49 protein-coding genes (1 of these 49 running past the window's edge) are annotated in these 57,671 nt (G+C 37.8%); 36 read left to right on the top strand and 13 right to left on the bottom strand.

All coding sequences use genetic code 11. From position 1 onward, the window contains the following. Nucleotides 1–44: the end of an HDOD domain-containing protein gene (locus CXF71_RS01995; protein WP_101231327.1), read on the top strand. The gene continues 1,057 nt to the left of window position 1, outside the view; 44 of the gene's 1,101 nt are visible here — the last part of the coding sequence; its start codon lies beyond the left edge, outside the window; its stop codon occupies nucleotides 42–44. A gap of 76 nt (nucleotides 45–120) precedes the next feature. Here CXF71_RS01995 and CXF71_RS01990 read toward each other — a convergent pair whose 3' ends face one another. The 6 genes from CXF71_RS01990 to CXF71_RS01965 form a co-directional block, all read right to left on the bottom strand. After that, nucleotides 121–3,213: an efflux RND transporter permease subunit gene (locus CXF71_RS01990; protein WP_101231326.1), complete on the bottom strand. Its 3,093-nt coding sequence runs from the start codon at nucleotides 3,211–3,213 to the stop codon at nucleotides 121–123. 9 nt (nucleotides 3,214–3,222) lie between these two features. Beyond that, nucleotides 3,223–4,371, bottom strand: a complete 1,149-nt coding sequence (locus CXF71_RS01985; RefSeq protein WP_101231325.1) for an efflux RND transporter periplasmic adaptor subunit — start codon at nucleotides 4,369–4,371, stop codon at nucleotides 3,223–3,225. Nucleotides 4,372–4,451: 80 nt separating this feature from the next. After that, complete coding sequence (locus CXF71_RS01980; RefSeq protein ID WP_101231324.1) at nucleotides 4,452–5,186, bottom strand: TetR/AcrR family transcriptional regulator; 735 nt, start codon at nucleotides 5,184–5,186, stop codon at nucleotides 4,452–4,454. Nucleotides 5,187–5,426: 240 nt separating this feature from the next. Continuing rightward, the gene (locus tag CXF71_RS01975) at nucleotides 5,427–5,885 is read right to left on the bottom strand and encodes a GNAT family N-acetyltransferase (RefSeq protein ID WP_101231323.1); all 459 of its coding nucleotides are present in this window, start codon (nucleotides 5,883–5,885) and stop codon (nucleotides 5,427–5,429) included. A 51-nt stretch (nucleotides 5,886–5,936) separates the two neighbouring features. Next, the gene (locus CXF71_RS01970) at nucleotides 5,937–6,614 is read right to left on the bottom strand and encodes a PilZ domain-containing protein (protein WP_101231322.1); all 678 of its coding nucleotides are present in this window, start codon (nucleotides 6,612–6,614) and stop codon (nucleotides 5,937–5,939) included. Nucleotides 6,615–6,884: 270 nt separating this feature from the next. Next, a complete protein-coding gene (locus CXF71_RS01965) occupies nucleotides 6,885–7,277 on the bottom strand; it encodes a DUF2750 domain-containing protein (protein WP_101231321.1) in 393 nt (130 codons plus the stop codon). Nucleotides 7,278–7,790: 513 nt separating this feature from the next. On the opposite strand from CXF71_RS01965, the gene ubiE reads away from it, so the two are divergent. The 3 genes from ubiE (at nucleotide 7,791) to ubiB (ending at nucleotide 10,935) form a co-directional block, all read left to right on the top strand. After that, a complete protein-coding gene (ubiE, locus tag CXF71_RS01960; RefSeq protein ID WP_101231320.1) occupies nucleotides 7,791–8,618 on the top strand; it encodes a bifunctional demethylmenaquinone methyltransferase/2-methoxy-6-polyprenyl-1,4-benzoquinol methylase UbiE in 828 nt (275 codons plus the stop codon). A gap of 2 nt (nucleotides 8,619–8,620) precedes the next feature. Continuing rightward, nucleotides 8,621–9,304, top strand: coding sequence for a ubiquinone biosynthesis accessory factor UbiJ (locus tag CXF71_RS01955; RefSeq protein WP_101231319.1), 684 nt, complete (start codon nucleotides 8,621–8,623; stop codon nucleotides 9,302–9,304). Between the two features lie 62 nt (nucleotides 9,305–9,366). Continuing rightward, nucleotides 9,367–10,935 carry a ubiquinone biosynthesis regulatory protein kinase UbiB gene (gene ubiB / locus CXF71_RS01950; protein ID WP_101231318.1) on the top strand — a complete coding sequence of 523 codons (1,569 nt, stop codon included), beginning with the start codon at nucleotides 9,367–9,369 and terminating at the stop codon, nucleotides 10,933–10,935. 329 nt (nucleotides 10,936–11,264) lie between these two features. Here ubiB and rep read toward each other — a convergent pair whose 3' ends face one another. Beyond that, nucleotides 11,265–13,298: a DNA helicase Rep gene (gene rep, locus CXF71_RS01945; RefSeq protein WP_101231317.1), complete on the bottom strand. Its 2,034-nt coding sequence runs from the start codon at nucleotides 13,296–13,298 to the stop codon at nucleotides 11,265–11,267. 112 nt (nucleotides 13,299–13,410) lie between these two features. Between rep and ubiK the strand changes: the two genes are divergently transcribed. From ubiK to CXF71_RS01895, 10 genes are all read left to right on the top strand, one after another. Then, nucleotides 13,411–13,662, top strand: coding sequence for a ubiquinone biosynthesis accessory factor UbiK (ubiK, locus tag CXF71_RS01940; RefSeq protein ID WP_101231316.1), 252 nt, complete (start codon nucleotides 13,411–13,413; stop codon nucleotides 13,660–13,662). A gap of 63 nt (nucleotides 13,663–13,725) precedes the next feature. After that, a complete protein-coding gene (locus tag CXF71_RS01935) occupies nucleotides 13,726–15,138 on the top strand; it encodes a phosphomannomutase CpsG (RefSeq protein ID WP_101231315.1) in 1,413 nt (470 codons plus the stop codon). A gap of 23 nt (nucleotides 15,139–15,161) precedes the next feature. Then, nucleotides 15,162–16,289 carry a GNAT family N-acetyltransferase gene (locus tag CXF71_RS01930; RefSeq protein WP_198559804.1) on the top strand — a complete coding sequence of 376 codons (1,128 nt, stop codon included), beginning with the start codon at nucleotides 15,162–15,164 and terminating at the stop codon, nucleotides 16,287–16,289. Nucleotides 16,290–16,292: 3 nt separating this feature from the next. After that, nucleotides 16,293–16,580: an acyl carrier protein gene (locus CXF71_RS01925; RefSeq protein WP_101231313.1), complete on the top strand. Its 288-nt coding sequence runs from the start codon at nucleotides 16,293–16,295 to the stop codon at nucleotides 16,578–16,580. Between the two features lie 12 nt (nucleotides 16,581–16,592). Continuing rightward, a complete protein-coding gene (locus tag CXF71_RS01920) occupies nucleotides 16,593–17,447 on the top strand; it encodes a hydrolase 2, exosortase A system-associated (protein ID WP_101231312.1) in 855 nt (284 codons plus the stop codon). Continuing rightward, entirely contained in the window at nucleotides 17,447–18,289 is an 843-nt protein-coding gene (locus CXF71_RS01915) for a hydrolase 1, exosortase A system-associated (RefSeq protein ID WP_101231311.1), read from the top strand. Before CXF71_RS01920 ends, CXF71_RS01915 begins: the two co-directional genes overlap by 1 nt. A 133-nt stretch (nucleotides 18,290–18,422) precedes the next feature. Next, on the top strand, nucleotides 18,423–20,705 hold the full coding sequence (gene wecB / locus CXF71_RS01910) for a non-hydrolyzing UDP-N-acetylglucosamine 2-epimerase (RefSeq protein WP_101231310.1): 2,283 nt from the start codon (nucleotides 18,423–18,425) through the stop codon (nucleotides 20,703–20,705). Between the two features lie 126 nt (nucleotides 20,706–20,831). Further along, on the top strand, nucleotides 20,832–23,576 hold the full coding sequence (gene prsT, locus CXF71_RS01905) for an XrtA/PEP-CTERM system TPR-repeat protein PrsT (RefSeq protein ID WP_101231309.1): 2,745 nt from the start codon (nucleotides 20,832–20,834) through the stop codon (nucleotides 23,574–23,576). Nucleotides 23,577–23,708: 132 nt separating this feature from the next. Next, nucleotides 23,709–26,498 (top strand): XrtA/PEP-CTERM system TPR-repeat protein PrsT, encoded by a 2,790-nt coding sequence (prsT, locus tag CXF71_RS01900; RefSeq protein WP_101231308.1) that lies wholly within the window; start codon nucleotides 23,709–23,711, stop codon nucleotides 26,496–26,498. Nucleotides 26,499–26,697: 199 nt separating this feature from the next. After that, entirely contained in the window at nucleotides 26,698–27,336 is a 639-nt protein-coding gene (locus CXF71_RS01895) for a PEP-CTERM sorting domain-containing protein (protein WP_157826677.1), read from the top strand. Nucleotides 27,337–27,712: 376 nt separating this feature from the next. Here the strand turns inward: CXF71_RS01895 and CXF71_RS01890 are convergent, their stop codons facing one another. After that, nucleotides 27,713–28,015, bottom strand: a complete 303-nt coding sequence (locus CXF71_RS01890) for a c-type cytochrome (RefSeq protein WP_101231306.1) — start codon at nucleotides 28,013–28,015, stop codon at nucleotides 27,713–27,715. 202 nt (nucleotides 28,016–28,217) lie between these two features. Here CXF71_RS01890 and CXF71_RS01885 point away from each other — a divergent pair, with 202 nt between their 5' ends. The 6 genes from CXF71_RS01885 to CXF71_RS01860 all read left to right on the top strand — a co-directional run bounded on the left by CXF71_RS01885 (nucleotide 28,218) and on the right by CXF71_RS01860 (nucleotide 33,705). Beyond that, nucleotides 28,218–28,532, top strand: a complete 315-nt coding sequence (locus CXF71_RS01885) for a DUF3630 family protein (protein ID WP_101231305.1) — start codon at nucleotides 28,218–28,220, stop codon at nucleotides 28,530–28,532. Further along, on the top strand, nucleotides 28,529–29,023 hold the full coding sequence (locus CXF71_RS01880) for a DUF523 domain-containing protein (RefSeq protein ID WP_101231304.1): 495 nt from the start codon (nucleotides 28,529–28,531) through the stop codon (nucleotides 29,021–29,023). The genes CXF71_RS01885 and CXF71_RS01880 overlap by 4 nt, the downstream gene beginning before the upstream one ends. 51 nt (nucleotides 29,024–29,074) lie before the next feature. Beyond that, a complete protein-coding gene (locus tag CXF71_RS01875) occupies nucleotides 29,075–29,566 on the top strand; it encodes a DUF4442 domain-containing protein (protein ID WP_101231303.1) in 492 nt (163 codons plus the stop codon). Between the two features lie 77 nt (nucleotides 29,567–29,643). Beyond that, the gene (locus CXF71_RS01870) at nucleotides 29,644–32,568 is read left to right on the top strand and encodes a hypothetical protein (RefSeq protein ID WP_101231302.1); all 2,925 of its coding nucleotides are present in this window, start codon (nucleotides 29,644–29,646) and stop codon (nucleotides 32,566–32,568) included. A 61-nt stretch (nucleotides 32,569–32,629) separates the two neighbouring features. After that, nucleotides 32,630–32,842 (top strand): DUF1289 domain-containing protein, encoded by a 213-nt coding sequence (locus tag CXF71_RS01865; protein WP_101231301.1) that lies wholly within the window; start codon nucleotides 32,630–32,632, stop codon nucleotides 32,840–32,842. A gap of 350 nt (nucleotides 32,843–33,192) precedes the next feature. After that, a complete protein-coding gene (locus CXF71_RS01860; RefSeq protein ID WP_232771342.1) occupies nucleotides 33,193–33,705 on the top strand; it encodes a hypothetical protein in 513 nt (170 codons plus the stop codon). A 22-nt stretch (nucleotides 33,706–33,727) separates the two neighbouring features. Here the strand turns inward: CXF71_RS01860 and queG are convergent, their stop codons facing one another. Continuing rightward, nucleotides 33,728–34,930 carry a tRNA epoxyqueuosine(34) reductase QueG gene (gene queG, locus CXF71_RS01855; protein WP_101231300.1) on the bottom strand — a complete coding sequence of 401 codons (1,203 nt, stop codon included), beginning with the start codon at nucleotides 34,928–34,930 and terminating at the stop codon, nucleotides 33,728–33,730. 58 nt (nucleotides 34,931–34,988) lie between these two features. Between queG and CXF71_RS01850 the strand changes: the two genes are divergently transcribed. The 15 genes from CXF71_RS01850 (at nucleotide 34,989) to CXF71_RS01780 (ending at nucleotide 52,429) form a co-directional block, all read left to right on the top strand. Then, the gene (locus CXF71_RS01850; RefSeq protein ID WP_101231299.1) at nucleotides 34,989–36,566 is read left to right on the top strand and encodes an NAD(P)H-hydrate dehydratase; all 1,578 of its coding nucleotides are present in this window, start codon (nucleotides 34,989–34,991) and stop codon (nucleotides 36,564–36,566) included. 38 nt (nucleotides 36,567–36,604) lie between these two features. Continuing rightward, the gene (gene tsaE / locus CXF71_RS01845) at nucleotides 36,605–37,093 is read left to right on the top strand and encodes a tRNA (adenosine(37)-N6)-threonylcarbamoyltransferase complex ATPase subunit type 1 TsaE (protein ID WP_101231298.1); all 489 of its coding nucleotides are present in this window, start codon (nucleotides 36,605–36,607) and stop codon (nucleotides 37,091–37,093) included. 16 nt (nucleotides 37,094–37,109) lie between these two features. After that, nucleotides 37,110–38,444: an N-acetylmuramoyl-L-alanine amidase gene (locus tag CXF71_RS01840; protein WP_101231297.1), complete on the top strand. Its 1,335-nt coding sequence runs from the start codon at nucleotides 37,110–37,112 to the stop codon at nucleotides 38,442–38,444. A 6-nt stretch (nucleotides 38,445–38,450) separates the two neighbouring features. Beyond that, on the top strand, nucleotides 38,451–40,436 hold the full coding sequence (gene mutL / locus CXF71_RS01835; RefSeq protein ID WP_101231296.1) for a DNA mismatch repair endonuclease MutL: 1,986 nt from the start codon (nucleotides 38,451–38,453) through the stop codon (nucleotides 40,434–40,436). A gap of 41 nt (nucleotides 40,437–40,477) precedes the next feature. Then, complete coding sequence (miaA, locus tag CXF71_RS01830) at nucleotides 40,478–41,413, top strand: tRNA (adenosine(37)-N6)-dimethylallyltransferase MiaA (RefSeq protein ID WP_198559812.1); 936 nt, start codon at nucleotides 40,478–40,480, stop codon at nucleotides 41,411–41,413. A gap of 167 nt (nucleotides 41,414–41,580) precedes the next feature. Continuing rightward, nucleotides 41,581–41,832 carry an RNA chaperone Hfq gene (hfq, locus tag CXF71_RS01825; protein WP_101230266.1) on the top strand — a complete coding sequence of 84 codons (252 nt, stop codon included), beginning with the start codon at nucleotides 41,581–41,583 and terminating at the stop codon, nucleotides 41,830–41,832. Nucleotides 41,833–41,886: 54 nt separating this feature from the next. After that, nucleotides 41,887–43,173: a ribosome rescue GTPase HflX gene (gene hflX / locus CXF71_RS01820; RefSeq protein WP_101231294.1), complete on the top strand. Its 1,287-nt coding sequence runs from the start codon at nucleotides 41,887–41,889 to the stop codon at nucleotides 43,171–43,173. 62 nt (nucleotides 43,174–43,235) lie between these two features. Continuing rightward, a complete protein-coding gene (gene hflK / locus CXF71_RS01815) occupies nucleotides 43,236–44,384 on the top strand; it encodes an FtsH protease activity modulator HflK (RefSeq protein ID WP_101231293.1) in 1,149 nt (382 codons plus the stop codon). Between the two features lie 3 nt (nucleotides 44,385–44,387). Continuing rightward, nucleotides 44,388–45,275: a protease modulator HflC gene (gene hflC, locus CXF71_RS01810; RefSeq protein ID WP_101231292.1), complete on the top strand. Its 888-nt coding sequence runs from the start codon at nucleotides 44,388–44,390 to the stop codon at nucleotides 45,273–45,275. A gap of 291 nt (nucleotides 45,276–45,566) precedes the next feature. Further along, nucleotides 45,567–46,106 (top strand): hypothetical protein, encoded by a 540-nt coding sequence (locus tag CXF71_RS01805; protein ID WP_442871912.1) that lies wholly within the window; start codon nucleotides 45,567–45,569, stop codon nucleotides 46,104–46,106. A gap of 126 nt (nucleotides 46,107–46,232) precedes the next feature. Next, nucleotides 46,233–47,528: an adenylosuccinate synthase gene (locus CXF71_RS01800; protein ID WP_101231290.1), complete on the top strand. Its 1,296-nt coding sequence runs from the start codon at nucleotides 46,233–46,235 to the stop codon at nucleotides 47,526–47,528. 493 nt (nucleotides 47,529–48,021) lie between these two features. Next, on the top strand, nucleotides 48,022–49,263 hold the full coding sequence (locus tag CXF71_RS01795) for a malic enzyme-like NAD(P)-binding protein (protein ID WP_101231289.1): 1,242 nt from the start codon (nucleotides 48,022–48,024) through the stop codon (nucleotides 49,261–49,263). 129 nt (nucleotides 49,264–49,392) lie between these two features. Next, nucleotides 49,393–49,788, top strand: coding sequence for a hypothetical protein (locus CXF71_RS01790; protein WP_101231288.1), 396 nt, complete (start codon nucleotides 49,393–49,395; stop codon nucleotides 49,786–49,788). 69 nt (nucleotides 49,789–49,857) lie between these two features. Beyond that, on the top strand, nucleotides 49,858–50,955 hold the full coding sequence (locus CXF71_RS01785) for a hypothetical protein (RefSeq protein ID WP_101231287.1): 1,098 nt from the start codon (nucleotides 49,858–49,860) through the stop codon (nucleotides 50,953–50,955). 37 nt (nucleotides 50,956–50,992) lie between these two features. Continuing rightward, nucleotides 50,993–52,429, top strand: coding sequence for a hypothetical protein (locus CXF71_RS01780; protein WP_157826676.1), 1,437 nt, complete (start codon nucleotides 50,993–50,995; stop codon nucleotides 52,427–52,429). A gap of 24 nt (nucleotides 52,430–52,453) precedes the next feature. On the opposite strand, the gene CXF71_RS01775 is transcribed toward CXF71_RS01780, so the two are convergent. Together CXF71_RS01775 and sthA are read right to left on the bottom strand one after the other, a co-directional pair. Next, the gene (locus CXF71_RS01775) at nucleotides 52,454–52,957 is read right to left on the bottom strand and encodes a SixA phosphatase family protein (RefSeq protein WP_101231285.1); all 504 of its coding nucleotides are present in this window, start codon (nucleotides 52,955–52,957) and stop codon (nucleotides 52,454–52,456) included. 83 nt (nucleotides 52,958–53,040) lie between these two features. Beyond that, nucleotides 53,041–54,468, bottom strand: coding sequence for a Si-specific NAD(P)(+) transhydrogenase (gene sthA, locus CXF71_RS01770; RefSeq protein ID WP_101231284.1), 1,428 nt, complete (start codon nucleotides 54,466–54,468; stop codon nucleotides 53,041–53,043). 128 nt (nucleotides 54,469–54,596) lie between these two features. On the opposite strand from sthA, the gene fabR reads away from it, so the two are divergent. Next, complete coding sequence (gene fabR, locus CXF71_RS01765; protein ID WP_101231283.1) at nucleotides 54,597–55,229, top strand: HTH-type transcriptional repressor FabR; 633 nt, start codon at nucleotides 54,597–54,599, stop codon at nucleotides 55,227–55,229. Nucleotide 55,230: 1 nt separating this feature from the next. Here the strand turns inward: fabR and trmA are convergent, their stop codons facing one another. Further along, nucleotides 55,231–56,325, bottom strand: coding sequence for a tRNA (uridine(54)-C5)-methyltransferase TrmA (gene trmA / locus CXF71_RS01760; protein WP_101231282.1), 1,095 nt, complete (start codon nucleotides 56,323–56,325; stop codon nucleotides 55,231–55,233). Between the two features lie 396 nt (nucleotides 56,326–56,721). Continuing rightward, nucleotides 56,722–57,204 (bottom strand): RNA recognition motif domain-containing protein, encoded by a 483-nt coding sequence (locus CXF71_RS01755; protein WP_101231281.1) that lies wholly within the window; start codon nucleotides 57,202–57,204, stop codon nucleotides 56,722–56,724. Between the last annotated feature and the right edge of the window lie 467 nt (nucleotides 57,205–57,671).

Here is a 57,671-nt window from a genome sequence, read left to right as displayed (position 1 = left end):
AACAATATGTTGAACGAGTATTAGCAGCTAGAGTTAACAGTTAACAGTTAATAGCGAATTTTTGCACAAAAAAACCACCCGTATGGTCATGCGGGTGGTTTTTTTAATAAGTTAGAATGTTTAATTAACTACTGTCTGCAAGGCTTCATCTGAGACTTGCATCTCTTCACCGCTACTCTTTTGTCTCTTTTCTGCTAAGAGTAAGTAGAAGCTAGGTAAAATAAACAAGGTAAAGATAGTACCAATAAACATACCCGCCACTAAAATAATACCAATACTATTACGCGCTTCTGCGCCAGCTCCGGTAACCAGCACTAGCGGGAAATGTCCCAAAATAGTGGCTGCCGTCGTCATCAAAATAGGACGTAAACGCGTGGTTGCTGCTTCAGTTACCGCGGCGAGTTTATTCGCGCCAAGCTCTTGTGCGTGATTAGCAAATTCGACAATCAAAATACCATTTTTAGCAATTAAGCCAATTAAGGTAATCAAGCCTATTTGAGAATAAATATTAATAGTGGTTAGTTCAACATAAGGTATTAATAGGGCACCTGATAAGGCCAATGGTACACAACCAAATAGCACCACTAAGGGATCTCTAAAGCTATTAAACTGTATCGCCAGTACCAGAAATACAATGATTAATGAAATACCCAATACCATGATTAAGGTATTACCCTCTTGACGTAACTGCCTTGATTCACCAGCATAATCAATAGAATAACCTAAAGGTAATATTTCTTTGGCTGCATTTTCAATAGCAGATAACGCGGCTTCTTTATTTGATCCTGGCGCGACACCGCCGTAAATCCTAAAAGATGCTTGCTGAGCAAAAGTACCCAAGGCTCTAGGAACTGTTTTCCATTTTAGCTCGGCGACTGATGAAATGGGTAATAATTCACCGGTAGGTAATTTAATATCTAATGATAAAATCGCTTCGGTTTTACTACGTACCTCATCATTAATAATAGGGATTACTCGGTAGGCTTGACCATTTGAATCAAAGCGATTCACAAAATTGCTTGATAATAAAATACCCAATTGTTCGCTAACCGCTCCGACATTCATGCCTAAATCGGCAATTTTCTCACGGTTTAATTGTAACTCTACTTGCGGTAAATCTATTTTTAGATCGGTATCAGCAAAGAGGAATTTACCACTGGCAAAGGCGGCACCGACAAGTTGATCAGCGTATTGCTTCATTTCACTATAAGGGGCAGAGGCTTTAACAATCATTTCTATTTCAAACTGACCAGAGCTTGGTAATGAAGCAGGTAAAATAGGAAACATGTTAAGCCCTGGGATTTGCGCTAATTTGCCGTAAATCCTTGGTACTAGGGATTGTGCGCTGTAATCACGGTCATCGGCACTAACCAACTCCAAACCGCCAAAGCCACCGCCACCAAAGATGATTTGCCAAATTTTCTTACCGCCCTCAATCTCTTGCAAGCTTTCAACAACGGGATTCATTTGCGACACGTTATAATGCATTGAAGCATCAGGCGGTGATTGAATGACAAACATAACCATGGCTTGATCTTCTACCGGAGCTAATTCTTTTTTTGAGTACAGGTAAAAAGGTACAGTGAGCAGTGAAACGACCAAGGCTATTAGAAATACTTGCCCTTGCCACTTAAAAATACGGTGCAATAGTTTAGCGTAGCCCCGTTGTATTCTTTCAAAGAGGTGGTTCACTTTAGTGGTTAACCAACTCTCTTCGCCACCTTTAGGTGAAACATAAGCGCTCATGATCGGTGACAAAGTAATGGCAACGATGCCTGAAATGATGACGGCAATGGCTAGCGTAAAAGCAAACTCTTTGAATAACACACCCGTTAGCCCTGATAGGAAACCAATAGGCGCATAAACGGCTGCCAGTGTTAACGTCATTGAAATGATAGGTACTAATAGTTGGCGAGAGCTAATCAGTGCCGCATCAAATTTCGATAGTCCTTGACGCATTAGTCGGGCAACGTTTTCTACCACAACAATGGCATCATCGACTACTAAACCAACCGATAATACGATAGCTAGTACGGTTAATAGGTTTAACGAAAAGCCCATCATGGCCATTGCGGCAACCGCGCCTAAAATAGAGATAGGTATGGTAATTAAGGGCACTATAGCGCTTCTAAACGAACCCATCAGCAGCACAACAACCAAGCCAACTAAAATAACGGTTTCAATGAGCGTGGTAAAAATTTCTTTTAATGCATCGCGCATGTATAAAGTGCCATCATAGGCGTAATCAATTGATATACCGTACGGTAGCGTTTTATTTAGCTCGGCAACTTTTTTATATAATTTATCACCAATGGCAATTTCATTAGCGCCAGGTAATGGCCAAATAGAAATATACACCGCATCCTTATCGTTTAACCTAGCCGTGACGCTGCTATCTTCCGCGGCAAGTTCAATTTTAGCGACATCTTTTAAATAAATATTAGCACCATCAACCTGACTAATGACCAGTTGTTGAAAATCTTCAACACTACTGAGTTGTGTATTGGCAACAATATCAATTTTTTGTCGACTATTTTCTACATAACCCAACGTGGCTATGGTGTTGTTTGTTGCTAAGGCTTGGTAAACATCACTAGCACTTAAGTTAAATACTTGTAATGCCTGAGCATCTAACCAGACACGCATTGCCGGTGTTCTCGCACCTTCAATACCGACACGTTGCACCCCTTCAATCGCATTTAAAATTGGGTTTACTTGGCGAGTTAAATAGTCAGTAATACGTGATAAGTCATTACCATTGGCTTGGACATTTAAATAAATAACAGCGAAAGGTCTGTCGGCACGACTTACCGATACAACAGGGTCTTGGGCGCCTTGTGGTAATTCGAAACGAATCTGTCCTAATCTCGCATTTAATTCTGCTAGTGCCAGTGTTGAATTTTCGTTTAATTTAAGCCATACCGTTACTTTAGAACTACCAGAAGTACTGACTGAATCAACGTATTCAACACCCGGTACTGTTGCTGCTGCTCGCTCAATTGGTTCGGTGATGAAACCTTTTACCACATCAGCGGATGCACCAATATAATAAGTTTCAATAACTAATGAGGCACTGTCAATCTTAGGAAATTGCAGTACCGGAATTTTACTTGCAGACCAGATACCGGCAATACAAATAATGATAGATAAGACAATAGCAACGACTGGTCGTCTGACAAAAATGTCCATGATGGATGGTTTACTTTCTTGCATCATAATCCCTTATTCTTGTGCGCTAACATCAGCAGCTAATGCTTGAGCTATTTCTTTGGTAACGTCATTGGCCACATCATTGGTAGCTTCTTTAGCAAGGTATACTTTCATGCCAGGGAATAATTTGAATGAGCCTTTATTAGCAATAAGCTGTCCTGCTTTTACACCAGCAAGAATCATTACGTGATCACCTTGTCGCTCGCCCAATTTAACGGGGACTAGTTTAGCGCGATAGCTACCTTCGCCATCAGCGTCTAACACAAAGACATAATTACCCAGTGCATCACGTTTTATCGCTAAATCAGGCACGGTAGCAACGGTTGACTTACTATCGATTGGCACGATGACTGACACTAAGGTATTTGGTTTTAACGCTAACGTTGAAGAGGGCAATTGTGCGCGGTATTTTAAATGACGTGAAAGACGAGATAATTGTGGGTCTACCGCGATAACCGTTGCTTCAAACATCGACTCTTGATTGATCTGGCTAATTTCTACTGTCGACGCTAAATCGAGTTCTTGATAAAGTTGTGGCAGATTAAAATCAATCCAAGTGAAATCATTAACACCAACAAGTTCAAGTACCTGACTATTTTTATCTAAATATTGGCCAACTTCTAGGGTATGAATACCTACTTTGGCAGTAAAAGGCGCGGTTAAGGTTTTTTTATCTATGGCCGTGGTGATTACATTAATATCGGCTTGAGCAATTTGCAATGCAGCGCGGGCTTGATCAACTTTATCTTCACTAATTTCACGGCTCTTTTGAAGTTTGATATAACGGTCAAGCGTCTGTTGGTGGAGCATCAAGGTGGCTTCGGCGGCCATTAAACGGGCGTCTTCATCACGGTGATCTAATACTAATAGTTCTTGGCCTTTTTTAACCACACTACCGGAAGCAGCATTTAAGCGAGTAATTTGACCTGCCAATTCGTTATTGAGCATCAAAAATTTGAATGCTTGTACTTCACCACTGACTTGAATATGTTTTTGGTAACTAATATTAGTGACTTTTACCGCGGTTACTGTGGCTGCCATTTCAGGCATCATTGCTGCTTGGGCATTGGCTGCTTCTTTCAGTGATGTTTTATAGCTTTGTAAACCAAAAATTGTGCCGGCTAATATTATAATGACTAAAAGCCATTTAGTTATGTTCATGATGTTCCTTTATCTTTAAGTGTTTTTTCTAAGCTTGCTAGCCAAGATTTAAGTTGTACAAAAAATTAATCCGATTGGTATTACCTAAGCTCTGCGTCGACTAAATGTAGGCAAACTTTCTCGATATCATCATCTGAGATTTTTTTCTGCCAGTCATACGTATTGACTAAACGTTTCATCGTGCGAATATGTGCATTATCTGTTGCTAGTACAAGCGACTTTTCTTCACTACTTGCATCGATATTTCCATTGAGATCATTTTGCAAACATTGAAGCAAGCGCACCGTTTGAAAGTAACCCACGGATAACGACCAAGTACCTACGTTTATTTCTGTAATATCTCGGTTACCTGATATTAATTCACCTGAGTCAGCGGCGGTTTGTAAAAATTGTTGAAACATAGTTTGGCATTGTTCACCGCATGCTCTCATTTGTGTTAACCAGCGATCTGAACATCGCTTCATCATCGCTTCGGTGTTAACAATACTTTCAAGCTGATTATCAAAGGTATACATATGTACTTTAGAAAAATCTAACAAACTGGTCGCTATAATGCGTTCTGGTGTTGTTAAGGGTAAAGCGAGTACTTTTTTGAAAACGGATTGTCGTCCTTTATACATGCGGGTAGCTAATGCAATAAGTACATCTTCCTTACATTGCACAAACTTATAAACCGACCCCATAGACAGGCCTGCTAATTTGGCAATAGCGGACATAGAAAAGTCTAATAAACTACTTTCTTCTATTGCCTTAATCGCTGCGCATATGATTAATCTTTCTTGTTCTTCTGCACTAAATCTTGGAGCTGGAGCCATGTGAAGCCTATATGAAATTGTATTCGAATGTTATTCAAATGCTATTTTAACTTACTTTTTGTTAAGTTCAAGTACAAAATCAGTATGGATGGATTATTTAAGTGTTCAGTTTACTGTGCTGAAAAATAATCAACTAAAAGTGATTTTTATAGTTGTCGATTATCAAAGGTAACCGTTTAAAAGCTTGTTCATTAACGGTTACGCCACAGTGTGCCGGATATAGGTGGATATTTGGATTTGTTAGCTAATGATCTTAGACATAAAAGTACTGTAGGGATCTTCTTGATAATCAGCAAAGGGCTGACAATGGGTAAAACCAAGTTGGTGATAGAGTTTTTGTGCTGGTAGAAAGGCATCCATAGTACCTGTTTCAAGGCTTAGTTTTTGGTAACTGCGCTTCTTTGCCTGAGCAATCATATGTTCCAACAGTAATTTAGCGACACCTTGGCGTAAAAAATTTCGTGAAGTTCGCATGGATTTAATTTCACCGTGAGTACTGTCTAACTCCTTTAAAGCACCACAACCCGCCAATTCATCATTTTGCCAAACACTCCAAAAAGTAATGCTCTGTTGAGCTAATGCCGATAAATCAAGAGCATGCACGCTTTCTGGTGGAGAATGCATTAGCATATCTTGATGATGCTCTGTTAGCAGGGCTATGACTGCAGGATGTGTTAGCGAGCCGATCCGAATTTCCATTTGTTTCCTTTAGGATGGTTGTATTCTGAGGTAAACATGACGAATGAACTATCAACTAATTGTATTCTCGATGAAAAGTTCAGTCAGTAATTTTGGCACTAAATCCCCATTGTCGAGAAATTGAATACCAACACTGACGATACCATTGTCATTACGGCTATTACATACTCGAGCCGGTATTTGTACTTCACCATCAGTAGGGCTCTGTAGGCAGACAAAAACATCGCGTTTATTAACCTTAGCTTTGGTATTTTTAGTTTTGAAGGTGAAACCACAACCTTTGGCAGAAATATCACCAATAATACCGCTAATTTGAGTACCTTTACTATCGACCGAACCTTCCAACATGATTATTGCCGGCAGGTGAATGCTTGTTCTTTGTTGCAGACGCAACTGACGGTTTTCAATCTTTTTAGGGTAATCAATAAAAATGAGCTTTTCAGGATATTGGGTAATGCTTTTAATGGAAGATCGAAAGGCAAAGCACTCGCCTTTATTGCCTTCCATTAAATAACGGACTATGAGTACGTTACCCTCGATTAATACATCTTTATATTCGGAAGTGTTAGCCGATTTTGGATATTTTAATATAATGTACTTACCTAGCTCATAACCGATCAATGGCAATTTAAGCCTTAGCGGTACAGGATGGTTAATCTGTAGGTCTAAGCTCTTACCGGGTTGAAGCTCAAAGAGTTGCATACTCTGTTCAATACTGATGTCTGACATTATTTCCTTGTATATACGTCCATTTATTACTGAATATAATATAAACAAAGTGACCCAAAGGCACAACGGTTGATTGAGCAATAACTGGCTCTTGGGATTGAGCTCAACACCGCCTTGGAATATTTTAGCCAGCACAAGTGGTCAATCATTTAGTGGAATTGTTATAGGCTAAGGTTATTAGCTGACGCTTTCTATGATACTAAAAATTGAAATGAATGCTCTTGTGACCAAGAGCAAATAGTAGGGGAGCTATTTATTAGTTAACGTTATTTATTTTCGGTTTTGCTTTTTAGTTTCTTTACGTAAGCCTTCTTCAAACTCTTCAGGAAATAGCACCAAACCTTGATTATCTTGATTTGGAAAAGTAACTAAAGCGAGTTCATCATCGACTAAACCCGGACTCCAGCGACTGTACCATTTGCTTAATGAGATAGCTTCAGCTTTACAGTGTTGCCATTCATCGGTTGCCCAACGCTGGGCAAATTCTTCGTTAGGCCAGACGGGTACGCAATCTTCATCTTCGGTGTTTAGCATTACGCAGCCATGCTCATCAGCTAATATCCAGATCTCTTGGTTACTAACAACTTGCTGAAGCAAGTAGCTTAAGCGTTTTTCTTCATCGTATTTTTCTATGGTATTAAGTTGTTCGCTGCTGATTGACATAATGGCCTAGGATGTTTGTATAGATGGGCAATATTTTACCGTGTTAGGGTTGAGCGCACAACTTGATTGAGTTTATCTTGCCTTTAATTCTAGGCGTACTAGTTTATAAGGTATGGGTCAAAAGTGATGGCAGAGGATGAAAGCTATTGGCTAATCTCATTTCAATGATAAAAATTAGGCAAAAAAAAACCGATAGCAAAGACTATCGGTGAGTTAGCTATGAGGAAAGCTAGAATATTCAATTATTACAACAAGCGTCCGCATAAGGGAACGAAGAGAAGTATAGAGTAGATGCTCTATGTTGGCAAGTGTATCTTGTAGTTTTATTTCACTTTTGTTGTTTTATTACAGTTGTTATTGGCTAAACATCGTCCTATTAACTGTTTATCGTCGACTTATCACACATTTACTGTAGTTAGATCAATAAAAAACCAGTAGGTATTTGGTGATTTAGCATGCATACAGTAAACTAACGGCAATTATTGTTTTAATATTGCTTTAAGTGAAAATACCATGTCATCCACAGATCAAAACTCTCCAGCCAGTGACTTATCTGCACCCCTTAATAAGCCAAGCGATGCCGACACTTCAGCCGATAATGAAAGCACCACGCATTTTGGTTATAAAACTATAGAAAAAGACGATAAAATTTCTATGGTAGCAGGGGTGTTTCATTCAGTGGCTAAGCAATATGATGTGATGAATGATTTAATGTCATTTGGTATTCATCGTTTATGGAAACGTTTTACTATTGATGCTAGTGGCGTACGCCCAGGTAATAAAGTATTAGATTTAGCGGGTGGTACCGGCGATTTAACGGCTAAATTTTCGCAGTTAGTAGGCCGAGAAGGTAAAGTCGTTCTAGCGGATATCAATAGTTCAATGTTAAATGTAGGTCGTGATAAATTACGCGATAAAGGCTTAGTGCAAAATATTGAATACGTGCAAGCCAATGCTGAATATTTACCTTTTGAAGAGAATACTTTTGATATTGTCACCATCGCTTTTGGCTTACGTAATGTAACGGATAAAGATAAGGCGTTGCGCTCAATTTATTCAGTATTAAAGCCAGGTGGGCGTTTACTTGTTTTAGAATTTTCAAAGCCAGAAAATGAACTATTGAATAAAGCCTATGATTTCTATTCATTTAATATATTACCTAAAATGGGTGAACTGGTCGCTAAAGATGGTGCAAGTTATCAATACTTGGCCGAATCTATTCGCATGCATCCTGATCAAGAGACATTGAAGGGCATGATGGAAAATGCTGGTTTTGAGCAAACGAGCTTTAAAAACTTAACCGGTGGGGTAGTTGCCTTACATAAAGGTTATAAGTTTTAGCCATGCAACCTTTTAATAACCAGGCTGTAACTAAATTTAGTACTCAACTGATTAGCCGCTTATTATTACCGCAAGTTGCCACGGCGACGCTTGAGTTGATTATTAATAAGGCATTAGCCTTAAATAATAATAAATCACTATCTTTTTCCGCTGTCGCCCAAAAGACGTTAACGCTTGAATTGGCCGAGTTGCCATTTACGTTATGTTTTACTGTTAATACAACACCTAACCAAACGGTGGTTATAGTTAGGTCGAGTACTGAGTGTAGTGATTGTACTATTAATACCAGTATTAGTACGCTCAACAAGTTAAAAGCTAATCAGTCGCTTACGCAATTAATAAAGCAAGACGAACTCGATGTCATCGGTGATATCAAAATAGCGCAGCAATTTGCTAATATTGCTCAATCACTTGAAATAGATTGGCAAACAGAGCTTGCGAAACATCTTGGTGACGTACCTACGCATAAATTATTGCAGTTTGGTAATAAAATTACCAAATCGCTTGCCGCTACAGGTAAGCAAGTTGAAGCGGATATTGGCGAGTATCTTGTGCATGAAAAACGTTTAGTGGTGACGAGTAGTCAGCTAAATGCTTTCAACCAAAAAACTAAAGATGTGGCGAATAAGGTTAATAGCTTGTCTGCGCGCATCGATAAACTGGTCGCCAATATAGCTAATAAATAATCTGTTATTAGTTAGCGAATACCACTAGTAGCATTAATAAAACATAGGAAATAATAACCGCCGTGAGTAGCCAACGTCTTTATCAAATCGTTAAAACCTTCCTAAATTTTGGTTTAGACAAAATGGTACCAGCGGGACTATTGCCTTGGTATGCAAAAGTCGCTAGACACAGCTTATTCTGGCTGAGAAATAAGCATAAAGATAAAACACCAGAACAACGATTTCGTTTAGCGATAGAGACTTTAGGGCCTGTTTTTATAAAATTTGGCCAAATGTTGTCAACTAGGCGTGATTTATTGCCTCCTGAGTTAGCGGATGAGCTAGCCTTACTGCAAGATAAAGTCACACCCTTCGACGGCGAGCAAGCCAAAAAAATTATCATTGCCGCTATGGGCGCAGATGTTTTTGAACAACATTTTAAAGACTTTGATCTTACCCCACTCGCATCAGCCTCTATTGCACAAGTGCATACCGCAACACTATTTACTACTGAGAAAGAAGAAAATATCGTTATAAAGGTATTACGCCCTAATATCAGTAAAACAATTTTAGCGGATATTAAAGTGATGTCGTTATTTGCTGGCATCGTGGCGCGTTGGTTACCTGATGGCAAACGCTTACGTCCAAAAGAAGTCGTTGAAGAATATCGTAAAACCATTTTAGATGAATTGGATCTTAACCGTGAAGCTGGCAATGCTATTCAGCTTAAGCGTAATTTTGAACAAGGTAGTGAGTACGATAAAGCGCTTTACGTACCTGAAATACATAGTGAATATAGTTTTAAAAATGTCTTAGTCATGGAACGTATTTATGGCATTGGTGTGGGCGATGTAGACACACTTAACCAGCTTGGCGTAAATATGAAGCTTCTGGCTGAGCGCGGTGTCGAAGTTTTTTTCACTCAAGTATTTCGTGATAGTTTCTTTCATGCAGATATGCACCCGGGTAATGTTTTTGTGGATGCAACTCATCCTGCAGACCCGACTTGGATTGCTATTGATTGCGGTATTGTTGGTACCTTAAATTCTGAAGATAAACGCTATTTAGCTGAAAATTTTGTCGCCTTTTTTAATCGTGATTATCGAAAAGTTGCCCAGCTACACGTAGATTCAGGTTGGGTGCCCGCCAATACCAGTGTTGATGAATTTGAATTTGCCATTCGCACCGTTTGCGAGCCTATTTTCAACAAACCACTGTCAGAAATATCCTTCGGCCAAGTCTTAGTTAATTTATTTAATACCGCTCGTCGCTTTAATATGGAAGTACAGCCGCAGCTTGTTTTACTGCAAAAAACCTTATTGTACATTGAAGGTTTAGGGCGTCAGTTGTATCCGCAGTTAGATTTATGGCAAACAGCAAAACCCTTTTTAGAAAATTGGGTGAAAGAGCAAATGGGCGTTAAAGCTGTTTTTAGTAAAATTAAAGCGAACTTACCCTTTTGGAATGAAAAACTGCCTGAAATGCCCGACTTAATTTACGACTATTTAAAAACGAGTCGTGAAAACCAGCATCAACAAACACAATTAATGCAAGTTATGTTGGCGAGTCAGGGGAAGAATAATCAACGAATTATCTCGAGTATTATTGCTGCAGCAATTATCATTGCCGGCGCTATTCTTTTAAGCCAATAGCTTTACTGCGAGTGATTTCATACTAGTAGAAGGCTTCTTTAAGCTAGCTAAGTAAGTAAACATGGCATGTCGATTTACTTTCTCCATGTGCTCTACGGTTTTCTTATTTTTTACACCTAATTTCCAATAAACCACCGCATTATATTTAGCCTATAGCTGTCATACTCGAAGTGTCTGATCGAGTATCCAGTACTTTTTAATGATTTACACAAGTGATTAAAAGAATGGATCCCCGTTTAGTGACTACGGGGATGACAGTGATTATATTGTTTGGTATTAGCAGTTTAGGTATATAGCAAAAATAATTTACTTCGGTGTTCTGCTAGTTATTATTTTTTAGCTTCCTTGGCTTTAGCGAGTTGAGCGCGTAAACCAGCCATGCCCTGCTGATTTGATTTCTCAACATGTTCAACGGTTTTCTTCTTTGCTGCGCCTAATTCCCAATTTAAATCATCTTGCGGTAATTCATGTAAGAATCGACTAGCTTCAGTACGAGATAGTTCGCCAAACTGTCGGCGTTCTCTCGCGTAAGTGAATATTAACTCACGCTGTGCTCGTGTAATGCCAACATAAGCAAGGCGACGCTCTTCTTCAACACTGCCTTCATCAATGCTGGTTTGATGGGGTAATAAACCTTCTTCCATACCAATTAAGAATACATAAGGAAACTCCAAACCTTTAGAAGCATGTAAGGTCATTAGCTGAACTTGATCGTTGCTGTCTTCCTCTTCATTTCGTTCCATCATGTCGCGCAAGGTTAAACGAGTAACAATTTGCGGCAAAGTCATTGGTTCTTCGTCATCACTACCTTCAAGCATTTGGGTAACCCAGCTGAAAAGCTCGGTGACGTTCTTCATACGCATCTCGGCCGCTTTAGCACTCATGGATGTGTCATAAAGGAAGTCTTCGTAATTTATTTGGCGGATCATAGAACGTAATACTGCGGCGGTATCACCTCGTTCAGCCTGATCGCCTATATCAACAACCCATTGGGTGAATGCTTGCATCTTCATTAGGCTGCGACCTGTTAAGGTTTGTTCTAAGCCGAGTTCAAAACTGGCAGCAAACATACTAATTTGACGCATGTTAGCGTAAGTGCCTAATTTTTCTAAGGTAGCAGGCCCTAACTCACGTTTAGGCACATTGACAATACGTAAGAAAGCATTGTCATCATCAGGGTTAACGAGTACGCGTAAATAGGCCATCACATCTTTTATTTCTGGACGGGAGAAAAACGAAGTACCACCACTGATTTTATAAGGGATACGGTTTTGCATCAGGGCTTTTTCAAGTAAGCGTGATTGGTGATTACCACGATAAAGCACGGCATAATCTTTGTATTGACTGCGATTCATAAAACGATGACCAATGAGTTCGCCAATAACACGCTCAATTTCATTCTCTTCATTTTTCGCTTGTATTACTCTGAGTTCAACGCCGTAGGCAAGTTCACTAAATAAAGCTTTATCATAAATATGTGGGTTATTAGCAATGAGCACGTTGGCGCACTTTAAGATACGACCACTTGAGCGATAATTTTGTTCTAATTTAATCAATTTTAACGTAGGAAAGTCTTTACCAAGCAGTACTAAGTTCTCTGGTTTAGCACCACGCCATGAATAAATAGATTGATCGTCATCGCCTACTACGGTTAATCGACCACGATCACCGGCAATATTCTTCACTAATTCATATTGGCTCGCATTAGTATCTTGGTACTCATCGACCAATAAATAACGAATTTTGTTCTGCCAACGCTCACGCACTTCAGGATAATTTTTCATTAACAAGGTTGGAATAAGAATGAGATCATCAAAATCTAAGGCATTATAGGCTTTCATATGTTTATGATAGCGCTGATAAAATTCAGCATATTCACTGCTGTCAGCATCATTGGCTGCTTTTATAGCATCATCAGGCAAGAATAGGTCGTTTTTCCAATTTGAAATTTTGCTTTGTAATCTACTGAGTAAGTCTTTATCGCCATCAAGTTCATCAAGGGTTAATTCTTTCAGTAATGCGAGGGAGTCTTGATCATCAAATAAGGTAAAGCCAGGTTTATAACCTAAGGTTTTAATTTCACGACGGACAATATCAAGACCTAACGAGTGAAAGGTAGAAACCGTTAAGCCACGGGTAAGCTCACGTCCAAGCATTTTTTGAATACGCTCTTTCATTTCACGTGCCGCTTTATTGGTAAAGGTTACCGCCGCAATATTACGCGCTTTGTAATCACATTTTTGAATGAGGTAAGCGATTTTTTGACAAATAACACCGGTTTTACCTGAGCCAGCGCCTGCTAATACTAGGCATGGGCCAGTCACAAATTTTACCGCTTCATTTTGTCCAGGATTTAGTTTCATTACTTTTTCGCTACTTTATTCGAATAAACGCTCGTGTGGTAGATTTTACCTGTTTTTAGTCATGTGCAAAACAGTTACAATGATATCAAATGAAAATCGATGAGAAATTATTATGATCAATGCCAAAAAAATTGAAGAAATTGCCAAGCAAGTAACAGATTCTATTCCACCTAGCCTGAAAAATATGGCAAGTGACTTTGAAGATAAAGCTAAATCTGTTCTGCAAAGTAAATTAGCACAGCTTGATGTGGTAACACGCGAAGAGTTTGATGTGCAAACGCAAGTATTAATCAAAACACGTACTAAAATAGCTGAGCTTGAAGCTAAACTCGCTGAGTTAGAAGAAAAAATAGCATCGAGCTAATCGTTATTTTTAACCCTATTATCTACAAACAATCGATAAAATTACCAAGGACGAGATTAATTCATGTCATCATCTAAAGTTGCCTTAACGTCAGGCCCCTCGAAAATTACCTGCTTCAAAGCTTATGATATCCGTGGAAAGTTAGGCGAACAATTAAATACCGATGTTGCTTATCGCGTCGGTCGCGCCTTTGCTCAACATACCCAAGCAAAATCCGTGGTAGTGGGTGGTGATATTCGTTTAACTAGTGCAGAGTTAAAACAAGCGTTAGCTGAGGGTTTAATGGCTGGTGGCACTAACGTTATTGATTTAGGTTTAGCAGGTACCGAACACATTTATTTTGCAACCAGTCACTTACAATGTGATGGCGGCATTGTTGTTACTGCAAGTCATAACCCTATTGATTACAATGGTATGAAGTTGGTACGTGAAAATTCAAAACCTATAAGTGGTGACACAGGGCTTTTTGATATTCAAGCACTGGCCGAGAAAAACGACTTTGTCGATGTTGCCACGCAAGGCACATTAACAACAGTTGATATTACTCAACCTTATACCGAGCACTTATTAACCTATATTGATAATAAAAATATCACCCCGTTGAAACTGGTAGTGAACGCGGGTAATGGTACGGCAGGCCCAGCACTTGATGCGATTGAGAGTGCTTTTAATGCTCTGAATGTTCCTGTTGAATTTATTAAAGTACATCATGAACCCGATGGTAGTTTCCCTAATGGTATCCCCAATCCATTACTTATCGAAAACCGCGCAGCAACACGTGATGCAGTAATCAAGCACGGCGCTGATATGGGCATTGCCTGGGATGGCGATTTTGATCGTTGTTTCTTGTTTGATGAAAACGGCGAGTTTATTGAAGGCTATTATATTGTTGGTTTATTAGCAGAGAACTTTTTAAATAAAATTGAAGGCAGTAAAGCTGAAGCTAAAATTATTCATGATCCACGCTTAACTTGGAATACTATCGATATTGCAGAGAAAGCCGGTGGTCAAGCCATTCAAAGTAAAACCGGTCACGCGTTTATCAAAGAACGTATGCGTAGTGAAGATGCTATTTATGGCGGTGAAATGAGTGCTCATCATTATTTTCGTGATTTCTTCTATTGCGATAGCGGTATGATCCCGTGGTTATTAATTGCGGAACTGGTTTGTTTACGTAAACAGCCACTTTCTAGCTTAGTGAAAGAACGTATAGCGGCTTACCCATCATCGGGTGAAATTAATAATACTATTACCGACCCTAAAGCAGCAATCGCTCGTGTGTTTGCTTTTTATCAAGAGCAAGCGCAAGTGATTGATAAAACTGATGGCATTAGTATGGAATTTGGCAACTGGCGCTTTAACTTACGTAGCAGTAATACCGAGCCTGTGGTTCGCTTAAATGTTGAATCAAAAGGCGATGTGGCATTAATGCAGGAAAAGACAGAGCAAGTCTTAGCTTTGTTGTTGGCTGAGTAGCTTTTTTCATGACTGGGAACTTAATGACTGATAGTGAACAATTTACCTATCGCGCGCTGTCATTTGTTGAGTTTGTTGATCAGTATGAAAAATGTCTTCCTAAGGCAAGGTTATTTGAATTAAGCCTGCCTTGGCTTGCTGCGACTGAGCAGTTTATGTTGCCTGAAAACAGCCAAGTGATTGTGCATTGTTTATATCAAACAAATGCAGGACAAGAGCCAGTATTAAGCATTGCCTGGCCTTTGGTGCATAATACTAACAAGTCATCTCAACAACAGATTAAATCACTTACCAGCTTTTATTCATCCGTAGCTGAGCCAATATTTTTTACCTCCCCTAATAAAAAGGGTATGTGGCAACTGTTCGATAATATCGGACAACATCATCATTGGCATAGTATGCTACTTGGCGCTTTTGAAGAGGGTTTAGTGGCACAAGTTGTGGTTGACTACTTTCCTTACCAACGGCTGTTTTCTAAAACTGATAATGTCTACCAAGAAGGTATAACTGACTATGCTAGTTATTATCAACAAAGACCAAGCCAATTACGCAACACGATAAAAAGACGTGAAAAAAAGCTGATTAAAGCCCATCAGTATCGCACTGAAGTAGTTACCGAAGTAAATGCGTTTCCTGCTGCATTTACTGCTTATAAAACGATTTACCAACAAAGCTGGAAAGGTGATGAGTTTAGCTTCGATTTTATCGAGCAAGTATGTGTTGCCGCATTAGCTGAAAATAAGCTACGTTTAGGGCTGTTGTTTGTTGATGATGCACCAGCGGCTGCTCAGCTGTGGTTTTTACAAACAGGCACTGATTGCGGAGTTAAGGGTAATAGCGCATGGCTTCAAACTAAATTACAAAGAACCGCTTCTATTTTTAAGTTGGCGTACACGCCTAAGTATCAACAATATTCCGTTGGCTCTATTCTATCTTTGGTATTATCTGAACATGTCATCAGCAAAGACAATGTCACCAGTATTGAATTTGGTATGGGCTCTGAGCCTTATAAAAAAGATTGGTTAACTGAGACAAAAGTACGACAAAGTTATCAGGTTTTTAATCCCCGTAGTATTTATGGTAAGTTAGCTATTATTCGTAGTATTGTACTACCGCGTTTAGTTAAGCTATTCACAAGGAAAAGTAAGTAAATAATGACTTCTGCACAAGCTCACGAGCAAACTCTTGAACAAAAAAACAAACAAACTACTGCGCAACTAATTAAGTTACTCATCGCTATTATTCCAAACTATGATGACGATTTCTGGCACGCCGAGACAGAATTGTTTGGCGCCATTGCAGAATTTGATTCAATGGCATTAGTTACCTTAATTGGTGAGATGGAAGATTATTTTGATATCACGCTTGATGATGATGATATTAGTGCGGAGAACTTTGCCTCAGTCGCTAGTTTGACCGAATTAGTACTTGAGCGTAACTAAGTATTTTTGACTATGATATCGACTAAGGTAGAATTTTATCAAGGCACTAAAGGTCCGCTCTTTCGGATAATTCGAACGCCAGAAAAGGTACTTGCTCACCTGATATTTATTGCGCCCTTGTTCGAGCAGGCTAATCAAACCCGTCATCATATTACTCGTTCTGCCATTAATGCTTATCAGCAAGGGTTGCAAAGCTTTGTCTTTGATCACTATGGTACTGGCGATAGTGGGGGTGAACTAACTGAGGCCAATTTGGCCTTATGGCAGCAAGATATTCTTCTACAGCTTGCCGATATTGCCGCTCATTCAACACAGGCCATTTATTTATCGTTACCTTTATCGGCAGTGTTACTGTTATCGAATGAAATATTAAGGCAAGTTGATGGTGTGCTACTTCAACAGCCAGATTTTAATGGCAAACGTTTTGTACAGCAATTTAAACGTCTAGCGTTAGCTGCTCAGCTTACTAAAAATAATAGTACTGAAAGTGATGATTTTAAGCATGGGGAACTAAGCGAACAGCCGCTTATTGATATTGCGGGCTATCAAATGCAGCCTAGTCTGTTAGACGCGCTCGCCGGGCAGAATTTAAATAAGCTAGCTGATTTCCATATTGATTGTTATTGGTTTGAATGGCAGAGCCCGTCAGAAGAATTAAGCCTTAGCAGGTTAAAGCAGCAGCAAGGCGTAGAGCATAAAAATAGTAAATTACGGGTAGAACAAGTCGATGATGTAAAGTTTTGGCAATCTACCGAGTTACAAATTGCGCAAGCATTTTTAAGAAAAGAACTGCGGGTCTTTTCTAAATTAGCCTTTCCGCAATCAAATTCTGCGAAGTTACTCTCATCTAAAACTGAGACAAATTGATGATAGAGCAAGGTGTTATTTTTAATAGTAATGGTAAGCAATTAGTTGCCATTGAGCATTTGCCAGAGCCTAGTCATCAAAGGCAGACTAAAAAAGGTGTGATTATTGTTGTTGGTGGCCCACAAACTCGTGTTGGCAGCCACAGGCTCTTTGTGGATTTAGCTCGTGCGCTAGCAAATGAGGGGATAGCAGTCTTTCGCTTTGATTATAGCGGTGCGGGCGATAGTGAAGGTGTAGTTAGTACTTTTACTAAAATCCAAGAGGATATTGATGCTGCTATTAAAACCTTTCAACAACGTCATAGTGATATTAATGAGCTGACATTATGGGGCTTATGCGATGCAGCATCGGCTATTTTGTTGTATCTCAATGAAAATCCTCAACAAGCCAATATAAAACATTTATTTTTAGTCAACCCCTGGGTTAGACAAGTACACACACAAGCAAAAACTTACCTTCGTTCCTACTATATTAAGCGATTCCTTAGCACAGCTTTCTGGAAGAAACTCTTATCAGGAAAAGTAAAAGCGAAATCAGTATTCACCGAGGTTCAAGGGTTCCATCAGCAAAGCCAAGAGAATATTGACACACAGGACAACTTTGTTACGCAAATGCTACAAGGGTTAAATAAGTTTTCAGGCCAGTGTGAACTCTTGCTCAGTGGCAATGATTTAACCGCAGATGAATTTAGGTTATTAGTTAAAAGTAATAAGCATTGGCGCGGGGTAACGGCTCGCGATACTATCCATATGAAAATCATTCATCAGGCAGATCATACTTTTTCTCAACGAGATAAAAAGAGCCAGCTAATTAAATTAGTATGTAAGGTATTGATGCGGTAAATAGTTAACAGTTCGTTAAATAATTTACTTAACCGATGTTACTTACCTTAATAAAATGCTTTATAATTACGCAATAAACTAAGTATTCACACTCTAAATCTAGAAAGCTAATCTAGACATATAAGGAAGTAAAATGAAAATAGGGATTATCGTTGGCACCCGCCCTGAAATAATCAAAATGGCACCCGTTATTCGTGAGTGTAAAAAACGCGGAATTGCCTATTTTATTATCCATTCTAATCAACATTACTCACAAGAAATGGATAGTATTTTTTTCAAAGAACTAGAGTTACCGGCACCGGATTATAATCTGGGTGTTGGCTCTGGCTTGCATAGTAATCAAACGGGTAATATTTTGATTGAGATGGAGCCTATCTTATTGCAAGAAAAACCTGATGTGGTCCTCGTGCAAGGTGATACAAATACTGTATTAGCTGGCGCATTAGCGGCGTCAAAACTAGATATTAAGGTAGGCCATATTGAAGCGGGTTTACGTAGTTATGATCGCACTATGCCAGAAGAAACTAACCGTATTCTAACGGATCACATGAGTGAGTATTTATTTGCTGTTGGTCCAAACCAACATGCAATTTTGGCGAAAGAAGGTATTGATAGTGATAAAATTTTCACCGTTGGTAATACGGTTTCTGATTCTTTATTTCAGCATTTAGATATTTCAGCGAGCACAAGTACCATATTGGCAGACTTAGGGGTGGTGTCAGGAGAGTTTTTCTTAGTTACTGCTCATAGAGCTTCTAATGTTGATATTCCAGCAAATTTATTAGAATTATTGGCATTATTTGATAAGTTACATGCCAAATATAGTCAAACTATTGTTTGGCCGATTCATCCAAGAACTCAAGCTAAGCTGAAAGAATTCTCAATAGAATTACCCAGTTATTTAAAGCTTATTCCACCTATTGGCTATTTAGACTTCATTCAATTACAAAAACATGCACAGTTAATTTTAACTGACTCTGGTGGTATACAAGAAGAAGCTTGTTTATTAGGTGTACCTTGTATTACCTTGCGTGAAAATACAGAACGTCCAGAATCTATTGAAGTTGGTGCTAACGTGTTAGTTGGCCGTGATGCTGATAAAGCGTTAGCGGCAGCAGATAAATGGCTTGCTAGTGGCACCAAGAAGTATAACTGGGATAACCCATTTGGTGATGGTCACGTCGCTGAAACGATTTTAGATATTATTACTAATACCGTACCTAGCACGCTTGAGTCTGAAATTATTCCTAAGAACGAAACGTTAAGTGTTATTGGCATGGGTTATATGGGCTTGCCTATTGCAAGTTTATTAGCTGAAGCGGGCTATCATGTCACGGGTGTTGATTTAAATAGTGATAAAGTTGCTGCAATAAATGAAGCACAATGTCCCTTTGATGAAGCGGGCTTACCTGACCTCCTTACTAAGGTAGTTTCACAAGGCTTCTTAAAAGCCAGTACTGAACTGTCTTCAAGTGAAACCTATTTAGTTGCTGTTCCTACGCCACACAAAAATAATAGCTGTGATCGTAGTTATGTTTTTAGTGCCGTTGATGCTATTGCTAAGGTGGCCAAAAATGGTCAAACCGTGATTGTTGAATCAACTATATCGCCACAAACAAGTGTTGCTGTTGCACAGCGATTCGCTGATGCGGGTTTAACTATTGATGTTGTTCATTGCCCTGAGCGTGCAATTCCAGGACAAACCTTGCATGAACTTGTTCACAACGACAGGATAATCGGTGCCGCTAGCTCTACAGCGCAACAAAAAGTTAAAACGATTTACCAAAGCTTTGTTAAAGGTGAAGTATTCTTAACGGATTTGACCACAGCGGAATGTATTAAGTTAGTAGAAAATACTTCTCGCGATGTGGGTATTGCTTTTGCCAATGAACTATCACAAATATGTGAAGAACTTGACGTTGATGTTTATGAAGTTATTCGTTTAGCAAACCGCCATCCAAGAGTGAATGTGTTAACGCCTGGCCCAGGTGTAGGTGGGCACTGTATTCCAATTGACCCTTGGTTTTTAGTTGAAAATACTAAAGCTGGTGAATTTGTCCGTTTAGCCCGAGCCATTAATGATAAACGCCCTAGCATCGTTGCAGAGCAAGCATTAGCATTACTAGGTGACACTAAAGCAAGTTTATTAGGTAAAAAAGTAGGTATATTAGGTGTGGCATATAAGGCAAACGTAGATGATTGCCGTGAGTCACCGGCCGATGCAATTCTTGAATACTTTAAGGATGCGGGCGTTGAAGTTAATTACCATGATCCATATGTACCAAGCTGGCATTGTGACCGCCAAGAAACGATTAGTGACATAGATAATTGGGCCGACGCTCTCATTTTGGTAACAGACCATGAATGTTATGGTAATTTAAGTGTAACGAGTCTCTTGCTCAATACGCGGGCATAAAATACTAAGCCCATTAGCTTTACTGTTAATGGGCTTTATTTTTTGTTAGCTTAGGAATATATAAAATTAGTATGCCGATGTGCTATCTAGGCATGCTCTTAATAATAACAGCAAAGGAAATTCTGCATGAAATTCGTAAAAGCCTCCCTCTATTTAAGTATCGCTCTGGCAATAACGGCCTGTAGTGAGCAAGTTTCGGTTGAATCTCATCTGGAAAATGCCAAAAGTTATTTGAGTCAAAATAAAATAAATGAAAGCATTATTGAATTAAAGAATGCTATTCGAGCTGATAATAAAAATGCAGAAGCGCGCTTTCTATTAGGTCAAATATATTTAAATTTGGGTGATGGTGCTGCAGCAGTAAAAGAGCTTGAGCGATCTAATCAATATAACTATGCATCCAATAAAGTGCTGCCGTTACTTGCACGTGCCTACATATTAACTGACAGCGATGCTGATGTATTGGCATTAAGCACAGCAGCGACCGAGCTCGCTGCTGAAGAGCAAAGCCAGTATCTAGCCTATCAAACACTGGCAGCGTTGCGCAGTGAGCAGCCTGAATTGGCACAGCAAAGTGTTGAATTAGCACAGTCTATTGCTCAGCAAAGTCTTTATAGCATGCTTGCCTCAGCTTACTTGCAGTTATCAGAAAACAAGTATGATGAAGTTAAAACATTAATTTCACGGATTTTAACTATTGATGCGAAACACTTAGATGCGCTTATGCTGCAAGGGCAAGTGTCAATGGTAACTAAAGATTACCAGCAAGCAGCGCTTAGTTTTCAAGCGTATTTAACTCTACAGCCTCGCTCAGGCATTGTGCAATTATTGTTAGCCGATGCATTACTTAAATCAGGGCAAGATGAAGAAGCTGAAAAGTATGCTGATGCCATATTAGCCAAAATTGATAGCCAACCTTTTGCCCACTATATTAAAGCGATTGTGGCTTTTAATGTCAAAGATTTTGATAAAGCGAGTGAGCATGCTGAAATTGCCTTATCGGCGAATTTTAATCAGTTTAATTTGAAGTTAGTCGCGGGAGCGAGTGCCTTTTATTTGAAAAATTGGCAACAGAGTCATCGACATTTAACTTCTGTCGTTAAATACTTACCTAAAGAACATCAAGCTAGACGCATGTTAGCTGTTACTCAACTAGAGCTAGGTTTAATTGATGAAATAAGCGCTACTATTGGTGACTTTGAAGGGAGTCAAGCAGATGATGGCCAATTTATATCTTCATTAAGCTATAAGTTATTGGAGCTTGGCGCAACTGCTGAAGCAAAAAAATTACTCGAGCAGAGTGACGATTCCATAGCTAATAGTGCCAGCGATAATGCTCGAAAAGGTATTTTAAAGTTAATGATGAATGATCCCTCGGGCATTCAGGACTTACAAGATGCCGTTAAGCTAGAGCCAGAATTTATAGAAGCAGAATTAGCGTTAGCTTATGCCTCGCTACAAAATAATGATATTGAAAAAGCGCGAGAAATAGCGGCTAAGTGGCAACAAAAGTATCCCGAAAAAGCTGGCGGGTATAACTTAATGGCAAGTATTGCTATTAAAGAGCAAAAATATGACGAAGCCGAAGATTCATTAAAGCACAGCCTAACATTAGAACCCGATAATATGTTTGCGCTAATTGAGCAACTGAGATTAGCTCGCCAACAAAAAAATGAACCTTTAAGTAAAAAACGGGTAGATTACTTGATAACGCTGACACCAAATAATAATAAAGTTCTGAGACATTATTTTGGTGTTTATCGTAATGAAATGGCGTTAGGCAAGTTGCAGGCTGCTTATCAAACAGATAAGCAGGACCTTAAAAAAGCGATATTAGTTGCTGAAGCCATGGTGAGTTTAGCTCAGTATAAACAAGCAGAAAATTTACTTATTAACTTAGCTCAATCCCCTAAATTACCAAAACGTTATTGGCAATTAATGGTATATAACTACAAAAAACAGAACGAAGGCAAAAAAATTGAATCGACTTTAGAGGATTGGCTAAAAGCAAGTCCATATCATATAGAGCCAGTGGTATTATTAGCTGATTTACATGCTAATACGGGTAATAATGAACGTGCGTTAAATGTAGTGAAACGTGGTTTAGATTACCATCAAGATAATATGGTATTGCAGTTGGTAAAAATGCAATTATTACTTAACAGTAAACAAATTACTCCCGCTAAAACCCTTTATAAAACATTGGTCGTTACCAATATCAATGATGCGCTAAAACAAGGTTTTCTCGGTCGAATTTTCTTATTGGAAGAAAAATTTACTGAAGCAGTACCGAAATTAACGAAACTATATCAAGTCTATCCAAGTAGTCAAAATGCTGTGTATTTAGCCGGTGCTTATATAGGTAATAAAGAAGAGTCAAAAGCAACCAAAGTACTAGAGCATTACTTAACTATTGATCCCAATGAAAACCGGATTAAAACAATGTTAGCGGGTATTTATCTTGAAAATGACACGAATAAAGCCATCACTGTTTATGAGGATGTTGTTAAAAAACAACCAAAAAATGTGATTGCTCACAATAATTTAGCTTGGTTATATTTAGAACAAAATCAGATGGATAAAGCCTTGGTACATGCAGAGGAAGCTTATAGTTTAGCACCTACAATCCCTAATATTGCTGATACTTACGGTAAAGTTCTACTTAAATCAGGGGATAACAGAGGTGCGTTAAAGTATGCCAGTAAAGCATTTGATTTAGCTAAAGGACAGGATACAGATATTCAACTTAATTACATTGAAGCACTTATTGCTAACAGTCGAGCAAATGAAGCAAAAGAACTATTAAGCCAAACGCCTACTAAAACAGATGAACAAACTAAGAAAAAGGCTGTGCTACAAGCCCAATTATAAATGTCTCTAACTATAACAAAAGCGACTGCAATAGCAGTCGCTTTGTTTGTTGTCGCTAAAGTTACTTAACTCGTCAACAAAAGATTGCCTTAGCTACAAGTGAACAGCTGAATTCATCATTAAAGGACTTCCATGAATAAAATAATAATAACATCTGCTATAACGCTAGTATTAAGTTTGGGTGCCTGTAGCGAACAAAAAACAGCAGAGCAATTAATTGCCAGCGCAAATCAATATAGCCAACAAGGTAAACTTTCTAACGCCATTATAGATTATAAAAATGCAGTGCGTTTGGCGCCTAAAAGTGCCGAAGCACGTATAGGCTTAGGTAGAGCATACCTAAATCAAGGTAATTATATTAGTGCGGAAAAAGAATTAGACAAAGCGGTAGAACTTGGCGTTAGCTACGCGCAAGCAGCAACACTACTCGCACAGGTAAAAACTCGTCTAGATAAGTTCGAAGAAGTTGAGCAACTGGTTAAGCTCAGTGAAGAACTCAATGATAATGACTATCTTACTGTTTTAAGTTATGCCGGCATGGCTACGCTTGCTAATGGTCAAGCAGAAAAAGCCCAAGATTATTTTTCTCAAGCTGCCGCCATTTTACCTGAGAGTGCTTACAGTAAACTTTCTCAAGCCTATCTTCTTTATATAGAGAGAGATTTTTCACAAGGGCTAGCAATCATAAATAATCAGTTAACGGAGCAGCCGGCATTTGCTGAAGCATCTTTGTTACAAGGTTACTTATATTTCGTGCTAACTGACTATGAAAAAGCTAGTGATTCATTTGAGCAGTATTTAGAAAGCTATCCACTTGATCATAATATTCGTTTCTTCTTAGTAAATAGCTTAATTAAAGCGGGTAAATTTGAACAAGCAGATGCACTCACAGATAAGTTATTAGCGATATTTAAAAAATCTCCCCTTGCGTTGCAATATAAAGCCCAAATTGCTTTCCAAGCAAATGATTTTTTAAAAGCTAGAGAGTTCGCCAGCCAAGCTGTTGCTTATGATGAAGTTTTTATCATTGCTAAGATGATTGCAGGAGTTAGCTCATATAAGTTAGATGAATTAGAGCAAGCTTATGATTACTTAATTGGCTTAGAGGATATGTTACCTGCAACACACCCCATTAATGTTATTTTGTTATCAATAAAAATAAAATTGGGACATACCGATGATATAGCGTCATCCGTAGCTAAACTAAACGCCTTAAAAAATAGTGATAGCGATAGTGAGTTATTGCAGATCAGCAGTGTAGAGTTAATGAAATCAGGAGACTTTGCTAGTGCACAAACCTTGTTGAACAAAGCGGGACAAGTTTCACCTAGCAGTGCTGGGATTAAAGTCCAGCGTGGTGCGTTACTGCTTAGTCAAGGTGATTTATCAGGGGTTAAATCATTAGAGCAAGCATTAACTATTGACCCGAGCCTACATGAAACTGAATTTGCCTTAGCGCGCCAGTATATTCAAGGGGATGAACTTAGTAAGGCTCAAGTTATTGCCACTAAATGGTTGGCTAGTGAGGAATATCAAGTATCGGGTAATGTTTTATCTGGCTTGATTGCTTCTAGTCAGGAGAAAGTGATTGAAGCCGAGATATATTTTAATAAGGCACTATCACTAGATAAAAATAATATTAGTGCGCTTTATAGTTTAGCCGCAGTATATGAGTTTAAAAAACAAACAGAGCATGCCATCGAGGGTTATGAGAAGGTAATAGAATTAAACCCTAATCATCATAATGCTATTCGACGCTATGGTGTTTTACAAACCAAAAATGAAAATACAGTAACTGCCATTTCTTTTTTAAGTGCCTTACATGATCAAAATAAACTAAATGGTAAGACTCATAAAAACCTTGTTATTGGTTTAGCGCAAAACTTACGCGTTAATAATCAGCTGCCTGCTGCTATTAAGCTGTTAGAAAGCCTTCAAAATGAAAAGAATTTACCATCGCGTTATTGGATAATATTAGCAAACAGTTACACATCTAATCAGCAGAATGATTATGCATTAGCTACCTATAAAAAGGCAGTTAAAGTGACTTCTAATAGCTATATTCTTCGGGTTGGTTATATTAGCGCACTAGAAAAATTAAAAAAATATGGCAAAGCGTTGGTGATAGCTAAACAAGCTAATGAAGATTTCCCTAATGATAATAATTTAATGTCAACATTGGCGTATTTAGAGCTTGCAAATAATAATGAAAAAGCAGCTAAAAAGCAGCTGGAGATGCTAAAAGAAAAAGGTATTTCTAATTTTTTAATTATTGCTACAGAAGCAAAAATCGCCATGATAGAGAAGGATTATGAACAAGCCATCAACTTATATGGTGAAACGTATAAAAAGACGCCAAATGGCAATAATGTGATTAACTTAGCGAGAGCGTTGCAATTCTCTAAGCAAGGTGATGAAGCTGAAAAAGAACTAGAAAGCTATTTATCCAAGAATGCAAATGATAACCAAGTAAGGATGTTACTTGCAGAGTTATACGGTAAAAATAATATTAGTGAAAATAATTCAGCCAAAATTATCTCTACCTATCGAGATATGATAAAGATTCAACCAGATAACATTGTTGCATTAAATAACCTAGCTTGGAAAGAGTATCAAATAAATGATCTTGTTAATGCACAGCTGCATATTGAACAAGCTCTTGCTATAGCCCCAAATGAAATATTCTTACAAGAAAGCTATGGTGTGATTTTAGTCGCTAATAAAACTTATCAACAAGCTATTGAGATATTGACCGCTGCAGTTGAAAAAGGCTCAGTAGAAGTAAATGCTAAAGTTGCCTTAGCGGAAGCTTATATTGCAACTAAGCAACCGGAAGTAGCCAAAGACGTGTTGCTTGGCCTAAGTGCCCATGATAGTGAATTAAATATTAAAATTGCGAAATTGAAAAAGCTTGTTGAATAGCCGATGATTGAATTGAAAGTGAGATAAGTTTGTTGTCAGAAAATTTTACAATCTGTTGTTTTCCTGTTAACCGCATAAAATGTGCCAGTTGCTTGTAATTGATATTAAAGGAAAAATAAAAAAGATTACAAGTTGGCACAACAACTGCCTCTACTGTTTAGATTTTAAAAATAACTTAGAAAACCTAAAAGGAAATTTCATGAACATATTAAAAACTTTTGTAGCAGCTTCTGCAATCGCGTTAGCAAGCTTCGGTGCATCTGCATCGCCAGTTTCTTCAGGTGGTATTACTTGGGATCCAGATTATGTTGGTAATAGCATGACTACATTTGGTCATGACTTTCTTGGTAGCGGTTTATACCAGCAAGAGATAAATGGCATAGTTTCTGGTAACGGTGCCGTAACTTCATTTAATGGTATGAATGCTGGCGACTACTGTACAGTGGTTGATAGCTGTGTACTTACATTTGCGTATTCAGATTTATTAAATAATGGTTTTTTAGATTTTAGTGTATATGATGTTGCTTCACAAACCAGTACTTTATGGTTAAGATTACAAGCAGATTCAGCTGTTCATTCATCTGATGCAAATTCACATGATACTGATGTTTTTTTCAACGCAGTTGATATCGCTGGTACAGTTTACAGTAACTTTAATACCAACACTCAGCAAAATGGTACTGATGTAAAGGCTGTTTCATCTGCTTTTATTTCAGGTGTTAATACTAATACAGGTAGTGTTACTTTTGCTGGTGATTCAATCCCAGAGCCTACTTCAATCGCTCTTTTCGGTTTAGCTCTTATGGGCTTAGCTGGCGCAGCACGTCGTAAAGCTTAATATTGCTTATGACTTAAAACTTCAATGATTTAACTATCAATTAAGTTTTAAAATAAAAACCTCCGAATGGAGGTTTTTTTATGTCTAAAATATATGAAGTTAAATCGGAGTAGGTATTGCGGAGTATTTTATTAATCGACTTAGTAAGAATGAATGGCTGAGGCAATGAGTAAAATTAACATGGCGATGTAGGGAACTCAGCGATTTACAACTTATCGTCATCTTCGAGGTATCTGATCGAAGATCCAGCTGTTTGATTCCCGATAAGACATCTCGGGAATGACATTATCTATCTGTTATAATCATCACCTATAAAAAAGCCCCAGTTTAACTAAGTTAAACTGGGGCTTTTTATAGGACTTGAAAAAGCGGAAGCTTATTTCATGTTAGCGTAATAAGCCGCTAAGTTTTCTATGTCTGTAGGAGTAAGCGCCATAACCATACCTTTCATAGTAGGGTCGTTACGTTTGCCTGATTTAAAATCGGTTAGTTGCTTAACAAGGTAAGCTTCTTTTTGGCCGGCTAAGTTAGGGTAAGTTGGTACAGCTGAAATACCAGCAGCACCGTGACAAGCTGCACACATAACTGATTTTCCTTTACCAGCTGCTGCATCGCCAGCAAATACAGGAGATGCCATCATAACCGTTGCTGTTGCAACAGCAAGTATAAGTTTATTCATAGTTTCACTCTCTTTGGTTTAAAGGTTTTGTAACCAAGGTAAAATGCAAGCATGATAGTTGAGTTACAAAGATAAATTATCTGTTTCGAGTATATGAAAATTATACTAACTTGTCGTTGATTTTTTTATCGAAACTTCTGATTAACATCAAGCTTTAGTCGTATAATTAGCTATATTCAACAAGATAGTAATACTGATCATTATGACAACTTTAACAGCCTTGCAAAGTCTTTCATCCTTAACTTATCAAATAGACCACTTAAACGTGATATTTAAAAATGATTGGTATCAAGAAAATATTGATGAATTGATCGAACTACTATTCCTTCCCATCCAATCCGTTGTTATAAAAGAGAAGATCATTGGGGCTGATCGAGAGAACATTCGCTTTAGCTGGGAGAATTGTTATTTTGTATTGAATTTTGAATATTATAGCCAATCATGTTGGATTGAAGGGCAAGATAGTACGAGTACAAAACAGTTAACGACACTTCACTTGGCAATAACAAAACAATGAACCTAAAGAAGAAGCCTATTGATAAAATTTTAATAAGTGCCTGCTTTTTAGGTAAGCGTGTTCGTTATAACGGCATAGTACAAACGCTTGAGAGTAAGTTATTGCAACAATGGCAGGCAGAAGGCAGATTATTTTCTATATGTCCTGAAGTTATTTCGGGCTTACCTGTACCAAGGCCGCCCGCAGAAATAAATCAACTGACAAAAAAGGTGATTACCATTGAATTTATTGATGTTACCAGTCAGTTTGCTAATGGAGCTAACCAGGCTCTTCTTCTATGTCAACAGCACAATATTCAATTTGCTTTGTTAAAAGAGTCAAGTCCCTCATGTGGCAGTAATACTATTTATGACGGTACTTTTTCTCAAAAAAAGATTGCTGGTGAAGGGCTAACAACTCAGCTTTTACGTCAGCATGGTATTAAAGTCTTTTGTGAAGATTCCATTGAAGAATTGGCTGAGCTAATAAATTGTAGTGATCCGACCAGTTAGTGTGCATAATGAATTAACCGATTAATAATATAAAAATAAAGAGGTAATTCTATGGCCAATAAATTCAGTACCATCATTAGCAAAGTTAACAAAACACCAACGTTCATACGTTCATTTTTACTAACAAAATTATTTTCTAGCAAAGTGAAATTTGCAGGAACCACGGGTATTGTCATTAAGGAAATTACCCCACAAAAAACACAGTTGTTCTTGGCTAATAAAAAAGCAGTACAAAATCATATTGGTGGTATTCACGCAATTGCCGCCGCTGTGTTAGCAGAGTCCGCCACGGGTATAGTTTTTGGTATGAATGTTCCAGATTCAAAGCTACCTTTACTTAAGTCTATGCAGGTCAATTATCAACGACGCATGCAAGGTGGATTAAGTGCAATAGCCCGCTTATCCGATGAGCAAGTCAGACTTATTTCCCAAGAAGATAAAGGCAGCATTTTCGTGCCGGTAACGATAGAAGATGAATCAGGACAAGCACCTATAGAATGCCAGATGGAATGGGCATGGGTAAGTAAAAAAAGAGCTAACTAAACTAGCAATGCTTAATGCCTTGCTAGGCTATATGGTATAAAATATGGTTCAAGGGAACTGAACTATGTTGATAAGTTATGACTAGCAATAAAACCAATAAAAATGACAATAATTTACTCGCTAAAGAGGCTACTTTAGCTGAGATTAAAGCTATGCCATTTCATCAATACTTTACGGTATATTTTATTGCCATATTTTTGGTCGTTGCTGCTGCTTTATCTTCTGCATTATTGTATTTTTCTCAGCAATCTACGTCTTCTCAAGCGCTAATCACTGAACATCTAGTACCGTTACAAACACAGCTTCTACAGCAAACTTACTTGATTAATGCAAATAAACTCGTTGATAAAATATTGCAAAATAGCGATGAGCATGAATTCATTGTTTTGCAGCATGAACTTTCCCTACAAAATAAAAAGTTATCGTTACTAAAATCCCAGCATAAAAATAGTTATCAGCAATGGTTTGACAACAAAAATGTCGCTATCAATCTAATTACTCGTATTGAGTCAAGTCAGAAAATAAATGAAGTATCAAAGAATAACGCCTTAGTCCTACTTGATACGTTGCTTGATGCGATAAAAATTCAATTTAATAATACAGAAACAAACTTAAAGCAAGCTGAGCTATTAACTAAAGTAGAAAATCAACTTTCTATTACAGTGGTTATGCTTAAGCGCCTGAATCTACAAACGCCACGTGGAGATTTCGAACAGTTAAGTGATCAAATAAATTCTATGTTCGTTGCCGATTATGCCAAACAATTAGCTAAATTACAGAGTGATAGTCAAGGTATGGCCGACATTGTTAGAGACTTTATTCATTTTGAAGATATTATATTAAAACGTGGTTTGTTAACTAAGTGGCAAGCTCAATTAACGTTGATAGATGATTATCAACAACAGCTTGTTGCTCAACAACAGCAATTACAAAATATTCTTAACGCCTTATCCGAAAATAGCCAAGGGTTGAACCTTGTAATAAATGATTATGTAGCAAGGAATAAACAAGCCAAATTAGCCAATCAATTACCCCGATGGATAGTTATCCTATTTACGTTAACATTAAGCTGTATTGCAGTGTTACTTTGGCTAACACGAAGAGGTTTAAAATCCGCTACTCAGTCAACTCACCATTTTATTAATCGTGCCTTAGATGGCGAACAGCTACCATTGATATCGCATAAGAAACCTGGATTTATTCACCTGCAACAAAAAGATTTTTATAGCACTGAATCTGAACAGTTAGTTAAGAAAATACAACAAATAAATGATAGTAATTATAGTGAAGTAGCATATTTAGCGCTGACGGATAGAAATCAGGTTCTTGAAGAAAAAATGATTAAAGCGAGCGATAAGCAAGCAGCATTAAAACTAGAATTGGAGTTGCTTGAATGTACTACTTTGGAAAAATCTACTTCACAATTATTACTTGAACAACAAGGTTGGAATACACTTTACTTAGGAGCTGTAAAGCAGTTAGTGTTATTAGGAAGTAGTGCGCTGACAACAAATATCATTAATAAAAATGGCGCTGGTACACAAGTGAATTACTTGTATGATGCTCACCTTCAAGGTCGAGAGTTAGTGAGCAAACTAAGACAAGTTAGTTGTTACCGATACTTGCAAAGTTGTGATGCCGTACTGACATTCAATGATGTAAATCTTGTTAGCCAAATACAGGCTATTTTACTTAATTTATCTAATAATCTATTTTTTTGTAAAAATAAAGTATCGGTGAGTATTGATGAAAAAATACTTACGGAGGTAAATCTAGATGCAGAATTATTTTCTGAAATGTTTAATATTTATATCCGCCTGCTGCTCTCTCAAGAAACAGGTAGAGAGTTAGCGCTCAGTTTACAGTTGGTTGATAAAAATAATGGCCAACAAAAAATATGTTTTAGTGGTCATGTTCAGGGCGAAGAGAAGATAGTACAACTGCCACATGCGCTACAAGGTTTTAATGTTGATAGTACCGAGCAAAGTGAGATTGGTGATTACTTTATTACTTTATTGCAATACCAACATGGCGATGATGTTAGCGCTAAATTAACCGAGCAAGGTTACCTGTTCAGTTTCACCTTACCTTTAGCGGTTGCTAGTAATCAAAAAAATCAACGTTATCCTTTACTGTTACTACCAAGCCATTTAGTTGATATTGAAAATGTTTGCCTAAAATTAGCAACTAAGTATCTTGCTATGCCTATAGACGTGTTACTTGCAGTAAAAGTACCTGAACAATATCAACGTTTACAACAATTGTTGCAAGCTCTCGGGTTACAAATTACCTTTGTAACTTGCGAACGGATGTTACAACAACATTGGCAAAGTGGTCGCTTCGCCGTATTGATGACAGAAATTGATTGTCAGCCTTTTGCCCATTTTATGGTTGAGGAAGGTGACCAATATTCAGATAACATTGCCTTAGACCGTGGCGTATTTAGTTTGGCTGGCTTTACAGGTATTCCAAAAAAACCAGAGGAATACTCTGGCTGGATTGTTGGCGAGTTAGATGCTAAAAGTGCCGTAGATGAATTAATCACGACAATGCAACCATGGATAAAAGAGCAAAAAAGTGAGAGTTGTCTTTCCGAACAAGTGATTCCTCTCAATAAAGGTAAAGAGACTGCTAGTGCGCAAGTCTTAGCTGTAAATTCACCCGTAAGCTTTAATTTTGAGCGTTATATAAAACATCAAGGCTCTACTGAATTAGCCATATTTATGCTCGGGGAATATACAGCGGAAAACATCTTTTTGGTTGAACAATTAAGTCATGCTTTGACCTGTGATGATACTGAAAAAGCTGAGGCTGCTATCGAAGCATTATTGATTAACAGCAAGATACTTGCGGCAGATAACTTAGTGCAGCTATGTCAACATTGGGAGAAGCTACTTACAACTCAAGGGGTAGATAACACTGAAAAAGTACAAATAAGCTTAATGAGTAAAACAAAACAAGCGGTACAAGAAATTAACCAGTATGCAGATGCCGTTGTGTAGTTTAAGTTTATGATAGCGTGAGTATTATCAGCAGTGTTATTATAACTCTATAAGGAGTATCTTGAATAATTATAAGAGCAATAAACAAATAAAGTTAACTGACAGCCCATGTGTGCGTAATTGTTGCTTAGATGACGATGACCTTTGTCTGGGCTGTTTTCGTCATATTGATGAAATTGTCGCTTGGCGCAGTTACTCTAACGAAGAAAAGCAGCAAGTTACTAACTTGTGCCAACAAAGGCGAGAGAATAACCAGAGTAAATCCAATGGTTAGATATATATGACGCATACGTTATCTCAATAGCTTTATCTATATACCCGTTCCACTTGAAGATGCATGATTTAGCTGGAATTAGAAACGCATTTAGGCAAGGCATTGATTGAAGAGAATAGTTATTCTATTGTCGAAATCAATAACGCAGCTTAAAGCGTTTATAAACCAGCCCTTTGGGGAAGGCTGAGCAAATCATACTCGTCGTTACATTTGTTTTTAAGGGAATGACCCTTAATAAAAAAATGTGCCTTGATTATGAATCGCTCAGACTTCCTGAAACGAGCATCTTAAGTGGAATGGGTATATACCTTGAATCTTGAACATATAATCGAATTTAAAAAGGACTTTTTGTGATTAATAAGAAAACCCTCAAATCAATACTTTCCTTCACCGAGCACCAAAACCCAGCGCCAAGTTTTATTGTTATTTATATTCTCACGTGGCTTGTTTGGCATAATCAACTATTTAGTTATTTTATACAGGCTCAAGGTGATTTTTTAACAAAAGTAAGCACATCTTTAGTATCTCTTGAAGAAAATCAATACCTTGTCGTCTTATTGTTAACGTGCATTGTCTTTCTTGGACGTTTGATTATTAATTACTTTAGTTTTAAATCGAGAGAACTTTTAAATTCAGCAGATGATGATTTTGTTACTGCTCGAGACGACCGAAAGTTTGCTCACAACACAGACGTTGCTAATGTGATGGCAGCCTTGACAAAAACCAAAGAACAGCTGGTGGATAGTAGAGCAAGAGAGCAAAAGGCAATTTGTGAAAGGAATGATGCGATAAAAAAACTCTTGAACCTACAACATGAGCTAGATGAAGCCAGAGCGGATATTGATATGCTCAACAAAGTATAAACACTTTTTATGATGTTATGGCTTAGGCATCTCTAGTAAGCCCTTTCTCAACGGAGCGGATCAAGCGTAGTGTTAATCGATGGTTTTTTGCTTGCTCTGCTGCCACTTTATCCGTAAGCATTTTTTTATTCTGCTGCTGTGTTAGCGCCCAATTGATATGCTCAGCAACAAGTTCACTTACTTCAGAAAGTTTTTCGGTTAATGCGGTTACCACAATATCACTGTAAGGGGCATTACCTAATGCCACCGCAATATTACGCTGCCAGCTTTGAAAGCCAATACGTCTTATCGGAGATCCTTGCAAAGTATTGAGGAAGTAATCTTCTGACCAAGAAAATAATTCTAGTAAGCTGATATCATCAAGGTTATTTCTCGCCTGAAAATCATCAACAAGACCAAGTTTAGCGTACTTATTCCAAGGGCAAATTAATTGGCAATCATCGCATCCATAGATACGATTCCCCATTAAAGGGCGCAACTCTTCAGGTATGGCATCGGGCGATTCAATAGTGAAATAAGAAATGCAACGCCGGGCATCAACAGTATAAGGCTCTACTATCGCCTTCGTCGGGCAGATTTTAATACAGGCTACACAAGTGCCGCAATCATTGGTTTTAGTTTGTGTTTCAATCGCTTTAATCGCATTAGCACTATATTCATTACGACTAACTGGCAAGGGAATATCGACAAATAGCTCACCGAGAAAAAACCAAGAGCCGGCTTCTTTATTGATTAATAAAGTATGTTTACCAGCCCAACCCAACCCCGCTTTTTCTGCTAGTGGTCTTTCCATTACCGGTGCTGAATCAACAAATGGTCGGCAGTTAAATTCGCTACAATGCTCTGCTATTTTCTTTCCTAATTGCTGCAAGCGTTTACGCATTAATTTATGATAATCACGACCGAGTGCATACCTGCTGATATAAGCTTTGCTTTTATCTTTTAGGATGCTTGAAAACTTAGCATTTTGTGGCAGGTAATCTAAACGTACGCTAATAACTCTAATGGTACCGGGTACTAATTCTGCTGGTCGAGCACGCATTAAACCATGGCGCGCCATATAATCCATATTGCCGTGATAGCCATTCGCCAACCACCGCTCTAGGACAGATTCGTGATCAGATAAATCAATATCACTGATGCCTAAATCAGAAAAACCTAATTCTTTGCCCCAGAACTTGATTTTTTCTGCTAATTCTTGATAGTTAATAAGAGACGTTGTCATAAAATAAAGTCAGCTTCGGCTTGTTTGTTAAATCATTTATTGAGGTTGAATTATAACCATGAAATTATCGCTAAGTTTATCACAAAAGCCCCCTATGACATCAGTGTATAGTGCCAAACAGGTATTAGAAAATGAAGCCGATATTGCGCAAAGTCAAAACATAAGCTTATTTGAGCTAATGCAGCGTGCGGGATTAGCTGCTTTTGAGCAATTATTGAAAAGTTGGCCCAATGCCAAACATATATTAGTGCTCTGCGGTAAGGGTAATAATGGTGGCGATGGTTTTATTCTTGCTCAATTAGCGCACCACGCCAATATAAGGGTTAGTGCTCTACTGACGTGCGATGTGAGTCAGTTGAAGGGAGATGCCTTACTCGCTTATCTAATGATGATATCTGCAGGGGGGAAACTTATTATCGATAATATTGGCGATAGGAATAATAAAGAAGGTGTCGATATTATTAATAACTTTAGCGGAGAGGTCATCGTTGATGCGTTATTTGGTATCGGTTTTACCGGACAATTATCTAGCCTTATGCGGAGGTTAGTTGCCAGCATTAATCAGCATGATGCAAGCGTTATAAGTATAGATGTGCCATCAGGGCTTTGTGCGACAAGCGGTCAAGTTAAGGGCAATACTATAGAAAACCAAGCCGTTGTTGCCTGTGTCACAGTAACTTTTATTGTTTATAAACAAGGGTTACTCACAGGGCAGGCAGCAACTTTTGTCGGAAAATTAATACTTAGCCCGTTAGCATTAAATAAGGCCTTCACCGATAAAATAGACACAGTTAATTATTATTCGAAATTCACAAGCCCCTTAAATCTACCTAAGCGCTTAGCGGCCAGTCATAAAGGTGACAGCGGATTACTACTAACGGTTGGCGGTGGTTTGGGGATGCCAGGGGCAATTCGCCTTGCCAGTGAATCAGCTTTGCGTTGTGGTGCCGGTTTAGTTGCAGTGAGTTGTCACCAAAATAATCAAGCGTTTATCATGAGCGGCCGACCTGAGTTGATGTTAGCACCAGTAAGCAGTGTTTTATTAGCTAGCTCAACTCAACTGCATAAAGCCAAAGCGTACCTCATCGGTCCAGGATTAGGGCAAAGTGAAGAAGCACAGCAGCTATTTGAATTAATATGCAAAACTAGTCAAGCACAGAATAAATCCGCAGTTCTTGATGCCGATGCTTTAATACTATTAAGTAAGACCAAACAAAAATGTAATCATTGGATATTAACACCACACCCAAAAGAAGCGGCTGCACTATTACATTGTGATGTTGCTACGGTTGAGGCAGACCGTTTTTCTGCCGTACGCACTATTGCTAATCAATATGGTGGTATTTGTTTACTTAAAGGAGCGGGTACATTAATTTCAGATGGAGAGCATGTTGTTATCAATAACTCAGGTAATGCGGGAATGGCATCGGGTGGTATGGGTGATGTATTAAGCGGGATTATTAGTGCTTTAGTGATGCAAAGTGATAATAATTTTTACTCAACATGCATCGCGGCATATATTCATGGTGCTGCAGCTGATATTATAGCCAGTAATAATGGTCAGCGAGGCTTGTTAGCGAGTGATTTATTTATACCATTGCAGCAACTGCTTAATGGGAAAATGTCCAATCGTTAATGTCGTTATAGTTGTCGCAACAAATATAGAAAAGTAAAATGAAGCAATTAGAATATTTTTTACCTGATGAAGCTGCCACCATTGCCATGGGCTCAGGATTGGCAGAAGTACTTAAAAGTGCCACCGTTCAACAAGCGCTAGTGGTTTACCTTAACGGTGATTTAGGCGCAGGTAAAACGACGCTTACTCGAGGATTTGTCCGAGGTATGGGGCATGTAGGTAATGTAAAAAGCCCTACTTATACCTTGGTTGAACCTTATGAATTAGCGAAGTGGCGAATATTTCATTTTGATTTATATCGGCTTGCTGATGCTGAAGAATTAGAATATATGGGCATTCGAGATTATTTTAATAATGACTGTTGTTGTTTTATTGAATGGCCAGAAAAAGGCACTGGGCTATTGGCTAAACCAGATTTAATCATTAATATAGCGTATCAAGATGAACAAAGAATCATCAAGCTGCAAGCAGAATCGGTTCATGGCGAACAAGTTTTAACCGCGCTTGCACATATTATAAAGTTATAAAAATTGGGGTAGTTGGATGTATCGGAGAAGTCTCCTAGCGATAGCAAAGCTACGTGTTCTAAGTTTGCTATGTGTTATAGCTTTATCAAGTTTATTTTCGGTGAGTACTTTTGCTGCCAATAGCATTGATGGCATTCGTGTGTGGCCAGCGCCAGAAAATACTCGTATTGTTTTTGATGTTAAGCAAAAGCCAGACTATAAATTTTTTACCCTTAGTAAACCAGACCGATTGGTAATTGACTTTACCGATACAAAAAATACCGTTTCATTACGTAGCCTTGCAGTTAACGATCCTCGAGTTAAGCTTTTTCGTTCCAGTGTCAGTAAGGGTAAAACCCGCTTAGTATTAGAATTAACTAAATCTTATCAGCTCACCGTTTTTCCATTAGCACCTGCGGGACAATACGGAAATCGCTTGGTGATTGATCTTTACGATAAAAATCGTAGTCAAAAGAATGTTTCTAAACCAAAGGAAAGTGTTGGCGATATCATTATTGGCATTGATGCCGGTCATGGTGGTGAAGATCCCGGTTCAATTGGTGGTAAAGGTACCTACGAAAAAAGAGTAACCTTAGCGATAGCTAAAAAATTGCAGAAGTTAATTAATAACGAAAAGGGTATGAAAGCGGTAATGATCCGAAGTGGTGATTATCATGTCGATTTGAATCGTCGCACTAGCTTAGCGAGAGATAAACATGTAGATTTTTTTGTCTCAATACATGCAGATGCTTTTCATACCCCCAAGCCCAGTGGAGCCTCAGTTTGGGTGGTAACTAAAAGTCGTGCAGAATCAGAATTATCGAGATGGTTGCTAAATCGAGAGAAAAAATCAGAATTATTGGGCGGTGGTGGCGGTGTAATTAAAAATACCTCAGACAGTCATTTAGCGCTAGCTTTAGCTGATATGAGCAAAGAGCACTCATTAGGCGTCAGTTTTGGTGTGGCTAATAATGTCATAAAAGAGCTTGAAAAAATCACTACAATGCACAAAAAAACACCTCAAAATGGTAACTTCGCGGTACTTAAATCGTCGGATATACCTTCAATACTGGTCGAAACAGGCTTTATTTCTAATCATAAAGAAGAACAAAACCTAATCTGGTCTAAACACCAGCAACGCTTAGCTGATGCAATTCATAACGGTATCAAAAATCACTTTATGGCACACCCCTTAACAGGGTCTTATTTTGCTTCAGTAGGCTATAAAAAGCATAAGGTACGTAGCGGAGAGTCACTATCTGTATTAGCCAAACGTTACAATACATCGATGAGTAAGTTAATAAATATCAATGGTTTAAAATCTAATTCATTAAGAATTGGTCAAACATTAAAAATTCCCCGTACCGGATAAACCCCTATGACTATTGCTATCTTGCCTGCACGTTTGGCCAACCAAATTGCTGCTGGTGAAGTGGTCGAACGCCCTGCATCTGTTATTAAAGAATTGATTGAAAACAGTCTCGATGCGGGGGCGACGTCTATTCATATCGATGTTGATAAAGGTGGCATTAAAAAGATAAAAATTACTGATAATGGTCATGGCATAGTAAAAGACGAATTAACCTTGGCATTAAGCCGTCATGCAACCAGTAAAATTAAAAATTTGAGTGACTTAGAAGCTATTGATAGCTTAGGTTTTCGTGGTGAAGCATTAGCCAGTATCAGCTCGGTTGCCAGATTAACGTTAACATCTAAGCCAAAAGCACAAGCAACAGCATGGCAAGCTGTTGCAGAAGGACGGGATATGTCAGTGAGCATAAAACCCGCAGCTCATCCCGATGGTACCAGTATTGAAGTACTCGACTTGTTTTTCAATACACCGGCTAGGCGAAAGTTTTTACGTACGGAAAAAACTGAATTTAATCATATTGATGAAGTCGTAAGACGGATCGCGCTTGCCCACTTTGAAGTGAGTTTTATCCTTACGCATAACGGGAATACTGTTCGACAATATCGCATGGCGAGTACTCATGCACAATGTACTAAACGTGTTGCTATGATTTGTGGCCCAAAGTTTATTGAACATGCCGTTGAGGTCGATTGCCCTCATGACAACATGACGCTATCGGGTTGGTTAGCAAAACCAAGTTTCTCGCGCAGTCAAAATGATCTGTGTTATAGCTATGTAAATGGACGCATGATGCGTGACAAGTTAATTAATCATGCCATTCGACAAGCGTATGCCGATTTACTGCCACCGGATACCTACCCTGCATTTGTACTTTTTTTACAGCTTGACCATAAAGAGGTGGATGTAAATGTTCATCCATCGAAACATGAAGTACGTTTTCATCAAAGTCGCTATGTGCATGATTTTATCTACTCCGTTTGCCATAAAGCGCTGACGTCAGGGCTATCTGGCGAAGAATTATTTACTTCTGCTAATAATGATATGTCGCTAGTAACCGAACAGTCATATTCCACAGCAAATGAAGCGCCAGCTAACTATTCGCCAACCAATTCAGAAAACGTCAGTCATTCTGCGGTGAATTACCCTCGAGCTGATTATGTTAGACCATTGCAACATGTTAGTGATGCAAATAGCAGTCAGTCGGTCTATGATCCCGCTGTTAGTGGCTACGGCGGTAATAACCAAAAAGCACAGTCGAATGAAGTTTCCCTAGCTGCAGCGAGTAATTATCAGGCATTAATGACACCTCATGTTGAAAACTACAAGCAAGAAGTGCTTTCCAATGGTTCTGCTCCTAACGTGGCACATGAGCTAAATATTACGGGTCTGCATAGTTCCGCTGAGCAAAGCATTCTTCTAAGCTTATCCCAGCCCGGATATGCACTTTATAAAGCGGTAAGTGGTGTGAGAGTGTTATCGCTCTTTAAATTAGCGAAAAGTACTTACGGTAAACTTGTTGAGCAAAGCTGGCCACGTAGACATGATTTGTTAGAGGACTCTACTGAAGGATTAGTCAGTCAACCGCTGTTATTACCGGTAATGTTAAGCCTTTCTGAGGAACAACGAAGCATCGCATTAGCGGAGCAAGAGCTACTCTCTAAAGCTGGTATTGTGTTTGTTGAGCAGAGTAAAAATAAAATACAAATTAGGCAATTTCCGGCGTTATTACGTGAGCAAGATGTAAGTAACGCGCTGCTAACCATCCTTGATGAACTTATTAAAAGTTTAAATCTCAAAAACGGTGTAGCACTTTGTGAAACGGACATTCATTATAGTGTTGGTTTAGCGATGGTTTTAAGCCAATATGACGAAACACAAGCTGATATTTTATTAAAATTATCTAAAAAATTATTTAATGAACAACTTAGTCAGCAATTACTCTTGAATTCTATCCCTCTTGACCTTACATCACATATTAAGAAGTTATTTTAGTCATTCTAAATAAGAGTTACGTATTCGTGTCAGTTCAAAGCATCGCAGAATCTAATCAACCACCTGTTATTTGTTTAATGGGGCCAACCGCATCGGGTAAAACCGCTTTGGCGATGGCACTGCAAACCGCATTGCCTTGCGATATTGTTAGTGTTGATTCTGCGCTTATTTATCGAGATATGGATATTGGTACAGCCAAACCAACAACAGCGGAATTGGCTAGCTACCCCCATAGACTTATCAATTTACGTGATGCCAGTGAAAGCTACTCAGCAGCAGATTTTTGTCATGATGCTTTAGCCCAAATTGCAGAAATACGAAGTAATAACCGCATTCCATTGTTGGTCGGCGGCACTATGATGTACTTTAAAAGCTTAATTGAAGGTATATCACCTTTACCAACAGCTAATGCTAATATACGAAAAGTAATTGAGAGTGAAGCGTTAACACAAGGCTGGCAAACAATGCATGACCAGCTAGCCGAAATAGATCCTGTTTCTGCTGAGCGAATACACCCGAATGACCCCCAACGTATCACTCGAGCATTAGAAGTGTATAGGTTGACGGGTAACACTTTGACACAATTGACTCAAATAAAAGGTGCTAAGCTCGCCGGCAATGTTTTACAATTAGCTATAGCTCCCCAAGAACGTAGTACTCTTCATGAGCGAATAGCACTGCGCTATCAACAAATGATAGATCAGGGCTTTGAACAGGAAGTGATTAAGTTAAAATCACGAGATGACTTACATCAAGATTTACCGTCAATTCGTTGTGTTGGCTATAGACAGATGTGGCAATACCTTGATGGTGAATTTGATCACGATGAAATGATTTTTCGTGGTGTTTGTGCAACCAGACAATTAGCTAAAAGACAGCTAACTTGGCTAAGAAATTGGCCTGATTTACATTGGCTGACAACGGATGATAAAACCAATTTAAACCAAGTTTTATCACTGCTTAACGCAAAGAATTAAAGGGTAAGCAAATATAAAGCAATAGTTGAAAATTGATGTATAATTAATTCGTTAGCTATTTAATACAACGTTTTGTTGTGTTGTTTTTATAGTAAATTTTTCAGATACTTTGTTACTGTGTTTTAAGTTTATCAGTAACGTTTAATAATAATAAAAGGGACCATATAATGGCAAAAGGTCAGTCTTTACAAGACCCATTTTTAAATGCGTTACGTCGTGATCGCATTCCAGTTGCAATATATTTAGTTAACGGTATTAAGTTACAAGGACAAGTAGAATCGTTCGACCAGTTTGTTATTCTCCTTAAAAATACTGTTAGTCAGATGGTATATAAGCACGCTATATCTACTGTTGTACCTTCTCGCGCTGTTAATACAGCACCTGTACCTAACTCGGATGATCAATCCTCAGATGATTAAAGCTTTTTATCTGTTTTTTAGTACGATTAATTATGGTACTAGGATTTAACGCTATTGTTTGAACGTTATCAAGCGGGTGAGCAAGCAGTATTAGTTCATTTAGACTTTCCAGATGAAAGCAGTAGAGAAGACCTAAACGAATTTAAAATGTTAGTGTCTTCTGCCGGTGTACAAGCGTTAACCGTTGTCACAGGCAAACGAAATACTCCTCACCCTCGCTTTTTTGTCGGATCGGGGAAGGCTGAAGAAATTCGTGATGCTGTTCATCTAGTTGGCGCTAATGTCGTTCTGTTTAATCATAGTTTAACGCCATCACAAGAAAAGAATATTGAAGTATTATGTGAATGTCGTGTGGTTGATCGTACCACCTTAATTCTTGATATCTTTGCGCAACGTGCTAGAACGCATGAAGGTAAGTTACAAGTTGAGTTAGCACAATTACGTCATATGAGTAGTCGTTTAATTCGAGGCTGGACTCACTTAGAAAGACAAAAAGGTGGCATCGGCCTTAGAGGGCCAGGTGAAACACAACTTGAAACAGATAGGCGTTTATTGCGTGAACGTATGGTTAATATCCGTAAACGTTTAGGCAAAGTTGAAGTACAAAGACAACAAGGACGCAGAGCGAGAACTCGAGCCGAGTTACCGACTTTATCTTTGGTTGGATATACCAATGCTGGTAAATCAACACTGTTTAATACCTTAACACAGGCAGATGTGTATGCCGCTGATCAGCTTTTTGCGACTTTAGATCCAACGTTAAGAAAAATTGATTTAGTTGGTGTAGGTCGTGTCATTCTAGCTGATACAGTGGGGTTTATTCGCCACCTACCGCATGATTTAGTTGCTGCGTTTAAGGCGACACTAACTGAAACGCGCGAAGCTGAATTGTTATTGCATGTAGTTGATATTTCAGATGACAGGCGTAGCGAAAATATCGAACAAGTAGAACATGTACTTAAAGAGATTGAAGCGAACGATGTACCTCAGTTAATTATCTGTAATAAAATTGATAACTTAGATGATATTGAACCAAGAATAGATAGAGACGATCAAGGGTTGCCAATTCGTGTTTGGTTATCAGCTCAGGCAAATATCGGTACTGAACTGCTATTTACTGCGCTGGCCGAACGCTTAGATATAAAAGTGGTTAATCATCATTTGAGTATCCCACCAAGTGCTGGCAAATTACGTGGTGAGTTATACAGGTTAAATTGCGTTACTAGCGAGGCGTTTGATGAGCAAGGTCACTGTCACCTTGAAGTTAATATGCCATCGCGGGAATGGGAGCGATTAATTGCTAATAAGTACAGTGAGTTAGCTGACTATATTAAACATTAATTAAATAATTTTTAATTGTAAGGGCGATGATTTTATTTTCGCCAATTTTAGTGGAGAACAATATGGCTTGGAACGAACCGGGGAATGATGAAAAAGACCCCTGGAAAAACAAGGGTGGCAAGAATCAAGGGCCACCAGATTTAGATGAACTTCTTAATGATCTTGGTAAAAAAGTTACCGGTATATTTGGTGGTAAAACAACTAAAGGTGGTTCTGGATCAGGTAAAAGCTTTTCTAATATTGGACTATCTATCCTTCTTGTTGTTGCGTCTGTGGTTTATGCATTTAGTGGTTTTTACACCATTAAAGAAGCCGAGCAGGGCATAGTACTAAAATTTGGAGAATATTCAGGCACTGTTGAACCAGGTATTAACTGGAAATGGACCTTTATAGATCGCATTATCCCGGTTGATATGCAAAGTACACGTGAAATGCCTTCATCTGGTTTTATGTTAACCAAAGATGAAAATGTAGTAAGTGTTGAAATGGAAATTCAGTATCGCGTAGTTGATGCTCGCAATTATATTTTTAGTGTTACCAATGCAGATGATAGCTTAAAGCAATCACTTGATAGTGCACTACGTTATGTTGTCGGTCATGCTAAAATGGATGATATTTTAACCAGTGGTCGAGAGTCTATTCGTCAGTCAGTTTGGGAAGAGTTAGATAAAGTTATCGAGCCTTATAACCTAGGGTTAATTATTGTAGATGTTAACTTTAAAGATGCTCGTCCACCTAATGAAGTGAAAGATGCTTTTGATGATGCAATTTCGGCACAAGAAGATGAAGTGCGTTTCTTGCGTGAAGCTGAAGCTTATGCTCGTGGCATAGAGCCCCGTGCACGTGGCCGTGCTAAACGTATGGAACAAGAGGCACTTGCTTATAAAAGTCGAATCGTTTTAGATGCACAAGGTGAAGTTGCTCGTTTTGAGAAAATTTTACCAGAATACCAAGCGGCTCCAAAAGTAACACGTGAACGTTTATACATAGCTACCATGGAAAAAGTGTATGGTAATACGAGTAAAGTTATGATTGATGTTGAAGGGGGAAATAATATGATGTATTTACCTTTAGATAAAATTATTCAGCAACAAAATACTAGCAATCGTAGTGGTAAATCTAATTATGCACCAGTAAATGAGCCTAATGTAAATACATCACCTACTTCATCATCAGATCGTTCTGATAGATTTAATAATGGGAGTAACTAAGAAATGAAGAATTTTTCCATTGCTATATTATCGTTACTGCTCATTTTCGCTGTATCGTCCGTTTTTGTTATTTACGAAGGTCAACGTGGCATCGTATTCCAATTTTCAAAAATTAAGCGTGACAGTGCTACTGATGAAATGATGGTGTTTGAACCAGGTTTACACTTTAAGATTCCATTTATTGAGACAGTACGTAAACTAGATGCACGTATTCAAACATTAGATGAACCAGCAGATAGATTTGTAACCTCAGAGAAAAAAGATCTAATAGTCGACTCTTTTGCAAAATGGCGTATTGTTGATTTCTCTACTTATTACCTTCGTACTTCAGGCTCTGTAGATAATGCTCGTGCATTATTAAAACAAAAAATTAATAATGGTCTGCGTACGGAATTTGGTAATCGTACCATTAAAGATATTGTGTCGGGTGATCGTGACGCGATAATGAGTAAAGCGCTAGTAAGTGCTGCGAGTAGTCGTGAAGAGCTTGGCATCGAAGTTGTTGATGTTCGTATTAAAGCGATCAACTTACCTACCGAGATAAGTCAGTCTATTTATGAGCGTATGCGTGCTGAGCGAACTGCGGTTGCTAAAGAGCATAGATCACAAGGTCAAGAGCAAGCAGAAATTATACGCGCTACTATTGATGCTAAAGTGACAATAATGTTAGCTGAAGCACAAAAGAACTCTTTTACATTGCGTGGTGAAGGCGATGCTTTGGCAGCGAAAGTGTATTCAGATGCTTATACTAAGGATGCAGAGTTTTATAGTTTCTACCGTAGTCTAGAAGCCTATGAAAAAAGTTTTAGCAGCAAAAATGATATCATGGTTGTTAAGCCTGATAGCGAATTCTTCCGTTTTTTAAAAGACGGTAGTGCAGCTAAAAAATAGTAATCATTGATATATTAGTTCCTGATTATTAATAAAAGCCAGCATATTTGCTGGCTTTTTTATGCCTAAACAATGCTGAAATATAGCAGAGTAAAGTCATTATCAAATGAACACTATGAAACATATATTTATGTTTACTTCTGTTATATTCAAAGAGATAAACCCTACATCCTAGCCAATCAAGTGGAAGCACAAAAATTGCGGAAATTTAAATTCAATGAAGGTAAAAATATGAAAATAAGAAGATATGTAATCGCTGTTATCGCATCATTGCCAATAACCGCAACATTAATGGCTGCGGAAGCTCCCTTAGTTTCAATAAAGACTCAAGATGATTTCTTTAACAATATAAGTAAACATTGTGGTAAGTCATATGAAGGCAAGGTGACTGTTGATAATGCTGCGGGAGGAAGTTTTGCTAATAAAAAACTAATTATGCATGTACGCAAGTGTACCGACCGTCAATTACAAGTGCCTTTTCATGTGGGTGATGATTCATCGAGAACGTGGATTATAACTAAAACGGGCTCTGGTCTTTCACTAAAACATGATCATCGTCAGAAAGATGGCAGTAATGATAAATCAACTATGTATGGTGGACATACTGATGATGCGGGTTGGGCACAGATGCAATCTTTCCCTGCAGATCAATACTCTAAAGAGCTTTTTGTTGATCAAGGTATACCGCAGTCAGTTGGCAATACGTGGCAAATGTATATCTATCCAGAAAAATTTACCTATCGTTTGATCCGTCAAGGGAGAGAATTCAGGGTCGATTTTGATTTAACAAAGCCAATTAGTGCGCCAGTTACTCCCTGGGGCTATGAATAATTTACAGCTAACTTGTTAACTTACTTAGTTATTTTAAAAGCATCTTAAAAAGCTGCTTTTTTAACTTGGACTATAATTATTTCTTTGGTAAAATTCCCGCCTAATTTTCTTACGAAATAGAAAAACATGGGCAAAAATGTAGTTGTTCTCGGCACCCAATGGGGTGACGAAGGTAAAGGTAAGATCGTTGACTTACTAACGGATAAAGCTAAATACGTAGTTCGTTATCAAGGCGGTCACAATGCTGGTCATACTTTAGTAATTGACGGTGAAAAAACCGTGTTACATCTTATTCCATCTGGCGTATTACGTGATAACGTAAAATGTTTGATTGGTAATGGTGTAGTGTTATGTCCTAAAGCATTAATGACAGAAATCACCATGCTAGAAGCAAAAGGCGTTCCTGTACGTGAACGTTTGCTCATCAGCGATGCATGTCCATTAATTCTTCCTTATCATAACGCTTTAGATGCTGCGCGTGAAATAGCACGTGGTAACAAAGCAATTGGTACTACAGGTCGTGGTATTGGTCCAGCTTATGAAGATAAAGTTGCACGACGTGGTTTACGTGTCGGCGATTTATTCTGCGCAGAAACATTTGCAGCTAAACTCAAAGAAATTGTTGAATACCATAACTTCTCATTGGTTAACTACTATAAAGTTGAGCCAGTGAATTATGAAGAAATTTTAGCTGATGCATTAGCTATCGCTGATACCATCAAAAAGATGACTGCTGATATTTCTGAAATATTGGATCAAGCCCGTAAAAAAGGTGAGTCAATCATGTTTGAAGGTGCTCAAGGTACTTTACTTGATATCGACCATGGAACTTACCCTTACGTAACTTCTTCAAATACAACTGCGGGTGGCGTTGCTACCGGTTGTGGTGTTGGTCCTCGTCACTTAGATTACATCTTAGGTATTACCAAAGCTTACACTACACGTGTTGGTTCAGGTCCTTTCCCTACGGAATTGCATGATGAAGTCGGTAACCATCTTGGTACCGTAGGTCATGAATTTGGTGCTACTACGGGTCGTGAACGTCGTTGTGGTTGGTTTGATGCGGTTGCAATGCATCGTGCAATTCAAGTAAATAGTGTAACAGGTTTCTGTTTAACTAAGCTTGATGTACTTGACGGTTTAGAAACGTTAAAAATCTGTATTGGCTATAAAACACCTGAAGGTGATGTAATTACAGTACCGCCAACAGCGGCTGAAGGTTACGAAAAAATTACACCTATATATGAAGAGTTACCAGGTTGGACAGAAAGTACAGTTGGCGCTACGTCAGTTGATGCTTTACCAGCTAATGCTCTTGCATATATTAAACGTATTGAAGAAATTACTGGGATACCAGTAGATATTATTTCAACCGGGCCAGATCGTGTTGAAACGATTATTAAAGTGAACCCTTTCCTTTAAGTACTGCTTTACTTACCCTTATCTATAAAGAAAGGGTAAAGTAATTTCTGAATAATAAAGTCCAGCCTAGTGTTGGACTTTTTTTTGGAAAAATTTTACGCATAATATAAATGTGGTTCTAAGTGATCGGATGTCTAGATTAATTCATTTCGACTTTCATAATCCTGCATGTATGGCTTTTCGCTAGTTAATATGTTTTAAAGGCGCTTAAGGCCATTTCATCATACATACCTTGTGTTTTTACTTGAATAGTTAATTGTAAATAGCCAATATTTATCAAATTGATATGTTTTTATCGTATGCTATAGTCTCATTAGTTACAGCTTACATAGCGGTTATATAGTAAAACAGGCTTGTATTGCTCTATCACTATGAAATACCATATAAGTAAGTAAAGGCTAGTGTTAATAATAACGATAATAATAAAAAACAAACATGGCTATACTTTCATTAACAACAAACTAACACTATTAATAACGCATTAGGAACCTTCATGACAGATCTACGCCAGCAAGCTTTAGATTACCACTCTCTACCTACGCCAGGTAAAATTTGTGTTGCACTGACAACATCAGCTGAAACAAGTTATGACTTGTCACTAGCATACAGCCCTGGTGTTGCAGAGCCTTGTCGAGAGATAGCAAAAAACCCAGACGATGTTTATAAGTATACTGCTAAAGGCAACACTGTAGCGGTAATCACTAATGGAACTGCGGTATTAGGCTTAGGTAATTTAGGTCCTATGGCCTCAAAACCAGTGATGGAAGGCAAGTCGTTATTATTCAAACGCTTCGCCAATATTGATTCTTTCGATATCGAAGTAAAGCATAAAACGGTTGAAGAGTTTGTTAATACTGTCGCGAACATTGCTGATAGTTTTGGTGGTATTAACCTTGAAGATATTAAAGCACCAGAATGTTTCGCTATTGAAAAAGCGCTAATAGAACGCTGTAAAATCCCAGTATTTCATGATGACCAACACGGCACCGCCATAGTAACGGCTGCTGGAATGATGAATGCATTAGATATTCAAGGTAAAGATATTAAACACGCTAATATTGTATGTCTAGGTGCCGGTGCTGCAGCGATAGCTTGTATGGAATTGTTGATTAAGTGTGGAGCACAGCGAGAAAAAATCTACATGCTCGATACTAAGGGTGTGGTACATACGCGTCGTGATGATCTTAATGAATATAAGAAATTATTTGCTAACAATACCGATAAAAGAACGCTAGATGATGCCATTGAAGGCGCTGATGTTTTTGTTGGTGTCTCTGGTCCAGATCTTCTATCAGCAAAGCAAGTACAAGCCATGGCTGATAAGCCTATTATTTTTGCTTGTTCAAATCCTGATCCTGAAATTAAGCCAGAGCTTGCACTTGCGGCTCGTGATGACTTAATTATGGCTACAGGTCGTTCTGATTATCCTAATCAAGTAAATAATGTTTTATGCTTTCCGTTTATTTTCCGTGGTGCATTAGATGTTCGTGCTCGTACTATTAACGATGCGATGAAGATAGCAGCGGTACACGCTATTAGAGCGCTTGCCAAGAAACCGGTACCTGCTGAAGTACTTAAAGCGAGTGGTGAGACAGCCCTTAGCTTTGGTAAAGACTACATTATACCTAAGCCTATGGATTCTCGTCTGTGTGCTGCTGTTGCAAGAGCTGTTGCACAAGCAGCGGTAGACTCTGGCGTTGCAGCGTTAGAAATGCCAGAAAACTATATGCTTTAGTGATTATTGGCTAATTTAGGAAAAGATTTATATTCACTGAATCCTTCTTAGTCTTTGATTATTTTGACAACAATGCAAATAAAGGCCATGGTATGGAAATTACTGGGCCTTTTTTATTGGATAATTATTATGAAAAAAACGTTAACACCCTTTTTATTAATCAGCATTATGCTTTCACTAGCGTTAACTGGCTGTTCGCAAGCCAGTAATGAGCAAATTCAAACACAAGAGATACTACAGAAAGGAGATAGCCAAGTGAAAGATAAACAGGAACAAACTTGGCAAGAAGTCACTGTGAAATATTATGACTTTGAAGGAGGCTTTTATGGTTTAACTACTAAGTCTGGAGATAAACTATTGCCAATGAATCTGGAAAAAAAATATCAATTACCAGATACAGTACTTAAAGTAAAAGGTCATATAATTAAAGATATGATGACAATTCAACAATGGGGACAGCCATTTAAAATTACTACCGTTGAATTAATTAGATTAGGGAAAGCTAACTTGGGGGAGTCTTTTTAGTAAAAAAAGGAATGGCTTAATAATACATTGAGCCATTGAGAAGGGCTGAATCGAGAAATGGATCTTATTATGAAAATTGACATAGTTAAAAGCCTATTCGTTTTATCATTAATTAGTTTAATAGCTTGCTCTCCAATAGAGCTCTACCAAGCTGAAAATACTTATGAAGAAGCTAAGCTTTCGAAAAATGGAAAACGTATCCTAGCATCCTTAACGTTACTAGCTACTTTAGATTCTAGCCAATATAAAAATAAGTTAGATGAGGCTAAGTTAGCATCTTTAGAGTTACAAAAAGCTAAGTCCTTTTTAGCCGAAGACCATATATATTTAGCATATCTTTCGAGCCACGACTCATATAGGACAATGGCAACAACTGAAAGTAAAGATGTACTTTTAAAAGTAGGAGGGCAGTTAAGATACTTGTTAGATGTCCAATCAAATATAGCCAAATCTTTTGATAATTTACCTACTCCATTATCAACGGTTATATTAAAGTACCAAAATCAGTCTGTACTTAAATGGGATGTGATTAAAATTAATAGTGTGATGGAACAACTTGGTCAGGCTGCTAAGTTTATTAGTCATTCATTGAGTATTTTAGAGCGGGAAAAAGGAGCTGGATTGTCGCCTGAAATAACCCAATGGCAATTAGCAATTGAAAGTCAATTAAAAATGATTAATCAAGTAGAGCAATATTTAATTAATTTAGCGTTATCAAGTAGTGCTATAGAGCTTGAAAAACTCAATGCTGAATTGACAAATAATAGTGAAAATTTATTATCGCTTGTTCGGGAAGAACTTGCTCAAGAGACGATGCAACCTCATTTTATTAAAGCTAATAAAGAATATCAGCGTTATTTTAATTTGAATGAAAACTTATCTTTGGCAAGTTCACCTACTAGAAGAAATTCCCATGCCTCATGGTATAAAGATTGGAATGCTATCGAAAAAGAGGTTTTGGAAAGTATTAGCCCATTTTCAAGTTATCCCACTACCTCTTTAAATAGAGTAAACAAATTAAAATCGTTCATAAATGGTGCGAATAAAATGAAACCTGATTTAGAGTTAGGCTCATCAAGTTTATACTTATTTATGAGTAAGTTTGGAAGCATATATAACTTATTAGAAAAGTTGAATAAAGATCGAATGTTATTAACTTATGGTTAATCATCAAGATTTTATTATTCAATTAAAAGGATTTTACATGAATTTTTCCCCCCTTAAAATAATTACTTTAGCGTACTTATTTTCATCTTCATTGTATATACCATCGGTGAATGCCACAGATAACCTGCCACCCATTTTAGATTACTACCCAAATTGTTCTTATAAAATCATTGAGTATCATTTAGCAAAGGTTATAACAGAGCAACCACTAGCAGAGCAAACAGCATTAACGTTATTGACTAAATTACGTAGAAAAGCTAAAGACCGTGGCGCAGATGCTCTTATACTGATAAATAAAGATGTTAATAAAGCCATGAGTATGGATAAATTTTATGGCCAAAATACAGCTAATGCGACTAAATTTATAGTCAGTTATGAAGCTGAGTTGATTAAGGGGTGTAAGGTCGTCAGCAGAAGTGAAACAAAGGCAACACCTTATAATCACAAGGGTTATCAAGTAAAAAAAGGGATGAGTTCGTCAATCACTATACAAACCAAAGTCGTATTTACTCCCCCGACTAAAGCTAAATTGAATCATCCAATAATAACAAATAATGAATTGTCTCTGGTTAATGGAATATACGGTATTAACATCGGACTAGAGTATCAACAAGTAATTGATAAATTTGGCGAACCTAGTATTGTGCTGTCAATGACTGAAGGTCTTATTATTACGGGTTACGGTAGAAGTCATTGGTTACACTTTCAAAATAATAAATTAGTTAAAGTACAAAGCAAATTATCCATTGTTTCTCCTGTGTTATTAAATATGGTGCCACTACGTGATTTTTTTGATAAAACGCCTTGGGTGCTAGCTACTAAAATAGCTCGACAATCATCTTTCTTAGATGTGAAGACTGCCATGATGATGGATATGAAACTAAACAGTCAAAAAGAAGTAGTTATAAAAGGTAAAGAAAATAGCCTAATACTAGCATTTGGTTACAGGCAGCTCTCGGAAGATAATGATAAAAACTATTTTTTAGAAGACTTTTCTTTAGAATCGAACAGCTATATTGAAACTAAATCTAAAGTTGAAAATAAAAGAGAAGGTCAGTTTGATAGTTTAAGGAGGATAATTGCAAATTTAAACCAAGGTAACTCAATTGATTTAGGATTGCTTAAGTCTGTTTTAGGTCAGCCTTTTGGACGTATTACTGTTTCTGCTACGTCCTATATAGATATTTACAACGAAAACTTACTTGTAGAGATAAAGAGAGCTGAATTAGTGTCAATTCAATTACTAGATGAGCTGTTCAGAATAAAAGGCGATCTTTCAACAAAAACGCCATGGTATTTGGGTGACTTTGTCCAAGGAAAAAGTATTAAAGATCTCGATAGCTTCTTCCCAGCTGATATCTATAAGTTAGATAATATGTATGAGATAGACTCAGAGGAATATCAGCTAACGCTTTTTTTTGATGATAGCGATGAGAATAATACGCTTTATGAAGCAAAGGTTACTATGTATTAAAAAAACAGCTAAAGTAAGCAACATTTATTTTATTGATTTACATTCATGTGGCTGCATAAGTTTAGTTAACAAAGATTCACCTTCAATAAATTGTATTTGATACAAGTTTTGGAACTCTTTCTCACTCAATTCTGCAACATTATGATTGCTTAATAATTGAGTAAGTTGTGGCGTGGTATTACTGTGTCCGACAATTAGAGCATTTTCTTTTCGCTGCTTTAAATGCAAAGAAAACTGCTCAAGTTGTTGAGGGTTGTAATTTTTGATAGCTATTTTTTGTGCATTAGATAAAGGCGCAGCTGTCGACAAAGTTCTTTGGTAACTTGTACTATAGATAGACTTGATATTTGCAGTGCTGAGTAAGGTTGCTAATTGTTTGGCTCTTTCCTTACCACATTGTGTTAATGCTGGGTTTTTACTGTCAGTTTGCTTTTCAGCATGTCTGACAAGGTAAAGGGTAAAGTTATCACTCGCTAAGCAAGGCTTTAAAAGTAATGAACTAATCATTAGGATGCTAAATTTTATCATAGAGAATTATTCTTTAAATAAGTGATATGGCTAGAGCAATATGTATTCACAATTACTCTAGCTAATTGATGTTTAAGTTATTATTAAAATAAACGATTTAAACCATTCAATGCTGCTACGCGGAATGCTTCTGCCATAGTAGGGTAATTGAAAGTTGTTTCAACAAAATACTCTATAGTATTACCACCATTTTTTTGCTGCATAATCGCTTGACCGATATGAATAATTTCAGCTGCATTTTCACCAAAACAATGAATACCTAAAATCTCTTTCGTTTCTCGATGAAAGAGAATTTTTAAAGAACCGACCAAGTTATTAGAAATTTGTGCTCGCGCAAGATGCTTGAATTGAGCTCGACCAACTTCATACGGAATTTTAGCTTCCGTGAGCTCTTGTTCAGTTTTCCCAACTGAGCTAATTTCAGGAATAGTATATATACCTGTAGGTATATCAACAATTAACTTAGCTTTACTAGTACTATCAACCATTGCTAAAGCGGCAATTCGGCCTTGATCAAAGGCAGCACTAGCCAAACTTGGATAACCAATAACATCGCCAACCGCAAAAATATTGTCAACTTCTGTTTGATAGCAATCATTTACTTTTAACTGACCGCGACCATCGGCTTTTATACCTGCAGCAGCAAGGTTTAAGTCTGCCGTATTACCAGTTCGACCGTTGGCAAAGAGTAAACAGTCGGCACGCATTTTTTTACCTGACTTCAAGTGCACAATGACAGCATCGTCATTGGCTTCAACGCGTTCAATCTCTTCACCGTGCCTTATGACAACACCACTATTCCATAAGTGATAACTAAGCGAGTCAGACATTTCAGCATCTAAGAAAGATAACAAACGTTCACGCGTATTGATTAAGTCGACTTTTACCCCTAGGCCTCTAAATATAGAGGCGTACTCGCTACCAATAACACCGGCACCGTAAATTATGACGTGTCTAGGCGCATGCTTCAGGCTTAATATACTATCGGAGTCATAAACACGTGAGTGATTAAAATCAATATCATCTGGACGGTAAGGTCTAGATCCTGTAGCAATAACTATCTGCTTGGCAGTAATTTTATCTACTGAACCATCAGGATGAATAATGCGGATAGTATTGGCATCAACAAAAGAAGCCTCACCTTGGATATGTTCAACACGATTACGGTTATAAAAGCCACTACGTAAATTTACTTGTTTGCGAATTACAGCAGAGGCATGACTTAAAATATCTTGAAAGGTAAGTTGTTTTACTTGGTCGCGTTGATTAAACAATGGATTTGAATTGTATTCAATTAAACGACTTACGGATTGACGTAATGCCTTTGATGGAATGGTACCCCAATGAGTACAACCACCACCAACTTGGTGGTAACGTTCAATAATCGCAACTTTCTTTTGGCGTTTGGCAAGGTTCATTGCCGCACCTTCTCCACCTGGACCTGTGCCTATGATAATTACGTCATAATCAAAATTTGCTTCTACAGTTTTACTTGTTTTTGATTTAGCCAACAGTAAGTCCTCGTATTATTTATTATAAAAAATATAGCAGTATATTATCAGAACTAAAACTGACAATATTGAGCTAATTCAGTATTATGACAATAATACTGAATTTTATGTCATAAAGAGCACTTTAGATGAGTGGTGTAAGAGCACAGCAAAAAGAAAAGACCCGTCGACAGATAATTAATGCGGCTTTAAATCAACTGAGTGCTGAACGTAGTTTCTCTAATTTAAGCTTACGCGAAGTAGCTAAAGAAGCAGGGTTAGCGCCGACATCTTTTTATCGCCACTTTTCTGATATGGATGAATTAGGTTTAACTTTAGTTGATGAAGCAGGTCTAACACTTAGACAGTTAATGCGGCAAGCAAGGCAACGTATAGCTAAAGGAGGATCTGTTATTCAAATATCAGTACAAACCTTTATGGAGTTAATTGAAAGTAACGGTAATATTTTTAGACTGTTACTGCGTGAGCGCTCAGGGACATCTGCCGCTTTTCGTGCAGCAGTAATTCGAGAAATTCGTTATTTCACTATGGAGCTTTGTGATTACCTTCAAAAAGCGAATCAACTTGAAGCTGATGTCGCATATATGCAGGCTAATGCAGCAGTAACGATTGTTTTTAGTGCTGGCTCTGATGCACTTGATATCGAAGATAAAGTAGAGCGAGATCAATTAGCTCAACAAACAATTCAGCAATTACGTTTTATCGCTCGTGGTGCTCTTGAGCTTAGTAATCGTCGCAAAGCTTCTAGAAAATCTCGTTAGTTTATTTTCTCGTTAGTATTACACCGGTTTCAACATGGTCGGTGTAAGGAAATTGATCAAATAGAGCAAATTTATCAATTTTATGCGTTTCTACTAGTAACGCTAAATTTTCTTTTAAAGTTTCAGGATTACACGAAATATAAATAATTTTATTAAAACGTCTAACTAATTCGACACTATCTCTATCCAAGCCTGCACGAGGTGGATCTACTAATACCGTATCGTAGTTATAAGTTGTTAAGTCAAAATCTTCTAAACGCCTGAACTTTCGTTCGCCATTCATGGCTTGACTAAATTCTTCACTCGACATACGCACAATATCAATATTATCAATACCATTTTCTTTTATATTAATTTGGGCGGAGCGAACAGAAGTTTTAGATATCTCTGTACCGAGTACTCGATCAAAATTTTCAGCAAGTGCAATACTAAAGTTACCATTACCACAGTAGAGCTCAATAAGATCACCGCCAGCATCTAGTGTTGCTTGTTGAGCCCATAATAGCATTTGCTCATTAACACCAGCATTGGGTTGAGTAAAACTATTTTCAACTTGCTGATAAATATATGTCTTGTTGCCCACTTGCAAAGATTCCATCACATAATCTTTATCGACAATAATTTTTTGCTTCTTTGCTCGACCAATTATATCTACCGGAGCTATTGTTGATAGCTGAACTTTTAGTTTTTCCGCTTCAACTTGCCAATTATCTTCCAGAGGTTTGTGATACAACATGCTTATCAACAACTCACCACTCAATGTAGATAGAAAGTCGACTTGAAAAAGTTTAAAACGCAATTCACGATGATCTCTAATTGCAGCGAGTAATGCCTTCATCGCGTTATTGATTAATTCACTGGCAACAGGAAAATCATCTATTCTAAATTTCTGCTTAGTATCACTATCAAACATGATGTAATAAAGATCATCACCGTCATGCCAAATTCGAAACTCTGCTCGTTGGCGGTAATTTAAAGGTACCGATGGATATAGATCTGCAGTAGGTAGGTTAAAATCACTAAATAACTTAGCCATATTTTGTTGTTTCTTTGATAATTGCGCATCGTAATTATCGGGATGAATGTGACTAAACATAAAAATGCCTTGTATAAAGTAATAGAGATAAGAATAACAGCGCGAATTTTACTACCCACCTAGATTTTGTCTAGCTCTTAATCCCTCTAATGAATAAATAACCAAATAATGATTATTTATACTTTAAATACTGGGTAAAGGTAGAAATACTGTGGTGAGACAAAGATAGCATGCATCGGAAATGCTATTGTCAGAGAATGCAGTAATAACTTTCCTCGCGACTAGAACTAAGGACTATCTTATTATGCCGTTTGACTTACATCAAAATAACTATCAATTCCAGAGATAAAATAATACCAGAAGTTTATAAAACTATTATGTTATCGCTGCTGAGTACTATGTAATAAAAAAGGCCGCTATTAGGATAGCGGCCTTTTATTTTTATCATTTATAGCATTAATCGTCTAAGTTGTTATCTTCAGTTCGCTCTGGGCGATCTTTTGCTTCTCTAACTTTTAATGTACGTTGCTGAAACTCTGTATCGTTCAATGCAGAAATAGCTTTATCTAAATCATCAGCGGCCATCTCAACAAAACCGAAGCCACGACGTTTTCCTGTATGCTTATCTTTCATTAAACGTACAGAATGTACCGAGCCATGTTCAGAGAAAAGCTCACGTACTGAGGTTTCATTTGCTCTATAAGGTAAGTTACCAACATAGAGTGTTCTAACATCATCATCTGAAACACTAGTTTCATTGGTTGAAGATGAACGGGTATTAGCTGATAAATTACCAGCTAGTAAAGGTGCGATAAACGCACTAACAAATACCAAACTGGCAACAAGGACAGAACTAGCTGGTATGGCAAAAGTGACAATATAAGCGATGATAGCAAAAGTAACAGCGATGACGACTGTTTGTAACGTTGGAGACTTCATATAAAGATACCTAATTATTATTTTAATAAACTAATTTAACTGCTGAATATGTGCAAATAGCAATTCGTATGTTACGCAGCTTTTTATAATGTGCAACTATCAAGTGCAAAAATTATGCAATTAATCTTATATTAAAGAACAAATATTAAGAATACCTACTAGAATGGTTGTTTAAATGAACGTGTTGCCTTTAAAGTGAACGAACGATTCAATAAGTATGATTTTAAGTTGAAAAGGTATTGACCCAAACAATAAAGTCTCTACAATGCGCTCCAGTTCCAAAGGGTTCACGCAAAATGAATCATCAACGGACTGTTTTGATATGTTATCTAAGCGATTAAGTGGTAAATAACATAACTTAACGTGTAGTTTTAAATGTTTCTCGAAATGATTTGAAATAAACGTTGACATCAAAACTAGGAAGCGTATTATACGCCTCCTGCTTCGGGGCAACAGCAACGAGCAAA

Origin of the sequence: Colwellia sp. 12G3 (assembly GCF_002836775.1) — a bacterium.
Taxonomy (GTDB): Bacteria; Pseudomonadota; Gammaproteobacteria; order Enterobacterales; family Alteromonadaceae; genus Colwellia.
The sequence above is the reverse complement of the archived record's forward strand: the minus strand, read 5'-3'. Positions and strand labels throughout refer to the sequence as shown.

Coding starts and splice junctions, on each gene's coding strand:
- CXF71_RS01755 (WP_101231281.1), bottom strand. CDS start 57,204: ATGAAGTCTCCAACGTTACAAACAGTCGTCATCGCTGTTACTTTTGCT.
- CXF71_RS01805 (WP_442871912.1), top strand. CDS start 45,567: ATGGCTGCGGAAGCTCCCTTAGTTTCAATAAAGACTCAAGATGATTTC.
- fabR (WP_101231283.1), top strand. CDS start 54,597: ATGAGTGGTGTAAGAGCACAGCAAAAAGAAAAGACCCGTCGACAGATA.
- CXF71_RS01955 (WP_101231319.1), top strand. CDS start 8,621: ATGCAACCTTTTAATAACCAGGCTGTAACTAAATTTAGTACTCAACTG.
- prsT (WP_101231309.1), top strand. CDS start 20,832: ATGAAATTCGTAAAAGCCTCCCTCTATTTAAGTATCGCTCTGGCAATA.
- hflC (WP_101231292.1), top strand. CDS start 44,388: ATGAAGAATTTTTCCATTGCTATATTATCGTTACTGCTCATTTTCGCT.
- rep (WP_101231317.1), bottom strand. CDS start 13,298: ATGAAACTAAATCCTGGACAAAATGAAGCGGTAAAATTTGTGACTGGC.
- CXF71_RS01935 (WP_101231315.1), top strand. CDS start 13,726: ATGTCATCATCTAAAGTTGCCTTAACGTCAGGCCCCTCGAAAATTACC.
- ubiE (WP_101231320.1), top strand. CDS start 7,791: ATGTCATCCACAGATCAAAACTCTCCAGCCAGTGACTTATCTGCACCC.
- CXF71_RS01840 (WP_101231297.1), top strand. CDS start 37,110: ATGTATCGGAGAAGTCTCCTAGCGATAGCAAAGCTACGTGTTCTAAGT.
- CXF71_RS01990 (WP_101231326.1), bottom strand. CDS start 3,213: ATGCAAGAAAGTAAACCATCCATCATGGACATTTTTGTCAGACGACCA.
- CXF71_RS01925 (WP_101231313.1), top strand. CDS start 16,293: ATGACTTCTGCACAAGCTCACGAGCAAACTCTTGAACAAAAAAACAAA.
- CXF71_RS01775 (WP_101231285.1), bottom strand. CDS start 52,957: ATGATAAAATTTAGCATCCTAATGATTAGTTCATTACTTTTAAAGCCT.
- ubiK (WP_101231316.1), top strand. CDS start 13,411: ATGATCAATGCCAAAAAAATTGAAGAAATTGCCAAGCAAGTAACAGAT.
- CXF71_RS01890 (WP_101231306.1), bottom strand. CDS start 28,015: ATGAATAAACTTATACTTGCTGTTGCAACAGCAACGGTTATGATGGCA.
- trmA (WP_101231282.1), bottom strand. CDS start 56,325: ATGTTTAGTCACATTCATCCCGATAATTACGATGCGCAATTATCAAAG.
- CXF71_RS01795 (WP_101231289.1), top strand. CDS start 48,022: ATGACAGATCTACGCCAGCAAGCTTTAGATTACCACTCTCTACCTACG.
- CXF71_RS01985 (WP_101231325.1), bottom strand. CDS start 4,371: ATGAACATAACTAAATGGCTTTTAGTCATTATAATATTAGCCGGCACA.
- CXF71_RS01930 (WP_198559804.1), top strand. CDS start 15,162: ATGACTGATAGTGAACAATTTACCTATCGCGCGCTGTCATTTGTTGAG.
- CXF71_RS01790 (WP_101231288.1), top strand. CDS start 49,393: ATGAAAAAAACGTTAACACCCTTTTTATTAATCAGCATTATGCTTTCA.
- CXF71_RS01785 (WP_101231287.1), top strand. CDS start 49,858: ATGAAAATTGACATAGTTAAAAGCCTATTCGTTTTATCATTAATTAGT.
- wecB (WP_101231310.1), top strand. CDS start 18,423: ATGAAAATAGGGATTATCGTTGGCACCCGCCCTGAAATAATCAAAATG.
- CXF71_RS01880 (WP_101231304.1), top strand. CDS start 28,529: ATGAACCTAAAGAAGAAGCCTATTGATAAAATTTTAATAAGTGCCTGC.
- hflK (WP_101231293.1), top strand. CDS start 43,236: ATGGCTTGGAACGAACCGGGGAATGATGAAAAAGACCCCTGGAAAAAC.
- CXF71_RS01975 (WP_101231323.1), bottom strand. CDS start 5,885: ATGGAAATTCGGATCGGCTCGCTAACACATCCTGCAGTCATAGCCCTG.
- CXF71_RS01875 (WP_101231303.1), top strand. CDS start 29,075: ATGGCCAATAAATTCAGTACCATCATTAGCAAAGTTAACAAAACACCA.
- mutL (WP_101231296.1), top strand. CDS start 38,451: ATGACTATTGCTATCTTGCCTGCACGTTTGGCCAACCAAATTGCTGCT.
- CXF71_RS01885 (WP_101231305.1), top strand. CDS start 28,218: ATGACAACTTTAACAGCCTTGCAAAGTCTTTCATCCTTAACTTATCAA.
- CXF71_RS01850 (WP_101231299.1), top strand. CDS start 34,989: ATGAAATTATCGCTAAGTTTATCACAAAAGCCCCCTATGACATCAGTG.
- CXF71_RS01870 (WP_101231302.1), top strand. CDS start 29,644: ATGACTAGCAATAAAACCAATAAAAATGACAATAATTTACTCGCTAAA.
- queG (WP_101231300.1), bottom strand. CDS start 34,930: ATGACAACGTCTCTTATTAACTATCAAGAATTAGCAGAAAAAATCAAG.
- CXF71_RS01915 (WP_101231311.1), top strand. CDS start 17,447: ATGATAGAGCAAGGTGTTATTTTTAATAGTAATGGTAAGCAATTAGTT.
- CXF71_RS01920 (WP_101231312.1), top strand. CDS start 16,593: ATGATATCGACTAAGGTAGAATTTTATCAAGGCACTAAAGGTCCGCTC.
- tsaE (WP_101231298.1), top strand. CDS start 36,605: ATGAAGCAATTAGAATATTTTTTACCTGATGAAGCTGCCACCATTGCC.
- CXF71_RS01970 (WP_101231322.1), bottom strand. CDS start 6,614: ATGTCAGACATCAGTATTGAACAGAGTATGCAACTCTTTGAGCTTCAA.
- CXF71_RS01800 (WP_101231290.1), top strand. CDS start 46,233: ATGGGCAAAAATGTAGTTGTTCTCGGCACCCAATGGGGTGACGAAGGT.
- prsT (WP_101231308.1), top strand. CDS start 23,709: ATGAATAAAATAATAATAACATCTGCTATAACGCTAGTATTAAGTTTG.
- CXF71_RS01980 (WP_101231324.1), bottom strand. CDS start 5,186: ATGGCTCCAGCTCCAAGATTTAGTGCAGAAGAACAAGAAAGATTAATC.
- CXF71_RS01895 (WP_157826677.1), top strand. CDS start 26,698: ATGAACATATTAAAAACTTTTGTAGCAGCTTCTGCAATCGCGTTAGCA.
- CXF71_RS01780 (WP_157826676.1), top strand. CDS start 50,993: ATGAATTTTTCCCCCCTTAAAATAATTACTTTAGCGTACTTATTTTCA.
- hfq (WP_101230266.1), top strand. CDS start 41,581: ATGGCAAAAGGTCAGTCTTTACAAGACCCATTTTTAAATGCGTTACGT.
- CXF71_RS01965 (WP_101231321.1), bottom strand. CDS start 7,277: ATGTCAATCAGCAGCGAACAACTTAATACCATAGAAAAATACGATGAA.